Raw genomic sequence first — 57,508 nt, 5'->3', positions numbered from 1 at the left:
CCCCCCCCCCCCCCCCCCCCCCCCCCCCCCCCCCCCCCCCCCCCCCCCCCCCCCCCCCCCCCCCCCCCCCCCCCCCCCCCCCCCCCCCCCCCCCGACCCACCCACACACCCGCTGCGGGCCCCCGCACCTCTGACCCCGGCCCACCCCGATCCCCTCAGGGGCGCGGGGAACTGCGCGACCAGCCCCCACACACCCGCACCCGGCAACGAGAGCCCAAGCCCCCCACCCCCCCCGTCACCCCTCCCGCAACCGCCCCCGCGCCACCATCAACGCGAACCCCAACAAATTCGGCCCCCGCCACCGCTCAGGATCCCCCGCCGCCACATCATCCGCAGCCAGCCCAATCCCCCACACCCGGTCAACAGGACTCGCCTCCACCAGCACCCGCTCACCCGTCCCCAGCAAAAACCCCCGCAGCCCCTCATCCGCCGCGAACTTCCGCACGCTCCCCTCGACGACGATCCCGAACCGCTCCCGAGCCCAGACCCCCTCGTCGAACCCCCGCACCAACCGCCCCGCCTTCTTCGCCTCGGCCGGATGCCCCGCACCCAGCACCCGCGCAAGCGCATCCCCGTCGCCGAACAGCCGCGCTTTCCCCGCCATCATCCAGTGCTCGGCGGTCGCATACGTCACCCCGTCCACCGTGAACGGCGACGGCCACCACTGACTCAGACAGCTCGCGCTCACGCCCCCGTCCGGGCGCGGCCGGTGCCCCCAGAAGTGCAGGTACTTGACTCTCGCCCCTGCCCGCACTTCCCTGATCAGCGCTTCCCGCGAATCGATCTTTTCCACGGCCCCCGCCGCGAGCTTCCCCGTGATCTCGTCCATACACGCGAGTCTTGCAGGCACCACTGACACTCCGTCCCCCCTTTTCCACGAGGACTCGACACCTGGTCGACAGATTCCGTCGCGTAACCAAAAGGCAACAACGGAATCACTTGTTGGAGTCCCTTTGCTCTGTCAGGATCGGCATTCAAATCGAGCTGGAGCTACGCCACCCGCCAGCGGACGAAGCGGGGCGAAGGCGGAGGAGAGCGACATGCACAACCCGGGCAGCGTCACCCCGGACCGATTCCCCGCACAGGAGTACTTCGCGGGCGGCGCGCAGTTCATCGCGGGCCGCCTGACGAAGGGCACCTCGGGCCACACCCACGCCGTCGTCGACCCGGCCACCGGCGAGGACGTCTATACATACGAGCTGGCCGGGACGGCCGACGTGGACGCCGCCGTGGCAGCCGCCCGGGCCGCGTTCCCGGCCTGGTCCGGCGCCACCCCCGGCGAGCGCTCCGACGCGCTGCACCGTTTCGCCGCCGTACTCGCCGAACGCGCCGACGATTTCGCCCGCGCCGAGTCCCTCCAGTGCGGCAAGCCCCTCAAGCTGACCCGCGAGTTCGACGTCCCGGGGACCATTGACAACACGGCTTTCTTCGCCGGTGCCGCACGGCATCTGCAGGGACAGTCGGCGGGGGAGTACTCCGGCGACCACACGTCGTACGTACGCCGTGAACCCATCGGCGTCGTCGGCTCCATCGCGCCCTGGAACTACCCCCTCCAGATGGCCGCCTGGAAGATCCTCCCGGCGATCGCCGCCGGCAACACGATCGTCCTGAAGCCCGCCGAGCTGACCCCGCTCACCTCGCTGATGTTCGCCCAGGCCGCCACCGAGGCCGGCATCCCGGACGGTGTCATCAACATCATCACCGGCAGCGGGAAGGAGGCCGGTGAGCACCTCGTCGGTCACCCCGACGTGGCCATGACGTCCTTCACCGGGTCCACCGCCGTAGGCAAGCGCGTCGCCGAGATCGCGACCGCCACCGTCAAGCGCCTTCACCTGGAGCTCGGCGGCAAGGCACCCTTCGTGGTCTTCGACGACGCCGATCTCGACGCCGCCGTCAACGGAGCCGTCGCCGGTTCGCTCATCAACACCGGGCAGGACTGCACGGCCGCCACGCGCGCGTACGTGCAGCGGCCCCTCTACGACGCGTTCGTCCAGAAGACGGCCGCCCTCATGGCGAGCGTCCGGGTCGGCGATCCCTTCGCCCCGGGCACCGACCTCGGGCCGCTGATCTCGCACGTCCAGCGCGACCGCGTCGCCGGTTTCGTCGACCGGGCGCGTGCCTACGCGCGCGTGGTGACCGGCGGCGAGGCTCCTCAGGGAGATCTCAAGAACGGCGCGTACTATCGCCCCACCCTGGTCGCGGACGCCGCCCAGGACAGCGAGATCGTGCAGTCGGAGCTGTTCGGACCGGTGCTCGTGGTGCTCCCCTTCGACACCGACGACGAAGGCATCGCGCTCGCCAACGACACCCCGTACGGACTCGCCGCCTCCGCGTGGAGCCGGGACGTCTACCGGGCCAATCGCGCGACCCGCGAGATCAAGGCCGGCTGCGTGTGGATCAACGACCACATCCCGATCATCAGCGAGATGCCCCACGGCGGGTACAAGGCGTCCGGCTTCGGCAAGGACATGTCCGCCTACTCGTTCGAGGAGTACACCCAGATCAAGCACGTCATGTTCGACAACACGGCGGTGGCCCGCAAGGACTGGCACCGCACGATCTTCGGGGACCGATAGCAGAACTGACGGCCGCCGAAGCCGCGGCCGTCTCCTCCCGAAAGGGCAGCACGCGCATGAAGCAGTACGAGCCCGACCGCCTGACCCCGGCCGAAGTGGCCGCCGTGCGGCGCAGCTTCCGCAAGAGCCGGTCCGTGATGACCCGCCGTTCGGTGCTGCGCGCCTCCGCGGGCGGCGCGCTCGCGGTCGGCGGCCTCGGCGCCCTCAGCGGCTGCGGGATCCCCGCGGCGGGCAAGACGCAGGGCGGCGTCTCCGCCGACGACCACTCGGCCACGGAGAAGGAGATCGACTTCTCCAACTGGCCCGAGTACATCGACACGGACGAGAGCGGCAACCACCGCCCGACGCTGGACGCGTTCACCAAGCGGACCGGCATCAAGGTCAAGTACACCGAGGACATCAACGACAACGACGAGTTCTTCGGCAAGATCCAGCCGCAGCTCGCCGCCGGCCAGTCCACCGGCCGCGACCTGATCGTCCTCACCGACTGGCTGGCCGCCCGCATGATCCGCCTGGGCTACGTCCAGAAACTGGACGCGTCGAACCTGCCGCACGCCTACGCCAACCTGTCGGACCAGTTCCGCAGCCCCGACTGGGACCCGGGCCGGGCGTACTCGTACGTATGGCAGGGCATCTCGACCGTCATCGCCTACAACAAGAAGGCGCTCGACGGCGTCGAGGTGAAGTCGATCTCCGACCTCCTCGACAACCCCAAGCTCAAGGGCCGCGTCGGCTTCCTCACCGAGATGCGCGACAGCGTCGGCATGACCATGCTCGACATGGGCAAGGACCCGGCGAAGTTCACCACCGACGACTACGACGCGGTCATCGCCCGCCTCCAGAAGGCCGTCGACAAGGGCCAGATCCGCCGCTTCACCGGCAACGACTACACGTCCGACCTCACCAAGGGCGACTTCGCCGCGTGCGTCGCCTGGGGCGGCGACATCGTGCAGCTCCAGGCGGACAACCCGGACGTCGGCTACGTCATCCCAGCCGCCGGCTACATGACGTCGACCGACAACCTGCTGATCCCCAACAAGGCGCGCCACAAGACGAACGCCGAGCGGCTCATCGACTACTACTACGAGCCCGAGCCGGCCGCCGAACTCGCCGCCTACGTCAACTACGTCAGCCCGGTCGCGGACGTGAAGCCCTACCTCGCCAAGATCGACAAGTCGGCGGCGAGCAACCCGCTGATCCTTCCCGACAAGGCCATGGCGGCCAAGTCGCACGCCTTCCGCTCACTGAGCTCGAAGGAAGAGACGGCATACCAGCAGAAGTTCGCAAAGCTCACAGGGGCGTGACGACGATGAACACGACGGACAACAGCGGCGACGTCCGCCTCTCCGGTATCAGCAAGACCTACGACAACGGCTTCACCGCCGTCCAACCGCTCGACCTGACCGTCCCCCAGGGCTCCTTCTTCGCCCTGCTCGGCGCCTCGGGCTGCGGCAAGACCACCACCCTGCGCATGATCGCGGGCCTGGAGGAACCTTCCTCCGGCACCGTCCACCTCGGCGACCAGGAAGTCACCAACCTCCCGCCCTACAAGCGGCCGGTGAACACCGTCTTCCAGTCGTACGCCCTCTTCCCGCACCTCGACATCTTCGAGAACGTCGCCTTCGGTCTGCGCCGGCGCGGCATCAAGTCGGTGAAGAAGCAGGTCGAGGACATGCTCGACCTGGTCCAACTCGGCGAGCAGGCGCGCAAGAAGCCGCACCAGTTGTCAGGTGGCCAGCAGCAGCGTGTGGCCGTCGCCCGCGCCCTCATCAACCACCCGAAGGTGCTCCTCCTCGACGAGCCCCTCGGCGCCCTCGACCTCAAGCTGCGCCGCCAGATGCAGCTGGAGCTCAAGCGCATCCAGACCGAGGTCGGCATCACGTTCATCCACGTCACGCACGACCAGGAGGAGGCCATGACCATGGCCGACACGGTCGCCGTGATGAACGCGGGCCGCGTCGAGCAGCTCGGCTCGCCCAGCGACCTCTACGAGAACCCGAACACCACCTTCGTCGCCAACTTCCTCGGCACCTCCAACCTCATCGAGGCCGAGGTCGACTCCAAGAGCGGCGACGACATCGTCCTCAAGGCGGGCGGCGGCAAGCTCGTCCTGCCCGAGTCGCGATGTTCCGCGCCCACGACGACCGGCGGCAAGGTCCTGGTCGGCGTACGCCCGGAGAAGATCACCCTCACCCACGCCGACGACGCGGGCGAGATCCCGGCCGGCCGCAACCGCATCACCGGCACGATCGCCGACTCCAGCTTCATCGGCGTCTCGACGCAGTACGTCATCGACAGCCCGGTCTGCCCCGAGTTCGAGGTCTACGCCCAGAACATCGACCGCGACACCCGGCTGCGGCCCGGCGCCGAGGTCGTCCTGCACTGGAACCCGGCCCACACCTTCGGCCTCGACGCCGCCCAGGACATCGACGCCGGTGTCGACGTCGAGGAGGAGGCCGCCTGATGGCCGCTGTCACCGAGGCGCCGCCCCTGGCGCCCGCGCCGGAGGAGAAGCCGCCGCGCAAGAAGAGGGGCCGCTGGACGCCGTACTGGCTGCTGCTGCCCGGCATTCTCTGGCTGATCGTCTTCTTCGCGCTGCCGATGATCTACCAGGGCTCCACGTCGATCCAGACGGGCTCCCTGGAGGACGGCTACAAGGTCACCTGGCACTTCGCGACCTACTGGGACGCACTGTCCGAGTACTGGCCGCAGTTCCTGCGCTCGGTCTTCTACGCCGCCGCCGCGACCATCCTCTGTCTGCTGCTCGGGTACCCGCTGGCGTACCTCATCGCCTTCCGCGCGGGACGCTGGCGGAACCTGATCATGATCCTGGTGATCGCGCCGTTCTTCACCAGCTTCCTGATCCGCACGCTCGCCTGGAAGACGATCCTCGCGGACAGCGGTCCGGTCGTGAGCGTCCTCAACACGCTGCACGTCCTGGACGTCACCAACTGGCTCGGCTGGACATCGGGGGACCGCGTCCTCGCCACACCACTCGCGGTGGTGTGCGGACTGACGTACAACTTCCTGCCGTTCATGGTGCTTCCGCTCTACACCTCGCTGGAGCGCATCGACGGACGGCTGCACGAGGCGGCCGGCGACTTGTACGCCAAGCCGTTCACCACCTTCCGCAAGGTCACCTTCCCGCTGTCGATGCCGGGCGTCGTCTCCGGCACCCTGCTGACCTTCATCCCGGCGGCCGGTGACTACGTCAACGCCGAACTCCTCGGCTCCACCGACACCCGCATGATCGGAAACGTCATCCAGACGCAGTTCCTGCGCATTCTGGATTACCCGACGGCGGCCGCTCTTTCCTTCATCCTCATGGCCGCCATTCTCGCCATGGTGACCATCTACATTCGCAAGTCCGGGACGGAGGATCTGGTTTAAATGGCCGTCGTACGCTGGTTCAAGCGCCATCTCGTCGTCATCGCGGGGCTGTTGACCCTCGGATATCTCCTCCTTCCGAACGTCATCGTCACGGTGTTCTCCTTCAACAAACCGAAGGGGCGCTTCAATTACGAGTGGCAGCAGTTCTCGCTGGACGCCTGGAAGAAGCCGTGCGGTGTCGCCGACATGTGCGGCTCGCTCTCCATCAGCCTCCAGATCGCCGTCTGGGCGACCATCGGCGCCACGCTCCTCGGCACGATGATCGCCTTCGCGCTGGTCCGTTACCGCTTCCGCGCCCGCGGCGCGATCAACTCGCTGATCTTCCTGCCGATGGCGATGCCCGAGGTCGTCATGGCCGCCTCGCTGCTCACCCTGTTCCTCAACATGGGCGCCCAACTGGGCTTCTACACCATCCTGATCGCCCACATCATGTTCTGCCTCAGCTTCGTCGTCACCGCCGTCAAGGCCCGCGTGATGTCGATGGACCCCCGCCTGGAACAGGCCGCCCAGGACCTCTACGCCGGCCCGGCGCAGACGTTCCTGCGCGTCACCCTGCCGATCGCGGCCCCCGGAATCGCGGCGGGCGCGCTGCTTTCCTTCGCGCTCTCCTTCGACGATTTCATCATCACCAATTTCAACGCGGGTTCGACCGTCACCTTCCCCATGTTCGTCTGGGGTTCGGCACAGCGCGGCACACCCGTTCAGATCAATGTCATCGGTACGACGATGTTCCTCGTCGCCGTATTGTTGGTGCTCGTTTCCATGGCGATCACCAACCGCCGCAACAAGGTGAAGGCATAACCGCACTATCCCTGTAGGGAGTTGAAATCATGGCCCCAAGCGCCATGAGCCGTAGCAACAACTGGACCAAGTCTCTTTCCGAAGCACGGCCGGTGCCGTTCTGGCTGGACGACCCCGGCAAGCCCCGCCCCGAACCCGCGCTCACCGGCGGCGAGACCTGCGATCTGCTGGTCGTCGGCGGCGGTTACAGCGGACTGTGGACCGCGCTCATCGCGAAAGAGCGCGACCCGCAGCGGGACGTGGTGCTGGTGGAGGGCCGCGAGGTGGGCTGGGCCGCCTCGGGCCGCAACGGCGGATTCTGCGCCGCCTCGCTCACCCACGGACTCTCCAACGGCCTCACCCGCTGGCCCGACGAGATCCACAAACTGGAGGAGCTGGGCGCCCGCAACCTCGACGCGATCGAGAGCGCGGTCGCCCGTTACTCCCTGGACTGCGAGTTCGAGCGCACCGGCGAGATCGACGTCGCCACCGAACCGCACCAGGCCGAGGAACTCCACGACTGGTACGGCGAGTTGGAGAGCAAGGGCCTCGCCGACGGCACCGAGTTCCTGGACGCCGAGGCGCTCCGCGAACAGGTCGCCTCCCCGACCTTCCTGGCCGGCCTCTACGACCGCAGAGGCGTCGCGATGCTCAACCCGGCCAAACTGGCCTGGGGGTTGAAGCGCGCCTGCCTCCAACTAGGCGTCCGCGTCTACGAACACACCCCCGCCCTCGCCCTCAAACCGCACGGCGCCGGCATGGCCGTACGCACCCCGTACGGCTCGGTCCGCGCCCGCCGGGTCGCGCTCGGCACCAACATCTTCCCGAACCTCGTCAAGCGCGTCCGCTCGTACACCGTCCCGGTCTACGACTACGCGCTGATGACCGAACCGCTCAGCGCCGACCAGTTGGCGTCGATCGGCTGGAAGAACCGCCAGGGCCTCGGCGATTCGGCGAACCAGTTCCACTACTTCCGGCTCTCCGCCGACAACCGCATCCTGTGGGGCGGTTACGACGCGATCTATCCCTACGGCGGCCGGGTCCGCGCCGAGTACGACGACCGGCCGGAGACGTACGCCAAGCTCGCGGAGCACTTCTTCACCTGCTTCCCGCAGTTGGAGGGGCTGAACTTCTCGCACGCGTGGGGCGGAGCGATCGACACCTGCTCGCGCTTCTCGGCGTTCTTCGGCACCGCCCACCAGGGCAAGGTCGCGTACGCGGCGGGCTTCACCGGGCTCGGCGTCGGCGCGACCCGCTTCGGCGCGGACGTGATGCTGGACCTGCTCGCGGGGGAGCGCACCGAGCGCACCGAACTGGAGATGGTCCGCAAGAAGCCGCTGCCCTTCCCGCCCGAGCCCTTCGCCTGGACCGGCATCGCGCTCACCAAGTGGTCGCTGGCGCACGCCGATTCACACGGCGGTCGGCGCAACCTCTGGCTGAAGACGATGGACAAGCTGGGCCTCGGCTTCGACAGCTGAGCCCCACCCCTTCCGTGAGATGTGATCCGGTTCACTCCTTCGTGGTGCCCGAACTCGCGTAATGCCCGGCGGAGACCTCCCTCTCTCCTGTGACGCGACCAGCGTCGACATGAGAAAGGGAGGTCTCCTCATGACTGGGGCGAAGACGGCCGTCGAGTGGCTGGCATCCGTAGCTCCGGATCCGGAGGCCTGCCGCTGGGAATGGGAGCGCAACCCCCTCGGGGTCGCGCTGCTGCCCGCCGGCAAGGCCTGGGACGTACTCATCCTGCCGGGTGAGCTCGGTTATCCCACGCTCGATGTGCTCACCAGGGTCATCGATCAACTGGGCCCGGTACTCGTCGACTTCGGCGACGCACGGATGGGCTTCCTCGTACCGCCCGGCACCGCGGCCCGCTGGCTGGGCACCGGAATCCGCACGGCGGGACTCGGCACCTGGATCGTCGTGCCGTACCCCGGCCGGTCGACCGGGGGAGTCCGCTGGCTGGTTCCACCGGACGGCTCCGGCACCCTCACCGACCCCGCGCTCCTCGAACTCGCCATGCACGAGGCGGCGGCGGGGCTGGCCACGGAAGGGGAGGACGGGAGGGCGGGTAACTGATCGAGGTCTTGACAAGCTAATTGGTCTGGACCAAATTGGGCGCGCTCCACCCCTCCAATTCCCCCATGCCCGGAGGCACTTGTGGACCGCACCAGACCCGTCCTCACCATGCTCACGGCCCTGGCCCTGGCCGTATCCGGATTCACCGCGCTCTCGTCGGCCGCCCGTGCGGCCGACGCGGACCTGGCGAAGAACGGAGGCTTCGAAGCGGGCCTCGACAGTTGGTCCTGCACCGCGAACAGCGGTACGACGGTCAAGTCGCCCGTGCACGGCGGCAGTTGGGCGTTGCAGGCGACCCCGGCCGGCAACGACTACGCCCAGTGCGCGCAGACGGTGACCGTGCAGCCCAACTCCCAGTACTCGCTCGCCGGTTACGTCCGCGGCAGCTACGTCTACCTCGGCGCGAGCGGCACCGGCACCACCGACGTCTCCACCTGGACCCAATCGGCCCCCGACTGGCAGCAGTTGACGACCAGCTTCCGCACCGGCCCGTCCACCACCAAGGTCACGATCTACACCCACGGCTGGTACGCCACCGGCGCCTACTACGCCGACGACATCTCCCTCATCGGCCCGGCAGGAAACGTAGGACAGCCGCCAACCACCCCGACCGGCCTGGCCGTTGGCTCCATCACGTCCTCCTCCGTCGCCCTCTCCTGGTCCGCCGTCACCGGCGCGACGAGCTACGCGATCTACCGCGACGGGGTCAAGGTCCAGACGGCGAGCGGGACTTCGGCCACCGTGAGCGGGCTGTCGGCCGCGACGGCGTACAGCTTCCAGGTCACCGCGGTGAACGACGCGGGCGAGTCCGCGAAGTCGGCGGCGGTCGCTGCCACGACGTCCACCGGCTCGGGCCCGACCTCCGGACTGCCGACCCACGCCCTGGTCGGCTACCTCCACGCCAGCTTCGCCAACGGCTCCGGCTACACGCGCCTGGCGGATGTCCCCGACAGCTGGGACGTCATCGACCTGGCCTTCGGTGAACCCACCTCCGCCACCTCGGGCGACATCCGCTTCAACCGCTGCCCGGTCAGCGAGTGCGCGAACGTCGAGAGCGACGCCGACTTCAAGGCGGCCATCAAGGCCAAACAGGCGGCGGGGAAGAAGGTGTTGATCTCCATCGGCGGCGCCAACGGCCAGGTCCAACTCACCACGACGGCAGCCCGCGACACCTTCGTCTCCTCGGTCTCGAACATCATCGACACCTACGGCCTCGACGGCCTCGACATCGACTTCGAAGGCCACTCGCTCTCGCTGGACGCGAGCGACACGAACTTCAAGAGCCCCACAACTCCCGTCGTGGTCAACCTCATTGCGGCCCTGAAGACCTTGAAGGCCAAGTACGGCTCGAAGTTCGTGCTGAGCATGGCGCCCGAGACGTTCTTCGTGCAGATGGGCTACCAGTTCTACGGCACCGGCAAGTTCGGCGGCCAGGACCCGAGGTGCGGGGCGTATCTGCCCGTCATCTACGCCCTGCGCGACGACCTCACGCTGCTCCACGTCCAGGACTACAACTCGGGCCCGATCATGGGCCTCGACAACCAGTACCACACCATGGGCGGCGCCGATTTCCACATCGCGATGACCGACATGCTGCTCACGGGCTTCCCGGTCGCGGGTGACACGACCAACATGTTCCCGGCTCTGCGCCCCGACCAGATCGCGATCGGCATGCCGGCGTCGGTCAACGCGGGCAACGGTTACGTGGCTCCGGCGGAGGTCACGAAAACCCTGGACTGCCTGACGAAGAAGGTGAGTTGCGGCTCGTACGCGACCCACGGCACCTGGCCGACCCTGCGCGGCCTGATGACGTGGTCGGTCAACTGGGACCGCTACTCGAACTGGGAGTTCCAGAAGACGTTCGACGGCTACTTCGGCTGAGGAACAGCCGTAGCGAAGTGAGCAGCACCGTACCGAGGCACCAACTGGCCACCACGTCCAGTGGCCAGTGGTAGCCCCGCCTGACCAGGCCGAAGCTGACGCAGGCGACGAGAAGGGCGCAGGCGATGACGGCTCCGCGACGGGCGTACGACGTCCGGAGCCATGGGAGGAGAACCAGAGTCGCGGAGCCGTAGGCGATCATCGCGGTGGCCGTGTGGCCCGAGGGGTAGTAGCCGGTGCCGGGTGGGACCGCCGGGGTGCCGCCGCGGGCGATCAGTTCCTTGAGGGGGACGACGATCGCCGGGACCAGGGCCATCAGCACGGCCGCCGCGAGGGGTGGCAGCCACCAGCGGTGTGTACCTGTGGCACGGCCGCGCCCGCCGACGTAGACGAGGACGACGACGAGGACCGGGACCGCGACCTGGATGTTGCCGAGGTCGGCGAGGAGTTCGGAGGCGCGGTCCGGGTGGACGAGGGCGCTGCTGAGGCGGGTGTCCAGGCGGAGGAGGGGGCCGTCGGCCGCGACCTGCCAGGTGATCACCGCGAAGAGGAGCGCGGGAAGGGCGAGAAGCAGCCAGAAAAAGGAGGTCGGCCGGCCCGGAACAGGGGGGGTAGTTCCGGGCCGGCCGTCCGGATCGGATGGTCGGCCGCCCCGGGGGGTTTGGGGCGGGCGACTGTCCGATCGGTGAGGAGATTCGGAGCCGGAGGCTCCTGTTGTGTGCGCGAGGGCACGACCAGGTCGAAGCTGGGGAGGCCCCGGCCTGAAATCACCCACAGTCCCCTGTGGGCGGGGTGTATCTCTCATCTGGGTAGAACCTACGGCAGCGGCTGCGGGTACGACAGGCGGAATCGCGTCCCGTCATGCACCCCGCACACCTTCTTCACACGGCCCGACGCCCGCCGCCCCGGCCCGTGAATGGCTCCGGGCGAAACGGGTGGGGCGGTTGAGGCGTATGAGGCTCAACTCCTGTGCGAGAGCTGGGAGTTGCATGTGGCCGGGATGCACGGGCGGGGGTGGCTCAGATACGTGCGAACGCCTGCTCGATGATGTCGAGCCCCTCGCTCAACAGATCGTCGCCGATGACCAGCGGGGGCAGGAAGCGCAGCACGTTGCCGTAGGTGCCACAGGTCAGGACCAGCAGCCCCTCCTGGTGGCACGCCTTGGCGAGCGCGGCCGTCGCCTCCGGGTTCGGCTCCTTGGTCGTACGGTCCTTGACGAGCTCGATGGCGATCATCGCGCCGCGTCCGCGCACGTCGCCGATGATGTCGAACTTCTCCGCCATGGCCCCGAGCCGGACCTTCATGACCGACTCGATGTTCTTGGCCTTGGCGTTGAGGTCCAGCTCCTTCATCGTCTCGATGGCGCCGAGCGCACCGGCGCAGGCGACGGGGTTGCCGCCGTAGGTACCCCCGAGCCCGCCGGCGTGGGCCGCGTCCATGATCTCGGCGCGCCCGGTGACGGCGGCGAGCGGCAGTCCGCCCGCGATGCCCTTGGCGGTGGTGATGAGATCCGGGACGACACCCTCGTCCTCACACGCGAACCACTGACCCGTACGGCAGAACCCGGACTGGATCTCGTCGGCGACGAAGACGATCCCGTTGGCCTTGGCGAACTCGCTCAGCGCGGGAAGGAAGCCCTTCGCCGGCTCGATGAAGCCGCCCTCGCCGAGGACCGGCTCGATGATGATCGCGGCGACGTTGTCGGCGCCGATCTGCTTGTTGATCATGTCGATGGCCTGCGCGGAGGCCTCGGCACCGGCGTTGTCCGGACCGGTCGGCCAGCGGTAGCCGTAGGCGACCGGAACGCGGTAGACCTCGGGCGCGAACGGCCCGAAGCCGTTCTTGTACGGCATGTTCTTCGAAGTCAGCGCCATGGTGAGGTTGGTGCGGCCGTGGTAGCCGTGGTCGAAGACGACGACGGCCTGCCGCTTGGTGTAGGCGCGGGCGATCTTGACGGCGTTCTCGACGGCCTCGGCGCCGGAGTTGAACAGCGCGGACTTCTTCGCGTGGTCACCCGGGGTCAGCTCGGCGAGCGCCTCGGCGACCTCCACGTACCCCTCGTACGGCGTGACCATGAAACAGGTGTGGGTGAAGTCGGCGAGCTGCGCGCTCGCCCGGCGTACGACGGCCTCGGCGGAGGCGCCGACGGAGGTCACGGCGATACCGGAACCGAAGTCGATCAACCGGTTCCCGTCGACGTCCTCGATGATCCCGCCGCCCGCGCGCGCGGTGAACACGGGCAGCACGGAGCCCACACCGGCCGCGACCGCGGCGGTACGGCGGGCCTGCAGCTCCTGCGACTTCGGGCCGGGGATGGCGGTGAGAACGCGGCGCTCCTGCGGAACAGCGGTCATGAGGGGCTCCTGGGGTGGTGCGGACGCTTTTCTTCTTTCTTCCTTTCTCGCAGGCTAGGGCGGGGGGTCGGGGGTGGGCATGCTCCATGTGGGCGGTGTCGGCCGGCCGGGTTGTCCGTGGTGGACATGGCGGCCCGGCCGGGGAGTGTGGCGATCCGGCCGTGTAAGCGGTGAACTCCCCTTGTGGGCGCGTTAGATTGACTCGCTGACGGTGTACGGAACGGCTGGTCAAGGGGCGAGGGCGAGGACGATGGACAGCGACGGGACGCGGGACGCGCGGGGCACGCATGCGAACCCGGTGCCGCGTCCGGCGGGGCCGACGGACCCGCCGGGGGAGCGCGCCGTACCGCCGAGGCCGGCGCACGCACCGAGCGCGCCCGCGCCCGCCGTGGCCGACTGGCTCGACGAGCCCCGGCCCGCCGCGGGACCCGGCATCTGGCGCTTCGGATACCGCGTGCCCAAGCCGGAGCGGAACACCGAGCGGTTGTCACCGATCACCATCGTCGGCGTCGTCGTCCCGCTCGTCGTGGGCATGGTGCTCTGGTCGCTGTGGAAGCACGGCAGCATCCCCTACCAATGGGCGCTGCTGAGGGTGCTCACACCGAGCGACTGGTGGTGGGGCGGCACCACCACGCCCAAGGGCAAGGGCGTCGAGGCCGTGGCCGTCGCCGACGGCGTGTTCTTCGGCATCCTGGCCTTCGGGATGGCGCGCCTGGGCAGCTGGCCGGACATCATCCGGCACCTCGTCACCCGCCGCCCGCAGCCGGCCCGGGCGCTCCTCGCCCTGCTCGGCGCCGTGATCGCCGTGAACGTGATCGTGACCCCGAGCGCCTTCCCCTCGGTCGGCTGGCACGCGCTCCCGGTGGCCGATCCGCTGTACTACCTCATCGACCTGCTGCCGGGCGGCCGCGGCTTCATCTCCACGCCGCTGATGGGCAACCTCCTCTACGTGGTCATCGGCGTGCTGGTCGTCTGGCCGTTCGCCCGGATCGGCGGCTGGCTGCCCTTCCTCCGGGAGCGCCACGGCGCGGGCGGCACCGCGGCTCAGACGGCCGTCGCCGAGCAGGCACCGGCAGCAGGGTCACGGTCGCACTGGCCCGAGCTGCGGGAGGCGGGGCAGTTCGACGCCGCCGACATCCTCACCGCCGAGGTGCAGGCGGGGCGGATGAACGACGTGGACTGCGCCCGCGTCGAGCACGCCTGGCGGCGGGCCCGGCGGACCGGCGACCTCGCGGGCTTCACCCACACCGTGCTGCGTTCCGGGGGCGGCTCCTGGATCCACCCCTCCGGCGCCCGCGATCTGCCGGGCCGCATCGCACGGCACGACCTGCTCGCCGGACAGGTGCGGATCGGGACCTGGACCGCGGGGGAGCGCACCCCGCTCGCCTATCGCGGCGTCGGCAGCGCGCTCGGCCCGGACACGCTGGGGACCTCGCTGCTCGTCGTCGGACCCTCGGGCTCGGGCAAGACGCGGCACGTGGTGCGGCCGGTGGTCGAGAACCTCACCCTCCAGGCCCTCACCGGCCGGTGCGCCGTCGTCGTGGTGTGCGCGACCGGCGCGCCGCTCGGCCCGGACGACGCGTTCGACGTGATCGTCCGCGTCGGCGACCCGGCGTCCGTCCACGACCTCGACCCGTACGCCGAGTCCGACGACCCCGACGAAGCCGCAGCCCTGCTCGCGGAGGCCCTCGTCGGCGACCTCGACACCGTGGACACCCAGCGTGCCGCCGCCACCCTGGCCCAGCTCCTCGGGCCGTACCGGGCCGCGTACGGCAGGTTCCCCACCGTGCCCGTGCTGCGCGAACTCCTGGAGAGCGAGCCCAGGGTGCTGGCGGAGCTGAGCGCGGCGCTCACAGGCGACAAGCACGCCGTGATGCGCCGGGAACTCGACTCCCGCATGCGCCATGCCGGCGGTGGCAACGACCCCGGCGAGGCCCTCGCCGACCGGCTCGCACTGCTCGACCGCCCGGTGTTCGCCGGGTTCTTCGGAGCGGAGGGCGGGACCGTACGGCCGTTCTCGCTGCGAGCCGTCGCCCACCATCCGCTGCGGGTCCGGATCGACCTGCCCGAGCATGGGCACGGCGAGGCCGCCCGGCTGCTCACCCGGCTGGTCCTCGCGCAGTTCACCGCGGTGGTCCGCGGCCGTGAACGCGGGCACTTCGCGTGCCTCGTCCTCGACGACGCCACCGGCACGGTGAACACCGAGTCGCTGCGCCGGATCCAGCGGCTCCGCTCCGAGGACGCGGGTGTCGTCCTCGCCCTGCGCACCGTCGGCGATGTACCCGAGTCTCTGCACGGCCCGCTCTACGGCGCCGTCGGCTGCCGCATGGCGCTGGCCGGCGTCACCACCTGGGACGGCAGCCGTTTCGCCCACGCCTGGGGCACCGAGTGGGTGGAGACCAAGGACGTCGCCAAGCACACGGTCTTCGCCGACCAGCCCATGACCCGCGCCATCCACGCCCTGCGCAAACTGGTCACCGGCAAGGCCGTCACCACGGAGGCCGTGACCGTCCGCCAGGTCGAGCGGGACCGCTGGTCCGCGTCCGAACTGGCGCACGGGGTGCCGGCCGGCCACGCGGTGCTGTCCCTGACCAGCGTGAAGGGGGAGCACGCACCCCCGCTGCTGGTGGATCTGCGGGCGCCGGAGCTCTGAACCGGACATACAGGTACGTGATGACCATACGGTGAGGCAGAATCGGCACAGCCAGTTCATACGCGACGGCCAAAAGATCGACATGATCGCCAGCTCTTCCTCCACCTGAAGGCACCATGCCCCCCACGCTCGCCTCCCTCGTCCACCACTCCGCACTCAAGCTCACCGTGCGCGCCGGCGAGGACCGGCTGGACGTGCCCGTCCGCTGGGCGCATGTCAGTGAGCTGGCGGACCCGGTGCCGTACATGGAGGGCGGGGAGCTGCTGCTGACCACCGCGTTGAAGCTGGACGCGGAGGACGCCAAGGCCATGCGGCGGTATGTGAAGCGGCTGGTGGGCGCGGGAGTCGTCGGGCTGGGGTTCGCCGTCGGGGTCAACTACGACGAGATCCCGAAGGTTCTGGTCGACACCGCCGAGGAAGAGGGGCTGCCACTCCTCGAAGTCCCCCGCCGCACCCCCTTCATCGCCATCAGCAAAGCCGTCTCCGCGGCGATCGCCGCCGACCAGTACCGCTCCGTCACCGCCGGCTTCGCCGCCCAGCGCGAACTCACCAAGCAGGCCCTCACCGACGGTCCCGAGGGACTCCTCGCCGCTCTCGCCGCGCAGGTCGACGGCTGGGCCGCGCTCTACGACGCGTCCGGCGCCGTCGTCGCCACCGCCCCGGAGTGGTCGGGCCGCCGCGCCGCCCGGCTCACGGCGGACGTGGAGCGGTTGCGGGACCGGCCCGCGCCGGCCTCGTCCGTCGTCGGCGGACCGGACAACGAGGACCGCGTCGAACTCCACACCCTCGGCACCGGCCGCCGCCCCCGCGCCGCACTCGCCGTAGGAACCGCATCCGCGCTCGGTACGGCGGAGCGCTACGCCGTGCACTCCGCGATCGCGCTCCTCACCCTCACCACGGAACGCTCGCGGTCCCTCCAGGCCGCCCATGAACGGATCGGCGCGGCCGTGCTGCGGCTGCTGCTCGCCGGGCACCCGGACCACGCTCGGGCGGTCGCCGGGGATCTGTACGGCGGGCTGCTCGACGCGCCGTTCCGGATCATCGTGGGGGAGTCGACGGACGGTGAGCCCCTGGACGGGCTCGCCGAGGTCGTGGAATCCGCCGCGGCGCGGTCCGGGGAAGCCGTGCTCGTCGTACCGGAAGGGCCGGAACGGCTCGTGGCGCTCGCCGTCGACGGCGGAGCCGCGGTCGAGGCGTGCGCGGAGTACGCGGCGACGCTGGAGGGCGAGCGGGCGGGCGGCGGACAGGAACAGGGGGGCGAGGAGCACGAACTCGTCGTCGGGCTCTCCGCGCCCGCCGGGCCCATCGCCGCCGCGGCCGCCTACAAGCAGGCCGAGCAGGCGTTGTCCGTGGCCCGGCGGCGCGGGCGCGTGCTCGTCGAGCACGAGCAACTGGCCGCTGGGTCCGTGCTGCCGTTGCTCGCCGACGACGCGGTGCGCGCTTTCGCGGACGGGTTGCTACGGCCGCTCGCCGAGCACGACGCCACCGGGCGCGGGGATCTCGTCGCCTCGCTGCGGGCGTGGCTGTCCCGGCACGGGCAGTGGGACGCGGCCGCCGCGGACCTCGGGGTGCACCGGCACACCTTGCGGTACCGGATGCGGCGGGTCGAGGAGATCCTCGGGCGGTCGCTGGACGATCCGGACGTACGGATGGAGTTGTGGCTCGCGTTGAAGGCGACGGCCGCCGCGGAGTGACCCTTCCTGCCGACACCCTCTGCCGAACTGGAGTGTCCGCGCCGGGCACTGCTACGGCCCGGACAAACGCACCCTCGCTTCCCCGCACCTACGGTGGACCGAGAAGCACCGAGCAACACCGAGTACACGCACCCCCAACGCGGAAGGGCCGGCACACGCAATGCCCAACGAAACTGTGGCAGTCACCCACGCCTTCTGGCTCGCCGGCCGCCAGGCCACCGGCGAGGACACCTTCGACGTCACCTCGCCCTGGGACGGACGCCTCGTCGGCAAGGTCAGCGTGCCGACCGACGCCCAGGTCGAGGAGGCGGTGGCCGCCGCCCACGCCGTACGGGACGAGTTCGCCGCCACCCCCGCCCACGTCCGCGCCGCCGCTCTCGACCACGTCAGCCGGCGTCTCGTCGAGCGCACCGAGGAGATCGCGCAGCTCATCTCCGCCGAGAACGGCAAGCCGATCAAGTGGGCGCGCGGCGAGGTCGGCCGCGCGGTGTCCGTGTTCCGGTTCGCGGCGGAGGAGGCCCGGCGCTTCAACGGCGGCGAGGCCCAGCGCCTCGACACCGACGCCGGCGGCCAGGGCCGGCTCGCCCTCACCCGGCGCTTCCCGAAGGGTGTCGTCCTCGGCATCGCGCCCTTCAACTTCCCGCTCAACCTCTGCGCCCACAAGATCGCCCCCGCGATCGCGGCCGGCGCCCCGATCATCCTCAAGCCGGCCCCGGCCACCCCGCTCTCCGGCCTGATCATCGGCGACCTCCTCGCCGAGACCGAACTGCCCGCCGGCGCCTGGAGCATCCTCCCGGTCGCCAACGACCACATGCCCGCCCTCGTCCAGGACGAGCGGCTGCCCGTGATCTCCTTCACCGGTTCGGAGAAGGTCGGCTACGCGATCATGGACTCGGTGCCGCGCAAGCACTGCACGCTGGAGCTGGGCGGCAACGGCGCGGCCGTGGTCCTCGGGGACTACTCCTCCGACGCCGACCTCGACTGGGCCGCGACCCGCATCGCCACCTTCTCCAACTACCAGGGCGGCCAGTCCTGCATCTCCGTGCAGCGGGTCATCGCCGACGCGTCCGTCTACGACCGGCTGCTGCCGCGCATAGTCGCCGCCGTCGAGGCCCAGGTCACCGGCGACCCGAGCGACGACAAGACCGACGTCGGGCCGCTGGTCAGCGAGGCCGCCGCGCAGCGCGTCGAGTCGTGGGTCCAGGAGGCCCTCGAAGCCGGCGCCTCCCTCCTCACCGGCGGCAAGCGCGACGGCGCCTCGTACGCGCCGACCGTCCTCACCGACGTACCGGCCGACACGACGATCTCCTGCGAGGAGGTCTTCGGACCGGTGCTGACCGTCACGAAGGTGGACGGCGAGGCCGCCGCCTTCGCCGCCGCCAACGACTCCAAGTACGGCCTCCAGGCAGGGGTGTTCACCCACGACGTGCAGGTCGCCTTCCGCGCCCACCGTGCGCTCGAAGTCGGCGGTGTCGTGATCGGAGACGTCCCGTCCTACCGCGCCGACCAGATGCCCTACGGCGGCGCCAAGCAGTCCGGTGTCGGCCGCGAGGGCGTCAAGTTCGCGATGGACGACTACACCTACGAGCGCGTGCTGGTCCTCACGGGCCTCGCGCTCTGACCGGGCTCGGGAGGAGAGGGGAACGGTCGCTCTGACCGTTCTCTCACCCGACGACTCTAGCTAATGGGATCCATTTTCATATAGCCTCCTCGGAGGGGCCCGGCACCGATGCCTTCCGGTGCCGGGCCCCTTCTCGTCGGCTGCTTCCGGACCCTCAGCCGGAGAAGCCGACATGCGCGAGCCGCAACGGCCCGCGCAGCTTCAGGTGCACATCGTGCAGGCCCTCGGCCACGATCCCGGCGCCGAGCGTGGTGTAGTCGTACGGGCCCGACGTCGGTGCGGGCAGGGCGAGTTGAGCGAGCGCCGGGCCGCCGTCCAGGGACAGTTCCACGACGCCCTCGCCCGCCACCTCCACGGTCACCTCTGTGACGCCCGCGCCGAAGTCGCAGTGCCGGTAGGTCAGTTCGGCCGCACCGCCCTGCGTCGGGGTCACGGCGTCGCCCGTCACCTTCGTGCGGTCGACGATCTCGCCGCCCGACTGCTCGTCGAAGTCGGCCGCGTCCAGGCCGTGTTGGAGGAGGGGGCGGGGTGCGGCGGGCTCGCCGGTGAGTCTCACCGTCGTACGGAGACGGATGTCCTCGCTGGAGGCGCCGAGGAAGAGGTCGTACGGGCCGGGTTCCAGGCGCCAGCCGCCGCGCTTCACATCCCAGAACTCGAAGGCGGACAGCGGGACTTCGAAGGAGAGCACCGCTGCCTCGCCCGGGGCGAGTGTCACGCGGCGGTGTGCGATCAGTTCGCTGAGCGGGCGGGGGACCGACGGGTTCACCGCGCTGCTGTACAGCTGCGCCACCTCGTCGGCTGTCACGTCGCCGGTGTTCGTGACCGTGAACTGCACGTGCATCGCCCCGAGTTCGACCTGCGTCCTGAGGTCGTCGTACGTGAAGGACGCGTACGACAGGCCGTGCCCGAACGGGAACAGGGGGGTGCCCTCGAAGTAGAGGTAGGTCTGTCGGCCGCCGATCACGTCGTAGTCGAGGAGATCGGGCAGGTCGGAGTCGGCGGCGTACCAGGTCTGCGGGAGGCGGCCGGCGGGGGAGACGTCGCCGGCGAGGACGCGGGACAGGGCCGTGCCCGCCGCCTGGCCGCCGTGGGCGGTCCACAGGATCGCGGGGAGGCCGGCCGGGTCGACCGTGTACGGGTACGCGGAGACCAGCGCCAGGACCGTGTTCGGGTTGGCGGCGCGGGCCGCCCGCAGGAGGCGTTCCTGGTGGCTGGGGAGGCTCAGGGTCGTACGGTCCTCGGTCTCGCGGCCGTTGATGTGCGGGTCGTTGCCCGCGACGACGAGCACCACGTCCGCCGCCTCCGCGACCCGGGCCACCGCGTCCTCGCCGCGTTCGGCGATCACCAACTCGAAGATTTCTCCGCCCTCTTCGGCAACCTTCACGCCGTCGGCGGCGACAGAGACGTGGCGACCCGTACCGATGTGCAGCAGGAGGTGACCGTTCTCGTGGGGTTCCAGGCGGAATGTCTCCTGGACGACCCAGCCTCCGGGCTGGTCGGCGGAGGCGCGGACATAGCTGTCGTCGGCGACCGAGAGGTACCGGCCGTCGGGCGCGCGGAGGGTGAGGACGCCCTCGCCCCAGTCGACGAGGGCGAGTTCGGTGCCGGTGTCGTCCGTGGTGAGGGGCGGGAGGTCGGTGCGGCCGGCGAGGAGGGCCGGGTCCAACGCGCCCTCGGCGCCGCGTACTTCGTCTTCCACGTCCGCCAACGGGACGTGCAGGAAGGTGCCTTGGGCGGTGCGGAGCCGGATCCGGTCCACGCCCTCCGCGAACTCGACGCGCTCGGCGCCGAATCGCTCGTACAGACCCTCCAGTGGAGTGGAGCGGTGGATCAACGTGCCGCTGTACCAGTCGAGTTTGCACTCGTCCGCGAGCAGGCCGACGACGGCGAGGCGGGTGTCGTGGGCGAGGGGCAACAGGGCGTCGTCGTTCTTGAGGAGGACGACTGCTTGTTCGGCGGCTTCTTGGGCGAGCGCCCGGTGCGCCGGGGTGTCGAAGTCCTCGGTGCCGGTGTGCGGGTCGTGGTCCGGGTCGAACTCGCCGAGCCGGAACCGCACCGAGAGCTGCCGGCGGACCGCCGCGTCGACGTCGGCCTCCGTCAACAGCCCCTGATCCAAAGCCCCTTGGACCCGCGCCACGATCGTCGAACCGTCCGTGCCGTGATCGGTGAAGCTGTCCACACCGGACAGCAGCGAGGCGGCCGTCGCCTCCTCGTGGGTGTCGAAGTAGTGCTCGGAGTCGACCAGGTTGGAGGGCGCCCCCGCGTCCGAGCAGACCAGCAGGTCCTCCTCGGTCCAGGTGCGCAACTGCTCGCGCAGATACGGCGAGACGTGGTTGGGGCGGCCGTTGACCAGGTTGTACGCGGGCATCACCCCCGCCACCGCGCCCGCCTCGACCGTCTCGCGGAACGCGCGCAGGTCGTATTCGTGCAGCACGCGCGGGCGGACGGACGAGGACGAGATGTCGCGGCCCGTCTCGTTGTTGTGGGCGAGCCAGTGCTTGAGCACGGGGGCCGTGCGCCAGTACGTCGGGTGGTCGCCGCGCAGGCCGCGCGTGTACGCGGTGGCGATCGCCGAGGTCAGCTTCGGGTCCTCCGAGTAGCCCTCCTCGTTACGGCCCCACAGCGGGTGGCGCAGCAGATTCACCGTCGGGGACCACACGTTGAGGCCGACGCGGTCGTCACGGGCGCGCATCGCGCGGACCTCCTTGGACACCGCGTCGCCGACCCGGCGTACGAGATCCTCGTTCCAGGTCGCGCCCAGGCCCACCGCCTGCGGGAAGACCGTCGCCGGGCCCATCCACGCGACGCCGTGCAGGGCCTCCTGGCCGGTGCGGAACGCGGCGACGCCCAGACGCTCCACGGTGGGCGCGTACTGGTGCAGGAAGCCGACCTTCTCGTCGGGGGTGAGCCGTGCCAGCAGGTCGTCGATGCGCTTCGCGAACGGCAGGTGCGGATCACGGAAAGGCGGCGTAGGCGGCGTTTGTGCGGTCACGTGGGGTTCCCCTTGCGATGGAGCGGCGCGGCTCTTTCGAAGCGCTTCGATGCTGATTCGATGCGCGTCGGGTGTCAAGACACCTTCACCGTTATTTCAAGCAGCACATACGGACAGGTCATGCCCCGCACCTCCGAGGAATCTTGGGAGCGACCCTTGTGCACCCTTGGGTGTTCACTTAACCTCGCAGCAACATCGAAGCGCTTCGACTAAGTGCTCTGTTCCACTCAAGACACCGCAGCCGACGGCTCCACCGCCGGGTGTCCTGGTGCGCCATGAAGGGTTGACGCAATGACGCCGAACGCCTCCGCCGCCTCCGCTCCCAGCCGGAGAAGCTTCCTCGCCTCCACGGCGGTCGTCGCCGCAGCGGTGGCGGGAGGGGTCCCCTTGCTCTCCGCCTGCGGGGCCTCGGACAGCGGGTCGGGCGGGGGCAGTTCGGAGGGCAAAGGCGTCAAGAAGCTGCTGCCGGCGTTCGTGGCCAGCAACGTGGTGACCCCGGACCTTCCCTCCAAGAACGGCTCCGCGATCGGCTTCTCCAGCAAGCTGGACCTCGCCACGCTGAAGACCTCGGTACCGAAGAAGCTCGGCAAGGGCGGCAAGGTCACCATCATGTCGCCGTTCTGGGGCTCCCCGCCGAAGAGCGACAACGCCTACTACAAGGCGATGAACAGCCTCATCGGCGTCGACGTGGCCTGGCAGAACCAGGACGGCAACACCTACGACCAGAAGCTCGGCGCGGTCCTCGCCTCCAGCGACATCCCGGACGTCGTGGTCGTTCCCGGCTGGAACATGGGCGGCAAGATACCGAGCGCCATCATCGGCAAGTTCGCCGACCTCGGCCCCTACCTCGCCGGTGACAAGGTCAAGGACTATCCGAACCTCGCGGCGATCCCGTCCGACGCCTGGCAGCGCTGCATCTTCGGCGGCGCGCTCCGAGGACTGCCGATGCCGTCCTCGTACGTTCCCAACATCGTGCCGCTCTACCGCAAGGACATCTTCGACAAGGAGGGGTACGAAGTCCCCACCTCCGCCGACGAGTTCATGGCCCTGGCCAAGGAGATCACCAACGCCAAGGCCAAGCGCTGGGCCTGCCTGGACATGAAGTGGACAGCCTTCAACGCCTGGGGCGTGCTCTCCGGCAGTGAGAAGTCGCTCGGCTGGAACCTCGTCGACGGCAAGCTGATCAACCGCGTCGAGACCCAGGAGTACCTCGAAGCGCTGGAGTGGACCCGCAAGCTCTTCGCCGCCGGATACGTGCACCCCGACGCCAAGTTGGGCAAGAGCGCGGCCACCGACCCGGGCCCCAAGTTCGCCGCGGGCGAGTTCCTCATCTACAACCAGGACATCTCGCAGTGGTGGAGCCGCACCGCCGAACAGGCCACGCAGAACCCGGACTACAAGATCTGGGGCATGGACATCTTCGGCCACGACGGCGGCGACCCGACTCTCTGGGCCGGCGAACCGGCCAACATCTTCGCCTTCATCAGCAAGAAGGCCTCCGAGTCCGTGATCCGTGACGCGCTGGCCGTCGCCAACGTCACCGCCGCGCCGTACGGCACCAAGGAGTACATGCTCACCAACTACGGCGTGGAGGGCACCCATTACACCGTCAAGAACGGTGTCCCCACCAAGACCGACCAGGGCAACAACGAGGTCATCAACGCCTACGTCATGGTCGCCAGCCCCGCCGCCACCATCGCCCACCCCGACTTCCCCGAGGTCGCCAAGGCGCAGGTCGAGTGGCAGCAGCGGATGGGCGCCTTCACAAAGAAGTCGAGCTTCTACGGCCAGCAGATCACCGAGCCGAGCCGCTACACCAACCTCTCCAACGACTTCGAGCAGTTGGAGGACGACATCACCCGCGGCCGCAAGAAGATCAGCGACATGCAGCAGGCCGTCTCCGACTGGAAGAGCAAGGGCGGCGACAAACTCCGCGCCTGGTACCAGAAGTTGCTCGACGACAACGGCACGGCGGCGAGCTGACCGGGTACCGAGGCAAGGAGAACGGCCGTGTCCCACAGCACGGTGCCTCGGAGCAGGGCCGAGGCCGACACGACGGGCAAGACCCCGGTGGCGTCCGGCGGCGCCACCGGCCCCCGACGCAACCGCCCCAAGGCAAAGGTGAGTTGGCGGCTCAGGTTCAGACGCGACCGCGTCCTGCTCCTGATGACCCTGCCGGCCGTCCTGCTCATCCTGGTCTTCAACTACCTGCCGATCCTCGGCAACATCGTCGCCTTCGAGGACTACGACCCCTACGTCAGCGACAACGGCATCGTCTCGATGCTGCACAGTCCCTGGGTCGGCCTGGAGAACTTCCAGCAGATCTTCGCGGACTCCGCGTTCTGGAGCGCCGTACAGAACACACTGGTCCTGTTCTTCCTCCAGCTCATCCTGTTCTTCCCGATCCCGATCCTCCTCGCGCTGCTCATCAACAGCGTGGTCAGGCCCCGGGTCCGGGCGATCTCCCAAGCGATCCTCTACCTCCCGCACTTCTTCTCCTGGGTGCTGGTCATCGCCGTCTTCCAGCAACTCCTGGGCGGGGCGGGCCTGTTCTCGCAACTGCTCCGTCAACACGGCTTCGACGGTCTCGACGTCATGACCGACCCGAACACGTTCAAGTTCCTCGTCACCGCGCAGAGCGTGTGGAAGGACGCGGGCTGGGGGATCATCGTCTTCCTCGCCGCGCTGTCCTCCGTCAGTCCCGATCTGTACGAGGCTGCCGCGATGGACGGGGCGGGGCGGTGGCGCCGGATGTGGCACGTGACGCTGCCTGCACTCCGTCCCGTGATCGCGCTGCTGTTGGTGCTGCGCGTCGGTGACGCGCTGACCGTCGGCTTCGAACAGATCCTGCTCCAGCGCGACGCCGTGGGACCGGGAGCGGCGGAGGTCCTCGACACCTTCGTCTGGTGGAACGGTGTCCGCAACCAGGACTTCGGCTACGCGGCCGCCGCCGGACTCGTCAAGGGCGTGATCAGTCTTGGGCTGGTCCTCGCCGCGAACAAAGTGGCCCACCTCATGGGTGAGCAGGGGGTGTACAAGAAGTGACCGCCGTCATCGACCAACCCGTCGACAGCTCCAGGTCCGCCAAGTCCGCACGGCCGCCCGGGCGTTGGGCTGCGCCCCCTCGGCCCACCTGGGAGGAGGAACCCGGCAAGGTCGGGCTCGCGGGCAAGGGGCTCGTCCTCACGATCGCCTGTCTCGCCATCCTCTTTCCGCTGTGGATCGTCCTCGTCACCAGCCTCTCCTCCCGCAAGACCATCGATCAGGCCGGTGGGCTCGTCATGGTGCCGAAGGGGATCACGTTCGTCGCGTACAAGGAGCTTCTCAGCGGCGGTCAGGTCACCCGGGCGGCGATCATCAGCGTCCTCATCACCGTCGTCGGCACGCTGTTCTCCATGGCGGTGTCTGTTCTTTGTGCGTACGGCCTCTCTCGTATCGGGTCGCTCGGGCATCGGTGGATTCTGATGATGATGCTGGCGACGATGTTCTTCAGCGCCGGGCTTATTCCGACGTATTTGCTCGTCCAGTCGCTCGGCCTGACTGACAGTTATCTCGCGTTGATCCTGCCCAGCGCTCTCAGCGTCTTCAACATCCTTGTGTTGCGCGGGTTCTTCATGGGGATCTCGCAGGAACTCATCGACAGTGCGCGGATCGATGGTGCCGGTGACTTCCGGATTCTTTGGGTCATCGTCATGCCGTTGTCGCGGGCTGTGTTGGCTGTCATCACGCTCTTTTATGCCGTGGGGTATTGGAGTGCCTGGTTCAATGCGTCGCTGTATTTGAACGACCAGGACATGATGCCGTTGCAGAACGTCATGATTCAGCTGGTGCAGAAGCAGGAGGCTCCCGTGGGGCTTGGTCAGGCGATCAAGACGGGGGAGTTGTCCGGGCTTGCTGTGCAGATGGCGGTCATGGTGATGGCGTTGTTGCCGGTGGCTGTGCTTTCGCCGTTTGTGCAGCGGCATTTTAAGAAGGGGATGCTTACGGGCGCCGTTAAGGGATGAGTTCGTAGTTTTCTGCGGGTGCGTGGGGGCTGGTCGCGCAGTTCCCCGCGCCCCTTAGGTAGGTCTCCTTGCCCCATCTCATACAGCGAGGTATGTGCATGCTTGCGTCCCGAGTGAGCCGCCGGGCCGTTCTTGCCGGGGCTGCGGCTGCCGCCGCGCTCACCAGTACGCCGCTTCTCACGACGAAGGCGCAGGCCGCGGAAGCCCCCGCCTATCGCTGGCGCAACGCCGTCATCGGCGGCACCGGATTCGTCACCGGCATCCTCTTCCACCCCTCCGTCCCCGGCCTCGCCTACGCCCGTACCGACATCGGCGGTGCCTACCGCTGGGACGACCGGGCCGCCCGTTGGACCCCCCTCACCGATCAACTCGGCTGGGACGACTGGAACTTGCTCGGTGTCGAGGCCCTCGCCGTCGACCCCGCGCACCCGGAACGGCTGTACCTCGCCGTCGGCACCTACGCCCAGTCCTGGGCCGGCAACGGTGCCGTACTCCGCTCCGAGGACCGGGGCGCGACCTGGGCCCGTACCGACCTCACCGTGAAGCTCGGCGGGAACGAAGACGGGCGCGGGGCGGGGGAGCGGTTGCTCGTCGATCCGCGTGACAGTGACACCCTGTGGCTCGGCACCCGGCACGACGGGCTGCTCAAGTCGACCGACCGGGGCGGCACTTGGGCAGCCGTGAGCGGCTTTCCGGCGACCGCGAGCGCCAACGGTCAGGGCGTCACCTTCCTCGTCGCCGTCGGTCGTGCCGTCTACGCCGGGTGGGGTGACGGCGACGGGAGCGCGACCGCCGTCAACCTCTACCGCACCACCGACGGCACCACCTGGACCCCCGTCCCCGCGCAACCCAACGGCACCTCCGCCAAGGTCCCGATCCGGGCCGCGTACGACAGCCGTAGCCGCGAGTTGTACGTGACGTACGCCGACGCGCCCGGGCCCAACGGGCAGTCCACCGGCAGTGTGCACAAGTTGGCCGTCGTGAGCGGGACTTGGAGTGAGGTCACGCCGGTGAAGCCGGGCGGGACCACGTCCGACGGGTCCAGCGACACCTTCGGGTACGGCGGAGTCGCCGTCGACGCCCGTCGTGCCGGCACCGTCGTCGTCTCCACCAACAACCGCTGGGCGGCCGTCGACACCCTGTACGGGACCACCGACGGCGGCCGGACCTGGACGTCCCTCAAGGACGCTGCTGTCTTCGACGTGTCCGAGACTCCTTTCCTCAAGTGGGGTGCTGAACAGCCGAAGTTCGGCTGGTGGATCCAGGCCGTCGCCGTCGACCCGTACAACTCGAAGCACGTCGTCTACGGCACCGGCGCCACGCTCTACGGCACGCGTGACCTCACGCACTGGGCGCCGCAGATCCGTGGCCTGGAGGAGACGTCCGTGATCCAGCTGATCTCGCCCCCGGTCGGGGAGGCACACCTGATCAGCGCCTCGCGGGACATCGGCGTGATGTACCACGAGCGGCTCACGGCGTCTCCGTCGCGCGGCATGGCGGCGAACCCCGTGTTCGGGTCGGCGACCGGGATCGCGCAGGCCGCGGGCAGGCCGTCGTACGTCGTCCGCACGGGCTTCGGCGACAACGGCAACGGTGCGTACTCCCGTGACGGCGGGCGGAGCTGGGCGCCCTTCGCTGCCCAGCCCGACATCGCCGGGGACTCACCGGGGCCGATCGCCGTCAGCGCCGACGGCGGTACGCTGCTGTGGTCCTTCGTGCACTGGGACGGCACGAAGTACCCGACTCACCGCTCGGCGGACAACGGCGCGACCTGGACCGAGGTCTCCTCCTTCCCGAAGGGCGCCACGCCGGTCGCCGACCCGGCCGACCCGACGCTCTTCTACGCATACGACACCGACACAGGAACGCTATACGCCAGCACTGACAGTGGCCGTTCGTTCGCGGAGCGTGCGGGTGGACTGCCCTCCGGTGACAGTCAGTTCCAGCTGGTCGCGGCGCCTGGGCGGTCCGGGGACCTGTGGTTGAGCGTCAAGTGGAACGGGCTCTACCGGTCCGTCGACGGGGGCGTCAGCTTCTCCAAGGTCGCCAGTTGCTGGGCCTCCTACACCCTCGGCTTCGGCAAGGCCGCCCCCGGCGCCGCCTACCCGGCCATCTATCAGGTCGGCTCCACCGAGACCATCACCGCCGTCTACCGCTCCGACGACGAGGCCAAGACCTGGGTGCGGATCAACGACGACCAGCATCAGTGGGGTTGGGTCGGGCAGGCCGTCGTCGGTGATCCGCGCGTCCACGGGCGCGTGTACCTCGCCACCAATGGGCGCGGCATCCAGTACGGGGAGCAGATCTGATGCCTCAGCTCGGCGATGCCACACGTGGGCGCATCCTCTTCGGCGGTGACTACAACCCCGAGCAGTGGCCCGAAGAGACCTGGCACGAGGACGTCCGGCTGATGAAGGACGCCGGCGTCAACTCCGTCACCCTCGGCGTCTTCTCCTGGGCCAGGCTCGAACCCGAGCCGGGGGCACGGGAGTTCGGCTGGCTCGATCGCTTGATGGACCTCATGCATGACAACGGCATCGGCGTCGTCCTCGCCACGCCCACCTCCTCCCCGCCGCCGTGGCTCGGGCGCCTCCACCCGGAGACGCTGCCCCGCGACGCCGACGGCCGGATCGAATGGTGGGGCGGACGGCAGCACTTCTCGCACTCCAGCGCCGTCTACCGCAGCCACGCCGCCGCCATCACCGAGGCCCTGGCCGCCCGTTACGCCGGACACCCCGCCCTCACGATGTGGCACATCAACAACGAGTACTGCACCTTCGACTACGGCGACGAGGCCGCCGTCGCCTTCCGCCGCTGGCTGCGCACGCGCTACGGCACGCTCGATGCCCTCAACTCGGCCTGGGGCACCGCCTTTTGGAGCCAGGGCTACGACACCTGGGACGGCGTCCTGCCTCCGCGTCACGCCCACTACCTCAACAACCCCACCCACGTGCTCGACTTCCGGCGCTTCACCTCCGACATGCTCCTGGAGTGCTACACCGCCGAGCGCGACATCGTCCGCCGGCACACCCCGCACCTCCCGGTCACCACCAACTTCATGCCGTTGTGGGTGGGGCAGGACGGCTGGCGCTGGTCCGAGGAGGAGGACGTCGTCTCGGTCGATCTGTATCCCGATCCGCGTGATCCCCTCGGTGCCCAAAGTGCCGCCCTCGTCCAGGACTTGACCCGTTCGCAGGCTCGCGGTCCCTGGATGCTCATGGAACAGGCGGCCGGACCCGTCAACTGGCGCGGCGTGAACCACCCGAAGCCGCGCGGCCTCAACCGTCTCTGGTCCCTCCAAGCAGTGGCCCGTGGCGCCGACGCCGTCTGCTACTTCCAGTGGCGTCAATCCCGGCAGGGCGCCGAGAAGTTCCACTCCGGGATGCTCAGCCATGCGGGGGAGCGGGGCCGCACTTTCCAGGAGGTGAAGCGGCTCGGCGCCGAACTCGCCCGGATCGGCGGTGAGGTGACGGACACTCACATCACCGCCGACGTAGCGATCCTGCACGACTGGAACGCCTGGTGGGCCGGCGCGCAGGACGGCCGTCTCTCCACCGAGGTCGACTACCCGGACGTCCTCCGCGCCTGGCACCGCGCCCTCTGGGAGTCCCACCTCACCACCGACTTCGCCCACCCCGAACACGACCTGTCCGCCTACAAGTTGGTGGTCGTCCCCCAGCTCTACCTCCTCACGGACTCCGCGATCGACAACCTCCTCGCGTACGTCCGCGACGGTGGCACCCTCGTCTCCGGCTTCCTCACCGGCATCGCCGACGAGGACGACCGGGTGCGCACCGGTGGCATGGACGCCCGCCTCCGCGAGCTGTTCGGCATCCGCACCCTGCACGAGTGGTGGCCGCTCGACGCGGGGGAGACCGCCGAGTGCGAGGGCTTCCGCGGCACGCTCTGGTCGGAGGAGATCGAGCCCGAGGGCGACAGTGTCGATGAGGTGATTCCTTACAAGGGCGGGGAGTTGGACGGCCTGCCCGCCGTCCTGCGCAAGGGCAGGTCCTGGTACGTCTCCACGCTCCCCGAGCCGCACGCACTCCGCGCCCTGCTCACCCGTGTGGCCGCCGACGCGGGCGTCCGTCCGGTGCTCGACGACGTCCCGCCGGGCGTCGAGGCCGTACGACGCGGGGACCTGCTGTTCCTCCTCAACCACGGCCGTGACCCGGTCACCGTCGAACTCCCGGGCACCCACCACGACGTGCTGACCGACGCCACCGCCGGGGGCGAGATCACCCTCGGCCGCTACGGTGCGGCAGTGTTGCGCCCATGACCAGCGAACCCGTACCGGCCGACCCGCCGCCCGGCCCCACGCACTCCACCTGGGAGCCCCTCCCCGCCACCCGCTGGGAAGACGCCTTCCTCAGCGGAAACGGCCATCACGGCGTCCTCGTGTTCGGCGATCCGAACGACGACCGCGTCATCGTCACCCACCACACCCTCGTCCGCCCCAACGGCGCCGAACACGCCCGGCCCCCACACCTCGCCGCCGAACTCCCGGCGCTCCAGGCCCGGTTGCTCGCCGGCGACCTCACCGCCGCCGAGAGCTTCACCGACGACCGCCCGCTCCAGTGGGTGCAGCCCTTCCACCCGGCGTTCCAGCTACGGCTGCGTAGGCCGCCGACCGCAACAGGGCGCGACTATCGCCGCTCCGTCGATTTCACCACCGGCGAGGCGACAGCCACCTGCGCGGACTGGCGCAGCCGTGTCTTCGTCTCCCGCGCCGACGACGTGATCGTCCAGCACATCACCGCCCCCGACCTCACCCTCGACCTGGCCCAGGACCACCAACTCCCGGGAGCACCAGCCGGGTTGGGTGTCGGACACGGCACGCTCCTCACCCCCGACGGTGCCCTCCTCACCCTCCGCGTCCGCTACCCCGACAGCGACCGCGCGTACACCGGAGTCACCCTGGCCGTGGTCACCGGCGGCACAACACGCCTTGCCTCGCCGGGAGTCCGTATCACCGGCGCCACTGAAGTCCTGCTCCTCACCCGGGTGCGGCGCCACACCGGTGAGCTGGACGTCGTGGAAGAGGCCCGTGCTCTGCGGGAGTTGATCGACGAGGGGGTGCACTCCTACGACTCCCTCCTCGACCGGCACCTCGCCCTGCACCGCACGGCCTACGCCCGTGTCGCTCTCGACCTTCATGCCGATGACGCCGAACGTGCCCTGCCCGGGAGTGAGTTGCTGAAGCGGCCCCGCGGTGCTGCCCTCCTCGAACGGCTCTTTGCCGCCGGGCGCTATCACCTCCTCTCCGCCAGCGGTCTGTTCCCGCCCCGGCTCACCGGGCTGTGGACCGGCGACTGGAACACGGCCTGGTCGGGGGCGTTCACCAATGACGCGAACCTCAACCTCCAGACCGCCTCCGCCGCGAGCGCCGCCCTTCCCGAAGTCACCGACGCTCTCGCATCCTTGATTCATCGTCAGCTGGACGACTGGCGGGAGAATGCCCGTGCCGTCTTCGGTGCCCGGGGTGTCGTCGCGCCCGCGCACAGCGACGGTGAGTCCGGGCTGTCGTATCACTTCAGTCGGGAGTACCCGCTGCATTTGTGGAGCGCGGGGGCGGACTGGTTGCTCAAGCCGCTTGTCGACCATGACGAGACGCGCGGTGCCCGTGATTCGCGTACCGCCGCCGTACTGGCCGAAGTCGCCCTGTTCTACGAGGACTTCCTGAGCCGCAGCGACCCCGAAGGCAACCTGGTCGTCGTCCCCTCCTACTCGCCCGAGAACCGTCCCGCGAACGCCAACGCCAGTTGGGGCGCGATCAACGCGGCGATGGACCTCTCCGCCGCCCGGCACGCACTCCACACCGCCGCCGACTATCACCCGGGTACGCCGGAGGCCCTCCGCTGGCTTGCCCTCGCCGACCGATTGCCACCGCATCGGGTCAACCCCCAAGGCGCGCTTGCCGAATGGGCCTGGCCGGGGCTGGAGGACACCTACGACCACCGTCATCTCAGTCACCTCTACGGTGTCTGGCCGCTCGACGAGATCAATCCGTACGACACCCCGGAGCTCGCCGCCGCCGCGCATCGCGCCCTCCAACTCCGGGGCGCCGAGAACGATTCCGCGCACGGGCATCTCCACCACGCGCTCGTCGCGGCCCGGCTCCGGGACGGTGAGCGGGTCGCGGACGCCCTCGGGCAGGTGCTCGACGGCGACTTCTTCCATGCCTCGCTGATGAGCGCGCACTACCCGAACCGCGACGTCTACAACGCGGACGCCGCGCACACCCTGCCCGGTGTGCTCGTCGAGGCGCTCGTGCAGTCGACCCCGGACCGGCTGGTCCTGCTGCCTGCGCTGTCGGCGGCGTATCCGCACGGTCAACTCACCGGCGTACGCACGAGGTTCGGGGCGGAGGTCGATCTGAGCTGGGCGCCCCACTCCGCCACCGCGCTGATCCGGCCGTCCCGTACTCACCGCGTCGAACTCCGGACTTCCTCCGGCACGGAGCCGCTCGACCTCGTCGCCGGAGAAGACCGCGTCCTCACCCTGGGGGCGCGGTAGCCACTCGCACCTCCCCCCACCCATGGAAGGGACCCCATGGCAACACGCAAGCAGGGCCGCGTACTTACGGCCATTCTCGCCCCCGTACTCGCGCTCGGCGCCACCGTCGCGCTCGCCTCGGCGCCCGCCTCCGCCGCCGTCTGGAGCTCCTGCGACCAGTGGGGCACCACGACCCTGAACGGCTACACGCTCTACAACGACATCTGGGGCTCCGGCGCCGGCAGCCAGTGCATCTGGGCCAACTCCGGTACCAACTGGGGCGTCAACGCCAACCACCCCAACACCGGTGGTATCAAGGCCTATCCGAACGCCAAGAAGGTGATCAACAAGTCGATCACCTCGCTCGGTTCGCTGTCCAGCAGCTACAACGTCTCGGTCCCGTCGTCCGGCGCGTACAACACGTCGTACGACATCTGGGACACGAACTACGACTACGAGATCATGCTCTGGATGAACAAGACCGGCGCCGTCGGCCCGCTCGGCACCTCGCAGGGCACCCTCACGCTGGGCGGTCACACCTGGACCGTCTACAAGGGCAACAACGGCGCCAACGACGTGTTCTCGTTCGTGCGCACCTCGAACTCCAGCTCCGGCACGGTCAACGTCCTGTCGATCCTCAAGTGGATCAAGGACACCAAGGGCTGGTTCGGCAACGTGACCATCGGGGACCTGCAGTTCGGGTTCGAGATCACGTCCTCGTCCGGCGGGCTCGACTTCACCACCAACAGCGAGAGCGTCACCAGTAGTTGACCCACACGCAGGTCAGTCAGCCGCCCGGTCCTCGTACTCCGCGAGGGCCGGGCGGTGCCACGACCAGCGCGGCGACCCAGCACCCCAGCGCGGCCAGCACGAGGCCGAACACCGCCGGATTCACGTACCCGGGAACGGTGTCGGCGACGTAACTCCCGCCGTCCGACGTCTCGCAGACGAACCGGAGCGGGACGAAGTCCACCGAGTAGTCGGTGACGCTCTCGACCTTCTTGTCGTACTGCCAGCCGTTCGTACGGCAGGGCCGCAGCGGCGACGAGTCGGTGCCGCCGTCCTCCGCCTCCAGCAGCGCGCCGAGGACGTGCAGCAGACCCCAGAGATACAGGGCGAACGCGGCGAGGCCCGCAACGATGGCGAGCTTGCGTAACACCATCGGAGGAGTCCAGCAGAACAAGATCGATACGGCTGTGACGGAGGCCACAGTTCCGCGCAACGGAAGCGTCACGGGCGCCCGCCCCCACCGGGCGCCCCGACCCCTACTCCGCGACCGGCAGCGTCGCCCCGTCCCGCAGGAACAGCGGGATCCGGTCCAGCGGCGCGTCGACCGTGACCGCCGTACCGCCCTCGTACGTCTCGCCCGTCCACGCGTCCGTCCACCACGCGCCCGCCGGGAGATACGCCGTACGGACCGTCGCGCCCGCCGTCAGCACCGGCGCGACCAGCAGGTCCGGGCCGAAGAGATACGCGTCGTCGACCGACCAGGACGCCTGGTCCTCGGGGAACTCCAAGAACAGCGGGCGCATCACCGGCAACCCCTCCTCGTGCGCGGCGCGCATCACGTCGAGGATGTACGGCTTGAGGCGCTCGCGCAGCCGCAGGTACTTCTCCAGGATCGGCAGGGCCCGATCGCCGTACGACCAGACCTCGTTGGGGCCACCGGTCATGTCGGGGCCCAGCGGCATGCCCGGGTCGCGGAAGCCGTGCAGGCGCATCAGCGGGGACAGGGCGCCGAACTGGAACCAGCGGACCATGACTTCCTGGTACGCCGGGTCGTCCGGGTCGCCGCCGTGGAAGCCGCCGATGTCCGTGTTCCACCAAGGGATGCCGGAGAGCGCGGTGTTGAGGCCCGCGGCTATCTGGCGGCGCAGGGTCGGGAAGTCGGTGCCGATGTCACCCGACCAGAGCGCGGCGCCGTGCCGCTGACTGCCCGCCCACGCCGAGCGGTTGAGGGTGATGACCTCGTCGTCACCGACGCCTTCGGCGCGCAACCCCTCCGCGAACGTACGGGAGTTCTCGGCCGGGTAGAGGTTGCCGACCTCCAGTCCCGGGCCCGCCCAGTAGCGCAGGTTCTCCTGGAAGCCCGGCTTCAGCTCGGGCTCGCACGCGTCCAGCCAGAAAGCCGTAATGCCGTACGGGACAAGGTAGTTGTCGCGGATCTTCGACCACAGGAACTCCCGCGCCTCGGGGTTCGTGGCGTCGTAGAAGGCCACCTGGACCGTCGACGCGACCCCCTTGTCGGGCCAGTCGGCGTGGGCCATCGGGCCGTACTGGGTGCCGATGAGGTAGCCGCGCTGTTCCAGTACGCCGTGGTTCTCGCTCAGGGGTGACACCGACGGCCAGACGCTGACCACCAACTTCACGCCCAGCTCGTTCAGTTCGCGGACCATGGCCGCCGGGTCGGGCCACTCGGCCGGGTCGAACTTCCAGTCGCCCAGGTGCGTCCAGTGGAAGAAGTCGCAGACGATGGCGGAGAGGGGGAGGTCCCGGCGCTTGTACTCCCTTGCCACGGCGAGGAGTTCGGCCTGGGTGCGGTAGCGCAGCTTGCACTGCCAGAAGCCCGCCGCCCACTTGGGGAGCATTGGCGTACGGCCCGTCACCGCGCTGTAGCGGCGCTGGCCGTCGGCCGGGTCGCCCGCGGTGATCCAGTAGTCGATCTGCCGGGCCGAATCCGCCACCCAGCGCGTGCCGTTGCCGGCCAGCTCCACGCGGCCGATCGCCGGGTTGTTCCACAGCAGGGTGTAGCCCCGGCTGGAGACGAGCACCGGGATGCCGACCTCGGCATTGCGCTGCACCAGGTCGAGGACCAGCCCCTTCTGGTCCAACCTCCCGTGCTGGTGCTGCCCGAGGCCGTACAGCTTCTCGTCCTCGTACGCGGCGAAGCGCTGCTCCAGACGGTGGTGGCCGTTGCCGACCGCCGTGTAGAGGCGCGAGCCGGGCCACCAGAAGTGGGCGCGGGACTCGGCGAGGAGTTCGGTGGAGTCGTCGGTGCGCAGGAAGCGGATCAGGCCCTCGGCGTCGACCTCGACGGTCAACTCGCCGACGGTCAGGGTGCCTTGACCGTCCTCGATCTTGACGCTCGCCCCGGTGGCCGGCGCCTCGTCCAGGAGCGCGCCCGGCAGTCCGTCGAGCAGTGGACCGCCGAGCCGGGCCCTGACCCGGACCGCGTCCGGCCCCCACGGCTCGATCCGCAGGGTCTCCTGACGGCCGGTCCACTCCAGCGCGCCGTCCCGCTCACGGAAGGTGCCCACGGTGGGCGACGACTGCGCGAGGCTGACCGCCCCCGCGCCCTGACTGATCTGGTTTTCGGCAGGCTGATTCACGAGAGGGCTCCTGTCAGGAGTGCAGACATGGCGGTGCCCTGGCAGCGGCACAGGGGTGAAGCTCTGAGGTCGAAAGGGTCAGGACGCGACGGGCGCCGGTCCCGTACTCGCCCGCACCGTCAACTCCGGTGCGATCAGCACGACTTCGTCACTGCCGCGGCCGTCGAGCTTGGCCACCAGGTGCTCCACGGCGTAACGGCCCATCTCCTGCGCGGGGATGGCGACGGACGTCAGCCGCACCGAGGCCTGGGTGGCGACCTGGTCGGGGCAGACCGCGACCACCGACACGTCCTCCGGCACGGCCCGGCCCTGCTGGCGCAGCAGCGCGAGGAGCGGCTCGACCGCCGACTCGTTCTGCACGACGAAGCCCGTGGTGCCGGGGCGCTCGTCGAAGACCCGGGCCAGGGTCAGCGACATCGCGTCGTACCCGCCCTCGCACGGCCGGTGCAGCACCCTGAGGCCCAACTCCCTTGCCCGGGACCGGAGTCCGTCGAGGGTGCGCTCGGCGAAACCGGTGTGCCGCTCGTAGACCGCGGGCGCCTCGCCGATGACAGCGATGTCCTGGTGGCCGAGCTTGGCGAGGTGCTCGACGCACAGCGCGCCGGTCGCCCCGAAGTCGAGGTCGACGCAGGTCAGTCCGGTGGTGTCGGCGGGGAGGCCGATGAGCACGGAGGGCTGGTCGGTGCCGCGCAGCAACGGCAGCCGCTCGTCGTCGAGTTCGACGTCCATCAGGATCATCGCGTCGGCGAGTCCGCTGCCGGTGACGCGGCGCACCGCGTCGGGACCCTCCTCGCCGGTGAGCAGCAGGACGTCGTAGCCGTGCAGGCGGGCGGTGGTCGCCACGGCGATGGCGATCTCCATCATCACCGGCACGTACATGTCGGTGCGCAGCGGCACCATCAGCGCGATGATGTTCGACCGGCTGCTGGCCAGGGCGCGGGCGCCCGCGTTCGGGTGGTAGCCCAGCTCGCGGATGCTCTGCTCGACCCGCTGCCGGGTGGCTCCGGAGATGGACCGCTTGCCGCTGAGGACATAGCTCACCGTGCTCGCCGAGACTCCGGCGTGCTGGGCGACCTCGGCGAGGGTGACCATCCAGCTCTCCAAGCTTTGTGAAGCGCTTCGACAGTGCGCGTTGCTGACACGGGCGGGTGAGGGTGGTTCGACATTAGCTTCAGGCGGTGTGGGTGTCCATAGGTTGTCGAAGCGCTTCGACACTTTCTGGAAACCCCGGGCACCGGGAGATTCTCCGGGTGGGGGAGGCAACCTCCGGGCGGGGCGGCGGCCACTGAGAGGTCGTAGACGAACCGTCCCCCGGAAGGACCCCCGATGCAACACCGCAGACCCCGCCTCTCGAAGAAGGCGAAGGTGCTCGCCGCCGCCTCGGTCGCGCTCACGGCCCTGGCCGGTGTCACCGTCGCCCAGGCGGGTGAGTCGAGCAAGAAGTGCACGGCGGACGACACCGTCACGCTCGGCAAGTACTACGTCAACAACAACCAGTGGGGACGCGACAAGGCCACCGGCAGCCAGTGCGTGTGGGACAACTCCCAGTCGGGGTCCACCATTTCGTGGGGTACGTCCTTCAGCTGGGCCAACAGCGGCAAGGGCACCGACGCCGATGTGAAGACGTTCGCGAGCACCGTCCTCGGCTGGCACTGGGGCTGGAAGGTCGACAGGGCGACCACCGGGCTGCCGATCCGGGTCGGTGACCGCAAGCCGGTGAAGACGACCTGGGACTTCACGCTCAGCTCCAACCCCGGCACGCTCGACGTCGCCTACGACCTGTGGCTGCACTCCAAGAACACCGCCGACTGGGCCGACCAGCCCACCGACGAGATCATGATCTGGCTCAACCGACAGGGCGGCGCGGGCCCGCTCGGCACCAAGTACGGCAGCGTGAGCCTGGACGGCGCGATGTGGGACATCTACCAGGGCAACATCGGCTGGAACGTGTACTCCTTTGTCCGCACCGCCAACACCACCAAGGCGACCCTGAACATCGACGACTTCACCCAGGCCCTCGTCCGGCGCAAGCTGCTGAGCAACGACAAGTACCTCTCCGGCATCGAGTCCGGCACCGAGATCTTCAAGGGCTCGGGGCGCCTTGACACAAAGGCGTACTCCGTCGACATCGGCTGAACGGACGCGCGAAGGGTGGCTGCTTCGCGGTGGATCGGGTACATACGAACGGGTAGCACCCGTCGGTAACCGCCATGGTCCGAGGGCCCGATTCGCGGCGAGGTGAGCCTCATGTCCGCTCCATCCAGCAAACCCACCGTCACCGAGCGAGAAGCCCGGCAGGTGGCGGAGGCGGCCCGGGAACAGGACTGGCGCAAGCCCAGCTTCGCCAAGGAACTGTTCCTCGGCCGCTTCCGGCTCGACCTGATCCACCCGCACCCCCTTCCGCCCGCCGAGGATTCCCGACGCGGTGAGGAGTTCCTCGCGAAACTGCGCGTCTTCTGCGAGACCCAGATCGACGCCGCCCGCATCGAGCGCGAGGCACGCATCCCCGACGAGGTCATCGCCGGCCTCAAGGAGATCGGCGCCCTCGGCATGAAGATCGACACCAAGTACGGCGGCCTCGGCCTCACCCAGGTGTACTACAACAAGGCGCTGGCCCTCGCGGGCTCCGCCTGCCCCGCCGTCGGCGTGCTGCTCTCCGCCCACCAGTCGATCGGTGTACCGCAGCCGCTGAAGCTGTTCGGCACGGACGAGCAGAAGGCGGAGTTCCTGCCCCGCTGCGCCCGCACCGCCATCAGCGCCTTCCTGCTCACGGAACCGGACGTCGGCTCCGACCCGGCACGCCTCGCGACCAGCGCGGTGCGGGACGGCGACGCGTACGTCCTCGACGGCGTGAAGCTCTGGACCACCAACGGCGTGATCGCCGACCTCCTGGTCGTGATGGCCCGGGTGCCGAAGACCGAGGACGGCAAGGGCGGCATCACGGCGTTCGTCGTCGAGACCGACTCGCCCGGCATCACCGTCGAGAACCGCAACGCCTTCATGGGCCTGCGCGGCATCGAGAACGGCGTCACCCGCTTCCACCAGGTCCGGGTCCCCGCCGCCAACCGCATCGGCCCCGAGGGCGCGGGCCTCAAGATCGCCCTCACCACCCTCAACACGGGCCGCCTCTCCCTCCCCGCGTCCTGCGTCGCGGCCGGCAAGTGGTGCCTGAAGATCGCCCGCGAGTGGTCGGCGGCGCGTGAGCAGTGGGGCAGGCCGATCGCCGAGCACGAGGCCGTGGGCAAGAAGATCTCCTTCATCGCGGCGACGACCTTCGCCCTGGAGGCCGTACTCGACCTGTCCTCGCAGATGGCCGACGAGGACCGCAACGACATCCGCATCGAGGGCGCGCTGGCCAAGCTGTTCGCGTCCGAGATGGGCTGGCTGATGGCCGACGAACTGGTCCAGATCCGCGGCGGCCGAGGCTTCGAGACGGCGGAATCCCTCGCGGCGCGCGGCGAGAAGGCGGTCCCAGCCGAACAGGTCCTGCGCGACCTCCGCATCAACCGCATCTTCGAGGGCTCGACGGAGATCATGCACCTCCTCATCGCCCGCGAGGCCGTCGACGCCCACCTCAAGGTCGCCGGTGACCTCATCGACCCCGACAAGTCCCTTCAGGACAAGGCGAAAGCGGGCGCGGGCGCAGGCGTCTTCTACGCCAAGTGGCTCCCGAAGCTGGTCGCGGGCAGCGGCCAACTCCCCGGCACCTACGGCGAGTTCCGCCACGGCATCGACCTCTCCCGGCACTTGCGTTATGTCGAGCGGAACGCCCGCAAGCTGGCCCGCTCGACCTTCTACGCGATGTCCCGCTGGCAGGGCCGCATGGAGACCAAGCAGGGTTTCCTGGGCCGGATCGTGGACATCGGCGCGGAACTCTTCGCGATGAGCGCGGTCTGCGTACGGGCCGAACTCCTGCGCACCCAGGGCGATCACGGCCGCGAGGCCTACCAACTCGCCGACGCCTTCTGCGAACAGTCCCGCATCCGCGTCGAGGAACTCTTCGGCCGCCTGTGGACCAACACCGACACCGTCGACCGCAAGGTGGTCAAGGGCGTCATGGGCGGCGCGTACACCTGGCTGGAGGAAGGCATCGTCGACCCGTCGGGCGACGGACCCTGGATCGCCGACACGACCCCGGGCCCGTCCAAGGCGGACAACCTGCACCGCCCCGTCAACTAGCCCTGGTTCAGCAGTACTTGTCGCTCGGATTCCGCGTCGTCCAGGAGCAGGTGTCGACCTTGCTGCCGTTGGACTTCGTCAGCGTCGCCGTGTCGCTGGTGTTGTTCCAGACGTACCAGCCGCGGTTCTGGTACGTGTTCGACGCGGTGTCCGTGCCCTTGCCGGTGTGCACCTTGATGTACTTGCCGGCGCCGATCTTGATGTTCTTGAAGGTGTAGCGGTGGTTCGAGACGTCCTTGAGGACATAGCCCTTGAGCGAGATCGCCGACCGGCTGGTGTTCTTGATCTGCACCCACTCGGCGTTGAGGCTCGCGTTGGAGCCGTGGTCCGATCCCGGGCTGTCGAACCAGACGTGGTAGATCGTGACCCCGCCGGCGGCTTCGGCCGGGGTGCTGAGCAGGGTGCCGGTGAGTATCGCCGCGCCCGCGAGCGCGGGCAGGGCAGCGCGTTTCCGCATGGAGAATCCCCCCAGGATGTCGTCCATGCGCCGGTCGTCCACCGGCGCAGGACTGAAGTGTTATCACATGACCTTCACGCCGTATTCACAAAGGGGGATTTCCCTTCAATCACCGACGAGAGCCGATAAGCCACCCGCCCGAGGGAACCGCTGTCCACCCGGGCACCCGTTGCGGCAACAATGGAGGGATGAGCGACAGTCCAGCACCCCTCGCCGACCCGCATCTCGTCTACGACCCCGTCGTGGGCGACGGTCCCAAGGCCCTGGTGATCCTCGGGTCCACCGGGTCCATCGGCACCCAGGCCATCGACCTGGTGCTGCGCAATCCGGACCGCTTCCGGGTCACCGCCCTCTCCGCGAACGGCGGCCGGGTCGGGCTCCTCGCCGAGCAGGCGTACAAGTTGCGGGTGCGGACGGTGGGGGTCGCCCGCGAGGACGTCGTACCCGCACTGCGCGAAGCGCTCGCCGCGCAGTACGGCGCGGGGGAGCCGCTCCCGGAGATCGTCGCCGGTCCCGACGCGGCCACCCAGCTCGCCGCCTCCGACTGCCACACCGTGCTGAACGGCATCACCGGGTCCATCGGACTCGCGCCCACCCTCGCCGCCCTGGAGGCGGGCCGCGTCCTCGCGCTCGCCAACAAGGAGTCGCTCATCGTCGGCGGCCCGCTGGTGAAGGCGCTCGCCAAGCCCGGCCAGATCATCCCGGTGGACTCCGAGCACGCGGCGCTGTTCCAGGCCCTCGCGGCCGGTACCCGAGCCGATGTGCGCAAGCTCGTCGTCACCGCGTCCGGCGGCCCCTTCCGCGGCCGTACCAAGGCGGACCTGGCGCGAGTGACCGTAGAAGAGGCACTCGCGCACCCCACCTGGGCGATGGGCCCGGTGATCACGATCAACTCGGCGACCCTGGTGAACAAGGGGCTGGAGGTGATCGAGGCGCACCTGCTGTACGACATTCCCTTCGATCGCATTGAGGTGGTCGTGCACCCGCAGTCGTATGTCCACTCGATGGTGGAATTCACGGACGGCTCGACACTCGCCCAGGCGACGCCCCCCGACATGCGCGGGCCGATCGCCATCGGGCTCGGCTGGCCCGAGCGGGTCCCGGACGCGGCGCCCGCGTTCGACTGGAGCAAGGCGTCGACGTGGGAGTTCTTCCCGCTCGACACCGACGCGTTCCCGTCGGTCGGCCTGGCCCGGCATGTGGGACAGCTCGCGGGCACGGCCCCGGCGGTGTTCAATGCGGCGAACGAGGAGTGCGTGGAGGCGTTCCGCGCGGGCGCGCTGCCGTTCAACGGAATCATGGAGACGGTGACACGGGTGGTCGAGGAACACGGGACACCGGCCACGGGAACTTCCCTGACCGTGCCGGACGTCCTCGAAGCGGAGACCTGGGCACGCGCCCGGGCCCGCGAACTGACAGCGCAGACGACCACGGCGAACGCGGAGGCGCGTGCATGACAGCCCTGATGATGATCCTCGGCATAGTCGTCTTCGCGGTCGGCCTGCTGGTCTCGATCGCCTGGCACGAGCTGGGGCATCTCTCGACGGCGAAGCTCTTCGGCATCCGCGTGCCCCAGTACATGGTCGGCTTCGGCCCGACCATCTGGTCCAAGCGCAAGGGCGACACCGAGTACGGTTTCAAGGCCATCCCGTTCGGCGGCTACATCCGCATGATCGGCATGTTCCCGCCGGGACCGGACGGCCGGATAGAGTCCCGCTCCACGTCACCCTGGCGCAGCATGATCGAGGACGCCCGCTCGGCGGCCTTCGAGGAGCTGGAGCCCGGCGACGAGTCCCGCCTGTTCTACACACGCAAGCCCTGGAAACGGGTCATCGTGATGTTCGCGGGCCCCTTCATGAACCTCATCCTCGCCGTCGCGCTCTTCCTCACCGTCCTGATGGGCTTCGGCATCTCCCAGCAGACCAACACGGTCAGCTCGGTCTCCGAGTGCGTCATCGCGCAGAGCCAGAACCGCGACACCTGCAAGAAGTCCGACCCGGCCTCCCCGGCGGCGGCAGCGGGCCTGAAGGCGGGCGACAAGATCGTCAGCTTCAACGGCGTCAAGACGACCGACTGGAACAAGCTCTCCGACCTGATCCGCGCCACCCCCGGCAAGACGGTCCCGATCGTCGTCGAGCGCAAGGGCCAGGCCCTCACCCTCCACGCGAAGATCGCGTCCAATCAGGTCGCCAAGAAGGACTCCAGCGGCCAGATCGTCCAGGGCCAGTACGTCACCGCCGGCTTCCTCGGCTTCAGCGCGGCCACCGGAATCGTCCGCCAGGACTTCGGCGACTCGGTCACCTGGATGGGAGACCGCATGGGCGAGGCCGTCGACTCCATCGCGGCCCTCCCCGGCAAGATCCCGGCCCTGTGGAACGCGGCCTTCGACGGCGCCCCCCGCCAGGCCGACTCCCCGATGGGCGTGGTCGGCGCGGCCCGAGTGGGCGGCGAGATCTTCACCCTGGACATCCCGCCGACCCAACAACTGGCCATGGCCCTGATGCTGGTGGCCGGCTTCAACCTCTCCCTGTTCCTCTTCAACATGCTTCCGCTGCTCCCGCTCGACGGCGGGCATGTCGCGGGTGCGCTGTGGGAGGCGCTGCGGCGGAACCTGGCGAAGGTGCTCAAGCGCCCGGACCCGGGCCCGTTCGACGTGGCGAAGCTGATGCCGGTGGCGTATGTGGTGGCGGGGATCTTCGTCTGCTTCACGTTGTTGGTGTTGGTGGCGGACGTGGTTAACCCAGTCAAAATCTCCTAGCCATTCGTAGTTCGCGGCGGCCCGGCACCTTCTGTGCCGGGCCGCTCTCCATTGAGTGGGTTTACGGCCGGGATGTGCTCGGGCCCGCGCGGTTGACGTAATCTCGAAGCCTGGAGCCCGCTGTTCCGGGACCGGGGCCTTGATCCACGACTTGGGGTTGCACAGCAGATGACTGCGATTTCTCTCGGCATTCCGTCCGTTCCGACCCGGCTTGCCGAGCGCCGCAAGAGCCGGCAGATCCAGGTCGGGTCCGTGGCGGTCGGCGGGGACGCGCCGGTGTCGGTGCAGTCGATGACGACGACGCGTACGTCGGACATCGGCGCCACGCTTCAGCAGATCGCGGAGCTGACGGCGTCCGGCTGCCAGATCGTCCGCGTGGCCTGCCCGACGCAGGACGACGCGGACGCGCTGGCGACCATCGCGCGCAAGTCGCAGATCCCGGTGATCGCGGACATCCACTTCCAGCCGAAGTACGTCTTCGCGGCGATCGAGGCGGGTTGCGCGGCGGTCCGTGTGAACCCCGGCAACATCAAGCAGTTCGACGACAAGGTCAAGGAGATCGCGCGGGCCGCGAAGGACCACGGCACGCCGATCCGCATCGGCGTGAACGCGGGTTCGCTGGACGCGCGACTCCTGAAGAAGTACGGCAAGGCGACCCCCGAGGCGCTCGCCGAGTCCGCCCTGTGGGAAGCGTCCCTCTTCGAGGAGCACGGCTTCCAGGACATCAAGATCTCGGTCAAGCACAACGACCCGGTGGTCATGGTCGAGGCGTACCGCCAGCTCGCGGCCCAGTGCGACTACCCGCTCCACCTCGGCGTCACCGAGGCGGGCCCGGCCTTCCAGGGCACGATCAAGTCGGCGGTGGCGTTCGGCGCGCTGCTGAGCCAGGGCATCGGCGACACGATCCGCGTCTCGCTGTCGGCGCCCCCGGTGGAGGAGGTCAAGGTCGGCAACCAGATCCTGGAGTCCCTGAACCTCAAGCCCCGCCGCCTGGAGATCGTGTCGTGCCCGTCCTGCGGCCGCGCCCAGGTCGACGTGTACAAGCTGGCCGAGGAGGTCACGGCGGGCCTGGAGGGCATGGAGGTCCCGCTGCGCGTAGCCGTCATGGGCTGCGTGGTGAACGGCCCCGGCGAGGCCCGCGAGGCCGACCTCGGCGTCGCCTCCGGCAACGGCAAGGGCCAGATCTTCGTCAAGGGCGAGGTCATCAAGACGGTCCCCGAGTCGAAGATCGTGGAGACGCTGATCGAGGAGGCGATGAAGATCGCCGAGCAGATGGAGGCGGACGGGATCGCCTCCGGCGAGCCGTCGGTGTCTGTCGCGGGTTGAGGGGTCTGGCTCGGGCTGGGATGTCTGGTTCGGGCTGAGGGTCCGGGCGGGCTGAGGGGTCTGGTTCGGGCTGAGGGTCCGAGTGGGCTGAGGGGTCTGGTTCGGGCTGAGAGTCGGGGTGGGCTGGGATGTCCGGCTCGGGCTGAGAGTCGGGGCGGGTTGGGAGACCTGCCTCGGGCTGAGTGACTGTGGCCGGGTTGAGGGTCTGCGGCCGGGCTGAGGGGGCTGGCTCGGGTCGTAGATCCATGGCCATGGCGGGCTGATCGGTCCGGCGTCGGCTGAGGGCTGTGGCGGGCGAGGGATCTGGCGTGGGTTGGGTTGAGGATCTGTGCGGGCTGAGAGGTCTGTGGGGCGCCGCCCGGTCTGGGGTGGGGAAGGTTTGTGGGGGTTGCGAGGTCTGGCGTGAGCTGTAGATCTATGGCGGGTTGAAAAGGTCTGCGGCGAGTTGGAAGGTCCTGGGACGTTACTCGTCGAGGTTCTGGGGGCTTCGCTTGCCGGGAGCCGGGAGCCGGGAGCCGGGAGCCGGGAGCCGGGAGCCGGGAGCCGGGAGCCGGGAGCCGGGAGCCGGGAGCCGGGAGCCGGGAGCCGGGGACTTGCGGCGACGGGCTTGGGGCTTCACGCGCTCTGCCGAGGTCTCGGGGTTGCACCTGTCCAGACCCTTGGGCTGTTCTTGCTGAGGTTTCAGGGCTGCTTACACCCTTGTCGAGTGCCCAAGGCTTCGCTTGCCGGGGCCTTGAGGGCTTCACCCGCCAGGTCCGTGGGCCTCGCATGTCGACGCAGGCCGGCACCCCCAGCCCGTCCGGCGTTTGAGGACGAGGCCGTCCAGGCCGAAAGCGGGGGCCTGGGGGCGGCAGCCCCCAGAGACGCCCACTCAACCCACCCCCACAAGAGAAGCGAGCGGCAACACAAAGCACCGCTCAGCTTCCGCAGGTACAGTGCGGAGATCAGCAGACCCTCAGGGTGAGGCCCCGTACGTGTTGACCCAGACCACCTCTCGGGTGCTCGAACCGAGCGACCTGGACGCCGCGCTCGCCGTGCTCGACCGCGAGCCGGTCACGAACGCCTTCGTGACCTCGCGGGTGCAGGTCGCGGGCCTCGACCCCTGGCGGCTCGGCGGCGAGATGTGGGGCTGGTACGAGGACGGCATGCTGACGTCGCTCTGCTACGCGGGCGCCAACCTCGTCCCGATCTGCGCGACTCCGAGGGCAGTCCGCGCCTTCGCCGACCGCGCCCGCAGGGCAGGCCGCCGCTGCTCCTCGATCGTCGGCCCGGCCGAGGCGACCGCCCAACTCTGGCGTCTCCTCGAACCGAGCTGGGGCCCGGCCCGCGAGGTCCGCGCCCGCCAGCCCCTCATGGTCGCCGACCGCATGCCCGCCGACATCGCCCCCGACCCGTACGTCCGCCGTATCCGCAAGGACGAGATGGACACGATCATGCCGGCGTGCGTGGCGATGTTCACCGAGGAGGTCGGCGTCTCCCCGCTGGCCGGCGACGGCGGCCTCCTCTACCAGGCCCGAGTGGCCGAACTCGTGGGCTCAGGGCGCTCGTTCGCCCGCCTCGACGAGCACGGCAAGGTCGTCTTCAAGGCGGAGATCGGCGCGGCAACCCCGAAGGCCTGCCAGATCCAGGGCGTGTGGGTGGCCCCCGAGTACCGGGGGAGGGGCGTGGCGGCCCCCGCGATGGCATCGGTACTGCGCTACGCGTTGGCGGACGTGGCCCCGGTGGTCAGCCTCTACGTGAACGACTTCAACACCCCGGCAAGAAGGGCGTACTTGAGGGTGGGCTTCCAAGAGGTCGGCGCGTTCATGAGCATCCTGTTCTAGAGGCTTTCAGGGGCGCGGGGCTGTGACATGTGCGGCTCCGCCGCGTGGGCGCGACCAGCCACGAACGGCCCGCACCCGAACAACGACCGAACCCCCTGTACTCTCCCCACATGCGATTTCCCGGTCACGGTCACCGCCACCCCCAAGACGTCGTGATCGGCCCCCTGGACCTCTCGGCCCACGTGGACGAAGCCCTGGCCGTACAGGCCCTCGCATTCGGCCTGGGCCAGGACGAGGTAGCGGTAAGACGCCAGATCGTCCTGCGCCACATGACCTACCCCGGCGCCCGCGCCCTCGGCGCGACAACAGAGGGCCGCCTCGTCGGCTTCGTCTACGGCATGCCGAACAACCGCACCCACTGGTGGTCCACAGTCGTAGAGCCGTACCTCCGGGCCCAGGACCACGACGACTGGCTCGACCACTCCTTCGTGATCACCGAGCTGCACGTCCACCCGCACTACCAGAACCGCGGCGCGGGCCGTTCCCTGATCACCACGATCACGGACGCGGCCACGGAACCCCGCTCGATCCTCTCCGCGATCGACACCGACAGCCCGGCCCGCGGCCTCTACCGATCGCTGGGTTACGAGGACCTCGCCCGCCAGGTCCTCTTCCCGAGCGCACCGAAGCCGTACGCGGTCATGGGCGCCCCCCTCCCACTACGACGCGGGTAGGCACCGCTAACCGATTTCCACCGGCACAGCACGCCCGGCTAACCTCCTAGCCATCACCCTTTCCCGGCAGGAGTACAGGAACCATGGCGAACGCACCGGTCCAGCGCATGTCCCAGTTGATGGCGAAGACGCTGCGCGACGACCCGGCGGACGCCGAGGTCCTCAGTCACAAGCTGCTCGTGCGGGCCGGGTACGTCCGGCGTACCGCCGCCGGGATCTGGAGCTGGCTGCCCCTGGGCAAGAAGGTCCTCTCCAACGTCGAGCGGATCGTGCGTGAGGAGATGGACGCGATCGGCGCCCAGGAGGTGCTGCTCCCCGCGATCCTGCCCCGCGAGCCGTACGAGGCGACCGGCCGCTGGGAGGAGTACGGCCCCGAGCTGTTCCGCCTCCAGGACCGCAAGGGCGGCGACTACCTTCTCGGCCCGACCCACGAGGAGATCTTCACGCTGATCGTGAAGGACCAGGCGTCCTCCTACAAGGACCTGCCGGTCATCCTCTACCAGATCCAGCACAAGTACCGCGACGAGGCCCGCCCCCGCGCCGGCATCCTCCGCGGCCGCGAGTTCCTGATGAAGGACTCGTACTCCTTCGACACGGAGGACGAGGGCCTCGCCAAGTCCTACGCCCTGCACCGCGAGGCGTACCAGAAGGTCTTCGCGCGCCTGGGCCTCGACTACCGCATCTGCGCCGCGACCGCGGGCGCGATGGGCGGCTCCAAGTCGGAGGAGTTCCTCGCCCCCGCAGAGGCCGGCGAGGACACCTTCGCGGACTGCCCGAACTGCGACTTCGCCGCCAACACTGAAGCGATCACATACGAGTTGAAGCCGGTCGACGCCACCGGCGTGCCCGCGCTCGAAGAGATCCCGACCCCCGACACCCCCACCATCGAGACCCTCGCCGCCCACCTCGGCGTAGAGGCTTCGGCCACCCTGAAGAACCTCCTCGTGAAGGTCGACGGCGAGATCGTGGCCGTGGGCGTCCCCGGTGACCGTGAGGTCGACCTGGGCAAGGTCGAGGCCCACTTCGCCCCCGCCGCAGTGGAGTTGGTGACGGCGGAGGACTTCACCGGCCGTCCCGACCTCGTGCGCGGCTACGTCGGCCCGCAGGGCCTGGGCGAGAAGGTCACGTACATCGCCGACCCCCGCGTGGCACCCGGCACGAGCTGGATCACGGGCGCCAACAAGGAGGGCACGCACGCCAAGTACGTAGTCGCCGGGCGGGACTTCGAGGTCGACACGTACGTCGACGTCGTGGTCGTCCAGGAGGGCGACCCCTGCCCCAAGTGCGGCACCGGCCTCAAGCTCGACCGCGCCATCGAGATCGGCCACATCTTCCAGCTCGGCCGCAAGTACGCCAACGCCCTCAAGCTCGACGTCCTCGGCCAGCACGGCAAGCCGGTCCGCGTGACCATGGGCTCCTACGGCATCGGCGTCTCCCGCGCGGTGGCCGCCCTCGCCGAGCAGACCGCCGACGACAAGGGCCTGTGCTGGCCCGCCGAGGTCGCCCCGGCCGACGTGCACGTCGTGGCGGCGGGCAAGGCCCTCCAGACCGAACTCGCCCTGGACGTATCGGAGAAGCTGCGCGCGGCCGGTCTGCGCGTCCTGGTCGACGACCGCGCCGGCGTCTCCCCGGGCGTGAAGTTCACCGACTCGGAGCTGATCGGCGTACCGAAGATCCTGGTCGCGGGCCGCCGTTCGGCCGAGGGCGTCCTGGAACTGAAGGACCGCAGGACCGGCGAGCGCGAGGAACTGACGGTCGACGAGGCGATCGCCCGCCTCACCGCACACTGAGTTATTGAAGCCTCAAGCAATTTAAGATTCCTCTCAGAGAGTTCTCGGGAGGCGTATGGGCGCCTCACAGACTTCTCTCAGGCTGGTCCCCGACCGTAGGACGTGACAGAGCGTCACTGCGGAGGGGAACGGTCATGACAGTCAAGGAGCGTGGGGCCGCTACGGCGGTCCGCAGAGGAAAGCGGCGCATCGCGGCCGCCACGGCAGCGATCACGCTGGCCGCGGCGGCCGGGGTCTTCGCCCTGGTCGGCACGATGCAGTCGGACGCGGACACGACGGCGAGCAGTACCGGCACGAGCAGCTCGTCGTCGTCCTCGACCCCGTCGCCGTCCGCCTCCTCCAACACCTCGTCCACGACGGACAGTTCAACGACTTCGTCGTCCTCGTCGTCTTCATCCTCCTCATCTTCTACGTCGTCGTCCTCGTCGTCGTCCGGCGTGACGTCGTCCTCCGGCGGCTCCACCGACTCCACGTCGGGAGCGTCGTGATGGGCGCACGTACGAGCACCGCGCCCCCGCGCACCACGGCCGCCGCCGACTGGCGTGCCCTCGGGACCAGCGTCCGGCTGGTCGTCACCGACCCGGCCCTGCTGGACTCCTGCAACCTGCTCCTCGCCCGGCACCTCGCCGAGGTCGACGCGGCGTGCAGCAGGTTCCGTACCGACTCCGAACTGACCGCGCTGGACGCCTCGTTGGGTCGCCCGGTCACCGTCAGCCCGCTGCTCGCCGAGGCGTTGGCGGTCGCGCTGCGCGCCGCCGAGGCGACGGACGGCGCGGTCGACCCGACGGTCGGCTCGGCCATGAACGCCATCGGCTACGACCGCGACTTCACCCTCGTCCAGGAGGACGACCGCCCGGTCCGGCTCACCGTGAAGCGCGCCCCGGGCTGGCGCACGGTCGGCCTGGACCGTACGACGGGCACGGTCACCGTCCCGGCCGGCGTCCGCCTGGACCTCGGTGCCACGGCGAAGGCCTGGGCCGCCGACAAGGCGGCGGCGATGCTCGCCCAAGTGGCGGGCTGTGGAGTCCTGGTGAGCCTCGGCGGCGACACGGCGGTCGCGGGGGAGCCCCCGGCCGGCGGCTGGAACATCCGCGTCCAGGACGTCACCGGTTCCGTCGACGAGACGCCCACGCACGGTACGTACGCCACGATCGGCCTGCGCTCCGGCGGCCTCGCCACCTCGGGAACCGCCGCCCGCAACTGGCGCCGGAACGGCCACGAACTGCACCACATAGTCGACCCGCGCACCGGCCTCCCCGTCCGCAGCCCCTGGCGCACGGTCTCGGTCGCCGCCGCGACGAGCGCCGACGCCAACGCGGCGAGCACCGCGTCCCTGGTCAAGGGGGCAGGCGCGGAACGGTGGTTGACCCGCCAGGGCCTCCCCGCACGCCTGGTCGCCCAGGACGGCACGGTCGTCACGACCCCCGGCTGGCCCACATCCACGGCGGCCGCCGTATGAGCTCCGAGATCCTCTGGTACGCCAACCGCGCCACCGGAGCCGTCTGCCTGGTCCTGTTCACGGTCGTGGTCCTGCTCGGCATCGCGGTCCGCCTGCGCACCCGGCTCCCCGGCCTGCCCCGCTTCGGCACGGTGAACCTGCACCGCACCCTCTCCCTCTCAGCGACCGCGTTCCTGGCCCTGCACATAGCGATGGCGGTGATCGACGGCTACGTGAATATCACCGTCGTAGACGCCGTGGTCCCCTTCGTCTCCGACTACGAACCCTTCTGGCTCGGCCTCGGCACGGTCGCCCTCGACCTGATGCTCGCGGTCCTGGTCACCAGCCTCCTCCGCGAACGCATCGGCCACCGCACCTGGCGAGCGCTCCACTGGCTCGCGTACGCCTCCTGGCCGGTCGCCCTGATCCACGGCATCGGCATCGGCACGGACACCGGCACGGACTGGATGACCTGGCTGACGGTGTCCTGCGTGGCCGCCGTGGTGGCCGCCTTCGGCATCCGCCTGGCCCACTCCGCCCGCGAGTCCCGCCGCACCCCCGCAGCCCTGCTCCGCACCGCGGAAGGAGCCCGCTCATGACCACGACCACGACCACCGCCTTCACCGACGTCTACATGTCCCCCCGCCTCCTCGCCCCCGGCGGCACAGCGGCCGACCTCTCGACCCACGAACTCCGTTACGGCCCACTGCAGTACGGAGATCCCGACGGCCTGCTGAGAACGGTCGCCGAATCCGGCCTCACCGGTCGCGGGGGCGCCGCGTTCCCGACGTACCGCAAACTCGTCGCGGTGGCCGACGCGAGCCGCCGCACGGGCCGCGCGCCCGTGGTCGTGGCGAACGGCGCCGAGGGCGAACCGGCCAGCCGCAAGGACAAGACGCTGCTCCGCCTGTCGCCCCATCTGGTCCTGGACGGGCTGCAGTTGGCGGCGAGGGCGGTGGGCGCGGGGGAGGCGCACCTGGCGGTGGAGGACGGCGCGTCGTACCTGGAATCGGCCCTCGCCCAGCGCAACGACCCGGTGAGCGTGCGGGTCGTCCGCCTCCCTAAGCGATTCCTGTCGGGCCAGGCCTCGGCGCTGGCCCAATACGTCTCCGGAAACGCCCCGTTGCCCCGCCACCAGCACCCGCCGGTCCGCGAACGCGGCGTGAACCGGGCCCCCACCCTCGTCCAGAACGTGGAAACCCTGGCCCACTTGGCCCTGGTCGCCCGCTACGGCGCCGACTGGTTCCGCAGTGCGGGCACCCCGACCCAGCCGGGCAGCACCCTGTGCACCCTGCACGTCCCGGGCCGCGAAGTCCGGGTGGTGGAAGCCCCGTTCGGCCTGCCGCTGAACCGACTCCTGCCCCTGGACGGAATGTCCGCGGTACTCGTCGGCGGCTACCACGGCACCTGGATCCCGGCGACGGAGGCTTCCCAACGCACCCTGGATGCGCGTGACTTGGGAGCAGGCGTGCTGGCCGCACTCCCGGCAGACCGCTGCGGCGTAGCCGAAACCGCCCGCGTGCTGCGCTACTTGGCCCTGCAATCGGCCGGCCAATGCGGCCCCTGCCTCAACGGCCTCCCACGCATAGCCGCCGCCTTCCAGACCCTGGCCACCCCCGGCCCTCAGTCCAACACCCGCCAGGACGTGGCACGTTGGTCCGGCCTGGTGGAGGGAAGAGGCGCCTGCCACCACCCTGACGGCACGGTCCGCCTGGTCCGCAGCGCGTTGACCACCTTCGCCGCTGAACTGGACGCCCACGCAAGGGGCTTGTGCACCGCGACGGACCCCACCCCCTTGCTCCCGATCCCGAACGAGGCCCACTGACCATGGACCAGCAACAGATCGACATCGACTGGACGGCCTGCCAGGGACATGGCCTGTGCGCGGAACTACTCCCGGACCACATCACCCTGGACGAATGGGGCTACCCCTTGGTGGACGGAGCCCCAATCCCACCCCGCACGATAAAAAGGGCTCGCCGAGCGGCTTCCGACTGTCCCGTCCTAGCCCTAAAACTAACGCCCAGGGCAACTCCCTAAGGGGCGCGGGGAACTGCGCGACCAGCCCCCACGCACCCGCAGCCCGAAATCAACCGAAAGCCCCGAGCTCTACCGCCAAAAATCCATAGCCACCCGCCCCTCAATCCGCCCCCGCTCATCCAACAAACACCCACCCAACTTCACCGGCCGCAACGTCACCGCCCGATCAACAATCTCCAACCGCGACAACTTCGCCACCATCTCGCTCTCCAACCCCACCGCATCCCCCGCAGCCCGCAACCACACCCCGACCAGCAGATTCGCAGCCCCACTGACCGCCGCGCACATCCGCACCTCAGGAAACCGCCCGAGCGTCCGAGCCGCCCGCTCCAACTGATCCGGCGGCACCCGCAACCACAACAACATCGTCACCGGCGCAGGCGAAAGCGACCGAGCCACCTCACACCGCAACCGAATCACTCCACCCGCAAGAGCCGCCCCCAAATGCCGCCGAACGGTACTCGCCCCAACCCCGAGCCGCGCAGCCAACTCCGCATGTGAGGCACGCGCGTTCTCCCCCAGCGCAAGCAACAGAGCCCGATCCAACTCCCCGAACCGAGGCGCCATCCCCGGCGAGGGCGACGGCTCCGCAGCCATCAACAACCCCCGCTGCTCACGCGAGATGGCCCGGACCTGCCACCGACTCCCCTCCGCATACATCCGCGGCGCGACCAACGTCCGAGTCCCCGTCACCCCCGGCAGCCCCGCGATCCGGTCGATGACATACCGGGACACGCCCTCCAGGCTCGCCGCCACCAGATGCAGCACCAGGTCACAGGGCCCGGCCACATAGTCGACGGCGGTCAGCTCCGCGTCACCGGCCACCGTACGAGCCACCCGCATCGCCTCACCCGGCGCACAGTCCACCTGCACGAACGCGAAGGCCAGCCGCTCCCCGACCGCCGCCCCCGGATAGGCGGTCAGCCACGCCTCACGCCGCTCGACCAGCCGCTCCCAGTGCCGGGCCACCGTCACCGGCCCGACCCCCAGCGCTCTGCCGATCAACGACCAGGGCGCACGCGGCCGGAGCTGCAACGCGTTGACCAGGGCGAGATCGGACTCGGACAGCATGGCGGATCCCTCGGATTGACGACCGTCGTACGGCGGATCTCTCCAAAATTTGCTGCGGTGATGCACCGCCCTCTCATCATTGCCGACCAGAAGCACGGTCCGAAGGGCGCCCGACGCACGAGCGCCCGTCCGGCTGGGCAGCGTCCTGGAGTTGCGGGAGTGACCTACGAGGGGAACGGGATGACGCTGAGAGACGACGCGCACGAGCTCCAGGGCGAACTGGCCGTCCTGCGCCGGGCGTTGCACCAGGAACCAGAGATAGGCCTGCACCTGCCGCGCACCCAGGAGAAGGTGCTGGCCGCGCTGGACGGACTGCCGCTGGAGATCAGCACGGGCACGTCACTGTCCTCCGTGACGGCAGTCCTGCGCGGCGGCGGAGCAGAGCCCGGCGGCCCCGTCGTCCTGCTGCGCGGAGACATGGACGGCCTGCCGGTCACCGAACGCACCGGCGCGGAGTTCACCTCCCGGATCGACGGCGCGATGCACGCCTGCGGCCACGACCTGCACACCGCAGGACTCGTCGGTGCGGCCCGACTGCTCGCCGACCGGCGCGAACTCCTCGCCGGGGACGTGGTGTTCATGTTCCAGCCGGGGGAGGAGGGCTGGGACGGCGCCGGGCACATGGTCGAGGAGGGAGTGCTGACGGCGGCGGGCCGCCCGGTCGACGCGGCCTACGGACTCCATGTCAGCTCGTCGTCGTACCCCACCGGCGTCTTCAGCTCCCGCCCCGGCCCGCTGATGGCGGCCTCGGCGGGCCTGCACGTACGGGTCGTGGGAGCGGGTGGGCACGGCTCGCGGCCGCATGCCGCGCTGGATCCGGTGCCGGCGGCCTGCGAGATGGTCACCGCGCTGCAGACGATGGTGACCCGGCGCTTCGACGTCTTCGACCCGGTCGTGGTCACCGTCGGCACCTTCCACGCCGGCACCCGGCGCAACGTCATCCCGGACGACGCCGTCTTCGAGGCGACCGTGCGCACCTTCACCCCGGCCGCCGCCGAACGCGCCGCCGAGGTCGCCGTACGCCTCTGCGAGGGCATCGCGGCGGCCCACGGCCTCACCGCCGAGGTCGAGTTCGTCCCCGAGTACCCGGTCACGGTCAACGACGTCGCCGAGCACGACTTCCTCGCCGACACCGTCCGCGAGGCCTTCGGCGAGGAGCGCTTCGCACCGCTGGCCGACCCGATCACCGGCTCGGAGGACTTCTCCCGGGTCCTGGACCGGGTGCCGGGCGCCTTCGTGTTCCTCGGCGCCGACACCACCGGCGACCCGGAGAACGCGCCCGGCAACCACTCCCCGCTCGCCGCCTTCGACGACAGCGTGCTCGCCGACGGAGCCGCGCTCCTGGCCGAACTCGCCGTCCGCCGACTCGACCGCCCCGCGAAGGAGACCGCGTAGTGCGCCCCTACCACCTGATCCCCGCCGTGCCCGCCCTCGCGCTGGCCCTCATGCCCTTCCTGCCGTTCGTGAACACCGACGGCCTGTGGTTCGGCCTGCCCCGGATGCTCGTGTGGGGCGCGGCATGGTGCGTACTGTGCACCCCCGCACTGTTGCTGACGGAACGTCAGATGGCGCGTGAGCAGTCGGAGTCGACCGAGACGACCACCATCGCCGCCGCCGAGGGAGCAGGCCAGTGACGACCATCCTCATCATGACGTTCACCGGCATCGTGCTGATCGGGGTCCTCGGCTTCGCCGGCCGCCGCAAGCCCGCCGCCGACCTGTCCGAATGGGCCGTGGGCGGACGGAACTTCGGCGCGGTGAGCATGTGGTTCCTCCAGGCCGGCGAGGTGTTCACCACCTTCACCTTCCTCGGCATGGCGGGCCTCGCGTTCAGCGGCGGAGTGGCGGCCCTCTACGCCCTCCCGTACGTCCCCATCGGCTACATGGTCCTGTTCTTCCTCGCCAAGCGCCTCTGGTCGCTGGGCAAGGAGCGCGGCTACCTCACCCAGGGCGACTACCTGGAGGACCGCTACGACAGCAAACTGCTCGGCACGGTAGCGGCAGTCCTGGGCGTCGTCTTCGTCCTCCCGTACCTCCAACTCCAGATCACCGGGCTGGGGTTGATCGTCCAGCTGGTCACCGGCAACTCGTCCTCCGGCACCCTCAGCATGATCATCGGCAGTGTGCTGGTCGTGGCCTTCGTCCTGTGGGCGGGGCTGCACGGTGTAGCGATGACGTCGTACTTCAAGGACGTCGTCATGTTGATCGTCCTCGGCGTGCTGCTCGTCGCCATCCCCTCCCACTTCGCGGGCGGAGTCAGCGCGATGTTCCACCGCATCGACAAACTGCACCCCGAGATGCTGACGATCCACGCGGGCCCCGCCGACCAAGTCTGGTTCACCACAAGCATGTTGGTCAGCGCGATCGGCGTCGGCCTGATGTGCCTCCCGCACGCCTGGCCCGCGGTGATGTCCGCCCGCGACCCCAAGGTCCTGCGCCGCAACTACACCTGGATGCCCCTCTACGAACTCTGTCTCCTGATGCCGATCATCGTCGGCTTCGCCGCCATCCTCGTGCTCAAGCCGGGCAGTTCGGCCAACGGCATCCTCCTGACCCTGAGCAAGCAGGTCCTGCCCGCGTGGGCGACGGGCCTGGTGGTGATCGCGGCGATAGCGACGGCCATGGTCCCGGCGGCAGGCATCCTGATCGGCATCTCCTCGCTCGTGGCCCGCAACATCGCCCGCGTACAGGGCGAACGCACCCAGTTCTGGATCAACCACGGCACGGTGGTGGCGGCATGCGGCCTGTCGTTGTTGCTGGCGATCTTCCGCCCGGACCTGCTGGCCAACCTCCTCCTGCTCACCTACAGCGGCACGGTCCAACTGGCCCCCGCCATCGCCCTCGGCTTCCTGGCCCGCCGCCGGGTGAGCAAGGTCCCGATCTTGGCGGGCCTGTTCGTAGGCGAACTGGCCGTGATCTGGCTGACGTTCTGGAACAAGGACCTGGCGGGCAACGTCAACGTGGGCCTGATAGGCCTGGCCGCGAACCTGATCGTCCTGACCCTCGCGGCAACCGCGGAACGCCTCCTGGCCCGCACCACAACTCCCGACCCCGACAAGCAAGTTGCGATGACGGCATGAACAACTCCCCACTCCGTACGGTCTTCACGGGCGGCCTCCTCTTCGACGGCACCGGCACGGACCCCGCCCCCGCCGACGTGGTCGTGTCCGAAGGCCGCATAGTCGACGTAGGAACGGGCCTGGACGGCGACACCCAAGTCGACTGCACGGGCCGCACGTTGCTCCCGGGCCTGTTCGACTGCCACGTCCACCTCACGCTCAACGGCATAGGTCTGCTGGGGGCGTTACAGAAGCCGTTCTCGTACCAGTTCTACGAGGCGGCGGTGAACCTGCGCCGCACGCTCGAAGCGGGCATCACCACGGTCCGTGACGCCGCCGGCGCCGACCTGGGCATCAAACAGGCGGTGGAGGACGGCCTGTTGACGGGCCCCCGCGTCCAGATCGCCATCGGCCTGATCACCCAGACCGGCGGCCACGGCGACCCCTGGATGCCCTCGGGCCAGTGCGCGGGCCTCGCCGTACCGCACCCGGGTCGCCCACCCGCGCTCGCCGACGGCCCCGACGAAATGCGCCGCACCGCCCGCACCCTGCTCCGCGCCGGCGCCGAGGTCCTCAAGGTATGCACCACCGGCGGCGTCCTCTCCCCACGCGACGACCCCCGCCACAGCCAGTTCACCCCACAGGAACTAGAAATCCTGGTGACCGAGGCAACCGCGCAGGGCCGCTACGTCATGGCCCACGCCCAGGGCGCCGAGGGCATCAAGAACGCCGTCCGAGCCGGAATCCGCTCGATAGAACACGGCATCCACTTGGACGACGAGGCAATAGACCTCATGCTGCACCACGACACCTGGCTGGTCCCCACCCTGATCGCCCCGGTATCGGTGATCAGAGCGGCCGAGTCCGGCATAGAAATCCCCGAAGCGATGCTCCGCAAGGCCAAGGAGGTAACCGAGGCCCACGCCAACTCGGTACGCCGAGCCGCAGAGGCCGGCGTCCGCATAGCCATGGGCACAGACAGCGGAATCGGCCCCCACGGCACCAACCTCGACGAACTGCCCCTGATGCAGGCCTGCGGCATGACCCCG

The 57,508-nt window shown here is 69.5% G+C and carries 44 protein-coding genes (1 of these 44 running past the window's edge); 34 read left to right on the top strand and 10 right to left on the bottom strand.

From position 1 onward, the window contains the following. Positions 1 to 235: 235 nt before the first annotated feature. Entirely contained in the window at positions 236 to 829 is a 594-nt protein-coding gene (locus tag ACIBK4_RS49525; protein WP_399006602.1) for an NADAR family protein, read from the bottom strand. A 211-nt stretch (positions 830 to 1,040) separates the two neighbouring features. On the opposite strand from ACIBK4_RS49525, the gene ACIBK4_RS49520 reads away from it, so the two are divergent. The 8 genes from ACIBK4_RS49520 (at position 1,041) to ACIBK4_RS49485 (ending at position 10,703) form a co-directional block, all read left to right on the top strand. Further along, positions 1,041 to 2,576: a gamma-aminobutyraldehyde dehydrogenase gene (locus tag ACIBK4_RS49520; protein WP_399006601.1), complete on the top strand. Its 1,536-nt coding sequence runs from the start codon at positions 1,041 to 1,043 to the stop codon at positions 2,574 to 2,576. Positions 2,577 to 2,632: 56 nt separating this feature from the next. After that, a complete protein-coding gene (locus tag ACIBK4_RS49515) occupies positions 2,633 to 3,880 on the top strand; it encodes a PotD/PotF family extracellular solute-binding protein (protein ID WP_399006599.1) in 1,248 nt (415 codons plus the stop codon). 5 nt (positions 3,881 to 3,885) lie between these two features. Then, positions 3,886 to 5,040, top strand: coding sequence for an ABC transporter ATP-binding protein (locus ACIBK4_RS49510; protein ID WP_399006597.1), 1,155 nt, complete (start codon positions 3,886 to 3,888; stop codon positions 5,038 to 5,040). Next, the gene (locus ACIBK4_RS49505) at positions 5,040 to 5,966 is read left to right on the top strand and encodes an ABC transporter permease (protein ID WP_033284911.1); all 927 of its coding nucleotides are present in this window, start codon (positions 5,040 to 5,042) and stop codon (positions 5,964 to 5,966) included. The genes ACIBK4_RS49510 and ACIBK4_RS49505 overlap by 1 nt, the downstream gene beginning before the upstream one ends. Then, on the top strand, positions 5,967 to 6,767 hold the full coding sequence (locus ACIBK4_RS49500) for an ABC transporter permease (RefSeq protein ID WP_399006594.1): 801 nt from the start codon (positions 5,967 to 5,969) through the stop codon (positions 6,765 to 6,767). Between the two features lie 29 nt (positions 6,768 to 6,796). Next, positions 6,797 to 8,224: an NAD(P)/FAD-dependent oxidoreductase gene (locus tag ACIBK4_RS49495; RefSeq protein WP_399006592.1), complete on the top strand. Its 1,428-nt coding sequence runs from the start codon at positions 6,797 to 6,799 to the stop codon at positions 8,222 to 8,224. 130 nt (positions 8,225 to 8,354) lie between these two features. After that, entirely contained in the window at positions 8,355 to 8,822 is a 468-nt protein-coding gene (locus ACIBK4_RS49490) for a hypothetical protein (RefSeq protein ID WP_399006590.1), read from the top strand. Between the two features lie 108 nt (positions 8,823 to 8,930). Next, on the top strand, positions 8,931 to 10,703 hold the full coding sequence (locus ACIBK4_RS49485; RefSeq protein ID WP_399006609.1) for a chitinase: 1,773 nt from the start codon (positions 8,931 to 8,933) through the stop codon (positions 10,701 to 10,703). Here the strand turns inward: ACIBK4_RS49485 and ACIBK4_RS49480 are convergent. Both ACIBK4_RS49480 and gabT read right to left on the bottom strand, forming a co-directional pair. Further along, the gene (locus tag ACIBK4_RS49480; protein ID WP_399006588.1) at positions 10,642 to 11,244 is read right to left on the bottom strand and encodes a phosphatase PAP2 family protein; all 603 of its coding nucleotides are present in this window, start codon (positions 11,242 to 11,244) and stop codon (positions 10,642 to 10,644) included. The genes ACIBK4_RS49485 and ACIBK4_RS49480 overlap by 62 nt on opposite strands. Positions 11,245 to 11,722: 478 nt before the next feature. Next, positions 11,723 to 13,057, bottom strand: a complete 1,335-nt coding sequence (gabT, locus tag ACIBK4_RS49475; protein WP_366436916.1) for a 4-aminobutyrate--2-oxoglutarate transaminase — start codon at positions 13,055 to 13,057, stop codon at positions 11,723 to 11,725. A 250-nt stretch (positions 13,058 to 13,307) separates the two neighbouring features. On the opposite strand from gabT, the gene ACIBK4_RS49470 reads away from it, so the two are divergent. The 3 genes from ACIBK4_RS49470 (at position 13,308) to ACIBK4_RS49460 (ending at position 19,025) form a co-directional block, all read left to right on the top strand. Continuing rightward, a complete protein-coding gene (locus ACIBK4_RS49470; protein WP_399006585.1) occupies positions 13,308 to 15,710 on the top strand; it encodes an ATP/GTP-binding protein in 2,403 nt (800 codons plus the stop codon). 116 nt (positions 15,711 to 15,826) lie between these two features. Further along, a complete protein-coding gene (locus ACIBK4_RS49465; RefSeq protein WP_399006583.1) occupies positions 15,827 to 17,404 on the top strand; it encodes a PucR family transcriptional regulator in 1,578 nt (525 codons plus the stop codon). A gap of 175 nt (positions 17,405 to 17,579) precedes the next feature. After that, positions 17,580 to 19,025, top strand: a complete 1,446-nt coding sequence (locus tag ACIBK4_RS49460; RefSeq protein WP_399006607.1) for an aldehyde dehydrogenase family protein — start codon at positions 17,580 to 17,582, stop codon at positions 19,023 to 19,025. Between the two features lie 154 nt (positions 19,026 to 19,179). On the opposite strand, the gene ACIBK4_RS49455 is transcribed toward ACIBK4_RS49460, so the two are convergent. Continuing rightward, complete coding sequence (locus ACIBK4_RS49455) at positions 19,180 to 22,017, bottom strand: glycoside hydrolase family 3 C-terminal domain-containing protein (RefSeq protein WP_399006581.1); 2,838 nt, start codon at positions 22,015 to 22,017, stop codon at positions 19,180 to 19,182. 291 nt (positions 22,018 to 22,308) lie between these two features. Between ACIBK4_RS49455 and ACIBK4_RS49450 the strand changes: the two genes are divergently transcribed. From ACIBK4_RS49450 to ACIBK4_RS49420, 7 genes are all read left to right on the top strand, one after another. Continuing rightward, a complete protein-coding gene (locus ACIBK4_RS49450) occupies positions 22,309 to 24,000 on the top strand; it encodes an extracellular solute-binding protein (protein ID WP_399006579.1) in 1,692 nt (563 codons plus the stop codon). 27 nt (positions 24,001 to 24,027) lie between these two features. Beyond that, a complete protein-coding gene (locus ACIBK4_RS49445; RefSeq protein ID WP_399006577.1) occupies positions 24,028 to 25,062 on the top strand; it encodes an ABC transporter permease in 1,035 nt (344 codons plus the stop codon). Then, the gene (locus ACIBK4_RS49440) at positions 25,059 to 26,021 is read left to right on the top strand and encodes a carbohydrate ABC transporter permease (RefSeq protein WP_399006575.1); all 963 of its coding nucleotides are present in this window, start codon (positions 25,059 to 25,061) and stop codon (positions 26,019 to 26,021) included. The genes ACIBK4_RS49445 and ACIBK4_RS49440 overlap by 4 nt, the downstream gene beginning before the upstream one ends. Before the next feature lie 98 nt (positions 26,022 to 26,119). Then, complete coding sequence (locus ACIBK4_RS49435) at positions 26,120 to 28,330, top strand: WD40/YVTN/BNR-like repeat-containing protein (protein WP_399006573.1); 2,211 nt, start codon at positions 26,120 to 26,122, stop codon at positions 28,328 to 28,330. Next, positions 28,330 to 30,300 carry a beta-galactosidase gene (locus ACIBK4_RS49430; RefSeq protein WP_399006571.1) on the top strand — a complete coding sequence of 657 codons (1,971 nt, stop codon included), beginning with the start codon at positions 28,330 to 28,332 and terminating at the stop codon, positions 30,298 to 30,300. Before ACIBK4_RS49435 ends, ACIBK4_RS49430 begins: the two co-directional genes overlap by 1 nt. Next, on the top strand, positions 30,297 to 32,537 hold the full coding sequence (locus ACIBK4_RS49425) for a glycosyl hydrolase family 95 catalytic domain-containing protein (protein WP_399006569.1): 2,241 nt from the start codon (positions 30,297 to 30,299) through the stop codon (positions 32,535 to 32,537). The genes ACIBK4_RS49430 and ACIBK4_RS49425 overlap by 4 nt, the downstream gene beginning before the upstream one ends. Before the next feature lie 36 nt (positions 32,538 to 32,573). Then, positions 32,574 to 33,287: a hypothetical protein gene (locus ACIBK4_RS49420; protein ID WP_399006567.1), complete on the top strand. Its 714-nt coding sequence runs from the start codon at positions 32,574 to 32,576 to the stop codon at positions 33,285 to 33,287. Positions 33,288 to 33,303: 16 nt separating this feature from the next. Here ACIBK4_RS49420 and ACIBK4_RS49415 read toward each other — a convergent pair whose 3' ends face one another. The 3 genes from ACIBK4_RS49415 to ACIBK4_RS49405 all read right to left on the bottom strand — a co-directional run bounded on the left by ACIBK4_RS49415 (position 33,304) and on the right by ACIBK4_RS49405 (position 36,937). After that, complete coding sequence (locus tag ACIBK4_RS49415; protein ID WP_399006565.1) at positions 33,304 to 33,678, bottom strand: hypothetical protein; 375 nt, start codon at positions 33,676 to 33,678, stop codon at positions 33,304 to 33,306. A gap of 103 nt (positions 33,679 to 33,781) precedes the next feature. Further along, positions 33,782 to 35,845 (bottom strand): TIM-barrel domain-containing protein, encoded by a 2,064-nt coding sequence (locus ACIBK4_RS49410; protein WP_399006563.1) that lies wholly within the window; start codon positions 35,843 to 35,845, stop codon positions 33,782 to 33,784. A gap of 78 nt (positions 35,846 to 35,923) precedes the next feature. Further along, complete coding sequence (locus ACIBK4_RS49405) at positions 35,924 to 36,937, bottom strand: LacI family DNA-binding transcriptional regulator (RefSeq protein ID WP_399006561.1); 1,014 nt, start codon at positions 36,935 to 36,937, stop codon at positions 35,924 to 35,926. A gap of 234 nt (positions 36,938 to 37,171) precedes the next feature. Between ACIBK4_RS49405 and ACIBK4_RS49400 the strand changes: the two genes are divergently transcribed. Next, positions 37,172 to 37,981, top strand: coding sequence for an endo-1,4-beta-glucanase (locus ACIBK4_RS49400; protein WP_399006559.1), 810 nt, complete (start codon positions 37,172 to 37,174; stop codon positions 37,979 to 37,981). 111 nt (positions 37,982 to 38,092) lie between these two features. After that, positions 38,093 to 40,024, top strand: coding sequence for an acyl-CoA dehydrogenase family protein (locus ACIBK4_RS49395; RefSeq protein WP_399006557.1), 1,932 nt, complete (start codon positions 38,093 to 38,095; stop codon positions 40,022 to 40,024). A 7-nt stretch (positions 40,025 to 40,031) separates the two neighbouring features. Here the strand turns inward: ACIBK4_RS49395 and ACIBK4_RS49390 are convergent, their stop codons facing one another. Continuing rightward, positions 40,032 to 40,508, bottom strand: coding sequence for a lamin tail domain-containing protein (locus tag ACIBK4_RS49390; protein ID WP_399006555.1), 477 nt, complete (start codon positions 40,506 to 40,508; stop codon positions 40,032 to 40,034). A gap of 161 nt (positions 40,509 to 40,669) precedes the next feature. Between ACIBK4_RS49390 and dxr the strand changes: the two genes are divergently transcribed. From dxr to ACIBK4_RS49360, 6 genes are all read left to right on the top strand, one after another. Next, positions 40,670 to 41,938 (top strand): 1-deoxy-D-xylulose-5-phosphate reductoisomerase, encoded by a 1,269-nt coding sequence (gene dxr / locus ACIBK4_RS49385; RefSeq protein ID WP_399006553.1) that lies wholly within the window; start codon positions 40,670 to 40,672, stop codon positions 41,936 to 41,938. Positions 41,939 to 41,946: 8 nt separating this feature from the next. Next, positions 41,947 to 43,239, top strand: a complete 1,293-nt coding sequence (locus ACIBK4_RS49380; RefSeq protein ID WP_199811088.1) for an RIP metalloprotease — start codon at positions 41,947 to 41,949, stop codon at positions 43,237 to 43,239. A 168-nt stretch (positions 43,240 to 43,407) separates the two neighbouring features. Beyond that, positions 43,408 to 44,565: a flavodoxin-dependent (E)-4-hydroxy-3-methylbut-2-enyl-diphosphate synthase gene (ispG, locus tag ACIBK4_RS49375; RefSeq protein WP_399006551.1), complete on the top strand. Its 1,158-nt coding sequence runs from the start codon at positions 43,408 to 43,410 to the stop codon at positions 44,563 to 44,565. A 974-nt stretch (positions 44,566 to 45,539) separates the two neighbouring features. Next, on the top strand, positions 45,540 to 46,388 hold the full coding sequence (locus ACIBK4_RS49370; RefSeq protein ID WP_399006549.1) for a GNAT family N-acetyltransferase: 849 nt from the start codon (positions 45,540 to 45,542) through the stop codon (positions 46,386 to 46,388). 110 nt (positions 46,389 to 46,498) lie between these two features. Continuing rightward, the gene (locus ACIBK4_RS49365) at positions 46,499 to 47,062 is read left to right on the top strand and encodes a GNAT family N-acetyltransferase (RefSeq protein WP_399006547.1); all 564 of its coding nucleotides are present in this window, start codon (positions 46,499 to 46,501) and stop codon (positions 47,060 to 47,062) included. An 83-nt stretch (positions 47,063 to 47,145) separates the two neighbouring features. Beyond that, positions 47,146 to 48,852 carry a proline--tRNA ligase gene (locus tag ACIBK4_RS49360; RefSeq protein WP_399006545.1) on the top strand — a complete coding sequence of 569 codons (1,707 nt, stop codon included), beginning with the start codon at positions 47,146 to 47,148 and terminating at the stop codon, positions 48,850 to 48,852. A gap of 64 nt (positions 48,853 to 48,916) precedes the next feature. Here the strand turns inward: ACIBK4_RS49360 and ACIBK4_RS49355 are convergent, their stop codons facing one another. After that, positions 48,917 to 49,324, bottom strand: coding sequence for a hypothetical protein (locus tag ACIBK4_RS49355; protein WP_399006543.1), 408 nt, complete (start codon positions 49,322 to 49,324; stop codon positions 48,917 to 48,919). A 15-nt stretch (positions 49,325 to 49,339) separates the two neighbouring features. On the opposite strand from ACIBK4_RS49355, the gene ACIBK4_RS49350 reads away from it, so the two are divergent. Genes ACIBK4_RS49350 through ACIBK4_RS49335 form a run of 4 tightly spaced genes read left to right on the top strand, consistent with a single transcriptional unit; the run spans position 49,340 to position 52,330 of the window. Beyond that, positions 49,340 to 50,311 carry an FAD:protein FMN transferase gene (locus ACIBK4_RS49350; protein ID WP_399006541.1) on the top strand — a complete coding sequence of 324 codons (972 nt, stop codon included), beginning with the start codon at positions 49,340 to 49,342 and terminating at the stop codon, positions 50,309 to 50,311. Beyond that, entirely contained in the window at positions 50,308 to 50,889 is a 582-nt protein-coding gene (locus ACIBK4_RS49345; RefSeq protein WP_399006539.1) for a ferric reductase-like transmembrane domain-containing protein, read from the top strand. The genes ACIBK4_RS49350 and ACIBK4_RS49345 overlap by 4 nt, the downstream gene beginning before the upstream one ends. Then, entirely contained in the window at positions 50,886 to 52,115 is a 1,230-nt protein-coding gene (locus ACIBK4_RS49340) for an NADH-ubiquinone oxidoreductase-F iron-sulfur binding region domain-containing protein (RefSeq protein WP_399006537.1), read from the top strand. The genes ACIBK4_RS49345 and ACIBK4_RS49340 overlap by 4 nt, the downstream gene beginning before the upstream one ends. Positions 52,116 to 52,117: 2 nt before the next feature. Continuing rightward, complete coding sequence (locus ACIBK4_RS49335; protein ID WP_399006536.1) at positions 52,118 to 52,330, top strand: ferredoxin; 213 nt, start codon at positions 52,118 to 52,120, stop codon at positions 52,328 to 52,330. Positions 52,331 to 52,399: 69 nt separating this feature from the next. Here the strand turns inward: ACIBK4_RS49335 and ACIBK4_RS49330 are convergent, their stop codons facing one another. Further along, positions 52,400 to 53,401, bottom strand: coding sequence for an Lrp/AsnC family transcriptional regulator (locus ACIBK4_RS49330; protein WP_399006534.1), 1,002 nt, complete (start codon positions 53,399 to 53,401; stop codon positions 52,400 to 52,402). A gap of 180 nt (positions 53,402 to 53,581) precedes the next feature. Between ACIBK4_RS49330 and ACIBK4_RS49325 the strand changes: the two genes are divergently transcribed. The 4 genes in view from ACIBK4_RS49325 to ACIBK4_RS49310 are tightly spaced (each overlapping or abutting the next) and all read left to right on the top strand, a layout consistent with a single transcriptional unit that may run on beyond the window. Continuing rightward, the gene (locus tag ACIBK4_RS49325) at positions 53,582 to 54,796 is read left to right on the top strand and encodes a M20 family metallopeptidase (RefSeq protein ID WP_399006532.1); all 1,215 of its coding nucleotides are present in this window, start codon (positions 53,582 to 53,584) and stop codon (positions 54,794 to 54,796) included. After that, positions 54,796 to 55,035, top strand: a complete 240-nt coding sequence (locus ACIBK4_RS49320) for a hypothetical protein (RefSeq protein ID WP_399006530.1) — start codon at positions 54,796 to 54,798, stop codon at positions 55,033 to 55,035. The genes ACIBK4_RS49325 and ACIBK4_RS49320 overlap by 1 nt, the downstream gene beginning before the upstream one ends. Beyond that, complete coding sequence (locus ACIBK4_RS49315; RefSeq protein ID WP_399006528.1) at positions 55,032 to 56,480, top strand: sodium:solute symporter; 1,449 nt, start codon at positions 55,032 to 55,034, stop codon at positions 56,478 to 56,480. Before ACIBK4_RS49320 ends, ACIBK4_RS49315 begins: the two co-directional genes overlap by 4 nt. Further along, positions 56,477 to 57,508 carry the 5' portion of an amidohydrolase family protein gene (locus tag ACIBK4_RS49310; RefSeq protein ID WP_399006526.1) on the top strand. The gene runs 183 nt beyond the window's last position, so the window shows 1,032 of its 1,215 coding nt (coding positions 1-1,032); its start codon is at positions 56,477 to 56,479; its stop codon lies off the right edge, out of view. Before ACIBK4_RS49315 ends, ACIBK4_RS49310 begins: the two co-directional genes overlap by 4 nt.

Origin of the sequence: Streptomyces sp. NPDC050528, from assembly GCF_044457795.1 — a bacterium.
In the GTDB taxonomy this organism is placed as follows: Bacteria; Actinomycetota; Actinomycetes; order Streptomycetales; family Streptomycetaceae; genus Streptomyces.
Note: the sequence above shows the minus strand (reverse complement) of the source record. Positions and strands in the feature narration are given on the sequence as shown.

Coding starts and splice junctions, on each gene's coding strand:
- ACIBK4_RS49525 (WP_399006602.1), bottom strand. CDS start 829: ATGGACGAGATCACGGGGAAGCTCGCGGCGGGGGCCGTGGAAAAGATC.
- ACIBK4_RS49520 (WP_399006601.1), top strand. CDS start 1,041: ATGCACAACCCGGGCAGCGTCACCCCGGACCGATTCCCCGCACAGGAG.
- ACIBK4_RS49515 (WP_399006599.1), top strand. CDS start 2,633: ATGAAGCAGTACGAGCCCGACCGCCTGACCCCGGCCGAAGTGGCCGCC.
- ACIBK4_RS49510 (WP_399006597.1), top strand. CDS start 3,886: ATGAACACGACGGACAACAGCGGCGACGTCCGCCTCTCCGGTATCAGC.
- ACIBK4_RS49505 (WP_033284911.1), top strand. CDS start 5,040: ATGGCCGCTGTCACCGAGGCGCCGCCCCTGGCGCCCGCGCCGGAGGAG.
- ACIBK4_RS49500 (WP_399006594.1), top strand. CDS start 5,967: ATGGCCGTCGTACGCTGGTTCAAGCGCCATCTCGTCGTCATCGCGGGG.
- ACIBK4_RS49495 (WP_399006592.1), top strand. CDS start 6,797: ATGGCCCCAAGCGCCATGAGCCGTAGCAACAACTGGACCAAGTCTCTT.
- ACIBK4_RS49490 (WP_399006590.1), top strand. CDS start 8,355: ATGACTGGGGCGAAGACGGCCGTCGAGTGGCTGGCATCCGTAGCTCCG.
- ACIBK4_RS49485 (WP_399006609.1), top strand. CDS start 8,931: ATGCTCACGGCCCTGGCCCTGGCCGTATCCGGATTCACCGCGCTCTCG.
- gabT (WP_366436916.1), bottom strand. CDS start 13,057: ATGACCGCTGTTCCGCAGGAGCGCCGCGTTCTCACCGCCATCCCCGGC.
- ACIBK4_RS49470 (WP_399006585.1), top strand. CDS start 13,308: ATGGACAGCGACGGGACGCGGGACGCGCGGGGCACGCATGCGAACCCG.
- ACIBK4_RS49465 (WP_399006583.1), top strand. CDS start 15,827: ATGCCCCCCACGCTCGCCTCCCTCGTCCACCACTCCGCACTCAAGCTC.
- ACIBK4_RS49450 (WP_399006579.1), top strand. CDS start 22,309: ATGACGCCGAACGCCTCCGCCGCCTCCGCTCCCAGCCGGAGAAGCTTC.
- ACIBK4_RS49435 (WP_399006573.1), top strand. CDS start 26,120: ATGCTTGCGTCCCGAGTGAGCCGCCGGGCCGTTCTTGCCGGGGCTGCG.
- ACIBK4_RS49430 (WP_399006571.1), top strand. CDS start 28,330: ATGCCTCAGCTCGGCGATGCCACACGTGGGCGCATCCTCTTCGGCGGT.
- ACIBK4_RS49425 (WP_399006569.1), top strand. CDS start 30,297: ATGACCAGCGAACCCGTACCGGCCGACCCGCCGCCCGGCCCCACGCAC.
- ACIBK4_RS49420 (WP_399006567.1), top strand. CDS start 32,574: ATGGCAACACGCAAGCAGGGCCGCGTACTTACGGCCATTCTCGCCCCC.
- ACIBK4_RS49415 (WP_399006565.1), bottom strand. CDS start 33,678: ATGGTGTTACGCAAGCTCGCCATCGTTGCGGGCCTCGCCGCGTTCGCC.
- ACIBK4_RS49405 (WP_399006561.1), bottom strand. CDS start 36,937: ATGGTCACCCTCGCCGAGGTCGCCCAGCACGCCGGAGTCTCGGCGAGC.
- ACIBK4_RS49400 (WP_399006559.1), top strand. CDS start 37,172: ATGCAACACCGCAGACCCCGCCTCTCGAAGAAGGCGAAGGTGCTCGCC.
- ACIBK4_RS49395 (WP_399006557.1), top strand. CDS start 38,093: ATGTCCGCTCCATCCAGCAAACCCACCGTCACCGAGCGAGAAGCCCGG.
- ACIBK4_RS49390 (WP_399006555.1), bottom strand. CDS start 40,508: ATGGACGACATCCTGGGGGGATTCTCCATGCGGAAACGCGCTGCCCTG.
- dxr (WP_399006553.1), top strand. CDS start 40,670: ATGAGCGACAGTCCAGCACCCCTCGCCGACCCGCATCTCGTCTACGAC.
- ACIBK4_RS49380 (WP_199811088.1), top strand. CDS start 41,947: ATGATGATCCTCGGCATAGTCGTCTTCGCGGTCGGCCTGCTGGTCTCG.
- ispG (WP_399006551.1), top strand. CDS start 43,408: ATGACTGCGATTTCTCTCGGCATTCCGTCCGTTCCGACCCGGCTTGCC.
- ACIBK4_RS49365 (WP_399006547.1), top strand. CDS start 46,499: ATGCGATTTCCCGGTCACGGTCACCGCCACCCCCAAGACGTCGTGATC.
- ACIBK4_RS49360 (WP_399006545.1), top strand. CDS start 47,146: ATGGCGAACGCACCGGTCCAGCGCATGTCCCAGTTGATGGCGAAGACG.
- ACIBK4_RS49350 (WP_399006541.1), top strand. CDS start 49,340: ATGGGCGCACGTACGAGCACCGCGCCCCCGCGCACCACGGCCGCCGCC.
- ACIBK4_RS49345 (WP_399006539.1), top strand. CDS start 50,308: ATGAGCTCCGAGATCCTCTGGTACGCCAACCGCGCCACCGGAGCCGTC.
- ACIBK4_RS49340 (WP_399006537.1), top strand. CDS start 50,886: ATGACCACGACCACGACCACCGCCTTCACCGACGTCTACATGTCCCCC.
- ACIBK4_RS49335 (WP_399006536.1), top strand. CDS start 52,118: ATGGACCAGCAACAGATCGACATCGACTGGACGGCCTGCCAGGGACAT.
- ACIBK4_RS49330 (WP_399006534.1), bottom strand. CDS start 53,401: ATGCTGTCCGAGTCCGATCTCGCCCTGGTCAACGCGTTGCAGCTCCGG.
- ACIBK4_RS49325 (WP_399006532.1), top strand. CDS start 53,582: ATGACGCTGAGAGACGACGCGCACGAGCTCCAGGGCGAACTGGCCGTC.